The 57,671-nt window shown below is 39.1% G+C and carries 60 protein-coding genes, 1 pseudogene and 1 riboswitch (2 of these 62 cut by a window edge); of the genes and pseudogenes, 38 read left to right on the forward strand and 23 right to left on the reverse strand.

Annotation, left to right across the window (positions count from 1 at the left end; genetic code table 11):
• Together OSO01_RS12725 and OSO01_RS12730 are read left to right on the forward strand one after the other, a co-directional pair.
• Window positions 1-125, forward strand: partial view of a VOC family protein gene (locus tag OSO01_RS12725; protein WP_147210820.1) — the 3' portion only. Its footprint begins 733 nt before the window's first position; 125 of the gene's 858 nt are visible here — the last part of the coding sequence; its start codon lies beyond the left edge, outside the window; the stop codon is at window positions 123-125.
• Window positions 126-213: 88 nt separating this feature from the next.
• On the forward strand, window positions 214-1,164 hold the full coding sequence (locus OSO01_RS12730) for a calcium/sodium antiporter (RefSeq protein ID WP_147210821.1): 951 nt from the start codon (window positions 214-216) through the stop codon (window positions 1,162-1,164).
• Between the two features lie 28 nt (window positions 1,165-1,192).
• Here the strand turns inward: OSO01_RS12730 and OSO01_RS12735 are convergent, their stop codons facing one another.
• The 6 genes from OSO01_RS12735 to OSO01_RS12760 form a co-directional block, all read right to left on the reverse strand.
• Window positions 1,193-1,792, reverse strand: coding sequence for an alpha/beta hydrolase (locus tag OSO01_RS12735; protein WP_147210822.1), 600 nt, complete (start codon window positions 1,790-1,792; stop codon window positions 1,193-1,195).
• Window positions 1,793-1,815: 23 nt separating this feature from the next.
• On the reverse strand, window positions 1,816-2,250 hold the full coding sequence (locus tag OSO01_RS12740; RefSeq protein ID WP_147210823.1) for a MarR family winged helix-turn-helix transcriptional regulator: 435 nt from the start codon (window positions 2,248-2,250) through the stop codon (window positions 1,816-1,818).
• A gap of 410 nt (window positions 2,251-2,660) precedes the next feature.
• Window positions 2,661-3,428 (reverse strand): ABC transporter permease, encoded by a 768-nt coding sequence (locus tag OSO01_RS12745; protein ID WP_147210824.1) that lies wholly within the window; start codon window positions 3,426-3,428, stop codon window positions 2,661-2,663.
• On the reverse strand, window positions 3,425-4,168 hold the full coding sequence (locus OSO01_RS12750) for an ABC transporter ATP-binding protein (protein ID WP_147210825.1): 744 nt from the start codon (window positions 4,166-4,168) through the stop codon (window positions 3,425-3,427). Before OSO01_RS12750 ends, OSO01_RS12745 begins: the two co-directional genes overlap by 4 nt.
• 141 nt (window positions 4,169-4,309) lie before the next feature.
• Entirely contained in the window at window positions 4,310-5,899 is a 1,590-nt protein-coding gene (locus tag OSO01_RS12755) for a Vga family ABC-F type ribosomal protection protein (protein WP_147210826.1), read from the reverse strand.
• 416 nt (window positions 5,900-6,315) lie between these two features.
• Entirely contained in the window at window positions 6,316-7,161 is an 846-nt protein-coding gene (locus OSO01_RS12760; protein ID WP_147210827.1) for an ABC transporter ATP-binding protein, read from the reverse strand.
• A gap of 326 nt (window positions 7,162-7,487) precedes the next feature.
• Between OSO01_RS12760 and OSO01_RS12765 the strand changes: the two genes are divergently transcribed.
• Window positions 7,488-7,937: a hypothetical protein gene (locus tag OSO01_RS12765; protein WP_147210828.1), complete on the forward strand. Its 450-nt coding sequence runs from the start codon at window positions 7,488-7,490 to the stop codon at window positions 7,935-7,937.
• A 91-nt stretch (window positions 7,938-8,028) separates the two neighbouring features.
• Here OSO01_RS12765 and OSO01_RS12770 read toward each other — a convergent pair whose 3' ends face one another.
• A complete protein-coding gene (locus tag OSO01_RS12770; RefSeq protein ID WP_147210829.1) occupies window positions 8,029-8,991 on the reverse strand; it encodes an iron-hydroxamate ABC transporter substrate-binding protein in 963 nt (320 codons plus the stop codon).
• 169 nt (window positions 8,992-9,160) lie between these two features.
• Between OSO01_RS12770 and OSO01_RS12775 the strand changes: the two genes are divergently transcribed.
• From OSO01_RS12775 to OSO01_RS12785, 3 genes are read left to right on the forward strand one after another with little or no spacing between them, the layout of a single operon-like run.
• Window positions 9,161-10,177 carry a FecCD family ABC transporter permease gene (locus tag OSO01_RS12775; RefSeq protein WP_147210830.1) on the forward strand — a complete coding sequence of 339 codons (1,017 nt, stop codon included), beginning with the start codon at window positions 9,161-9,163 and terminating at the stop codon, window positions 10,175-10,177.
• Window positions 10,174-11,196, forward strand: a complete 1,023-nt coding sequence (locus tag OSO01_RS12780) for a FecCD family ABC transporter permease (RefSeq protein ID WP_147210831.1) — start codon at window positions 10,174-10,176, stop codon at window positions 11,194-11,196. Before OSO01_RS12775 ends, OSO01_RS12780 begins: the two co-directional genes overlap by 4 nt.
• A 24-nt stretch (window positions 11,197-11,220) precedes the next feature.
• On the forward strand, window positions 11,221-12,231 hold the full coding sequence (locus tag OSO01_RS12785) for an NAD(P)/FAD-dependent oxidoreductase (RefSeq protein WP_147210832.1): 1,011 nt from the start codon (window positions 11,221-11,223) through the stop codon (window positions 12,229-12,231).
• Window positions 12,232-12,304: 73 nt separating this feature from the next.
• On the opposite strand, the gene OSO01_RS12790 is transcribed toward OSO01_RS12785, so the two are convergent.
• Entirely contained in the window at window positions 12,305-12,751 is a 447-nt protein-coding gene (locus tag OSO01_RS12790) for a YaiI/YqxD family protein (protein ID WP_147210833.1), read from the reverse strand.
• A 138-nt stretch (window positions 12,752-12,889) separates the two neighbouring features.
• On the opposite strand from OSO01_RS12790, the gene OSO01_RS12795 reads away from it, so the two are divergent.
• From OSO01_RS12795 to argF, 5 genes are all read left to right on the forward strand, one after another.
• Window positions 12,890-13,399 (forward strand): GNAT family N-acetyltransferase, encoded by a 510-nt coding sequence (locus OSO01_RS12795; protein WP_147210834.1) that lies wholly within the window; start codon window positions 12,890-12,892, stop codon window positions 13,397-13,399.
• A gap of 14 nt (window positions 13,400-13,413) precedes the next feature.
• Complete coding sequence (locus tag OSO01_RS12800) at window positions 13,414-13,686, forward strand: DUF3219 family protein (protein WP_147210835.1); 273 nt, start codon at window positions 13,414-13,416, stop codon at window positions 13,684-13,686.
• Window positions 13,687-13,717: 31 nt separating this feature from the next.
• Window positions 13,718-14,290, forward strand: coding sequence for a GNAT family N-acetyltransferase (locus OSO01_RS12805; protein WP_147210836.1), 573 nt, complete (start codon window positions 13,718-13,720; stop codon window positions 14,288-14,290).
• A 16-nt stretch (window positions 14,291-14,306) separates the two neighbouring features.
• Window positions 14,307-15,491: a class I SAM-dependent rRNA methyltransferase gene (locus tag OSO01_RS12810; protein WP_186813665.1), complete on the forward strand. Its 1,185-nt coding sequence runs from the start codon at window positions 14,307-14,309 to the stop codon at window positions 15,489-15,491.
• A 392-nt stretch (window positions 15,492-15,883) separates the two neighbouring features.
• Window positions 15,884-16,843: an ornithine carbamoyltransferase gene (argF, locus tag OSO01_RS12815; RefSeq protein WP_147210838.1), complete on the forward strand. Its 960-nt coding sequence runs from the start codon at window positions 15,884-15,886 to the stop codon at window positions 16,841-16,843.
• Between the two features lie 66 nt (window positions 16,844-16,909).
• Here argF and OSO01_RS12820 read toward each other — a convergent pair whose 3' ends face one another.
• Complete coding sequence (locus OSO01_RS12820; RefSeq protein WP_147210839.1) at window positions 16,910-18,037, reverse strand: amidohydrolase; 1,128 nt, start codon at window positions 18,035-18,037, stop codon at window positions 16,910-16,912.
• 172 nt (window positions 18,038-18,209) lie between these two features.
• On the opposite strand from OSO01_RS12820, the gene OSO01_RS12825 reads away from it, so the two are divergent.
• From OSO01_RS12825 to OSO01_RS12840, 4 genes are all read left to right on the forward strand, one after another.
• Window positions 18,210-20,000, forward strand: coding sequence for an alpha/beta hydrolase family protein (locus tag OSO01_RS12825; RefSeq protein WP_147210840.1), 1,791 nt, complete (start codon window positions 18,210-18,212; stop codon window positions 19,998-20,000).
• A gap of 92 nt (window positions 20,001-20,092) precedes the next feature.
• Window positions 20,093-21,685, forward strand: a complete 1,593-nt coding sequence (locus OSO01_RS12830; RefSeq protein WP_147210841.1) for a glutathione ABC transporter substrate-binding protein — start codon at window positions 20,093-20,095, stop codon at window positions 21,683-21,685.
• Between the two features lie 127 nt (window positions 21,686-21,812).
• Window positions 21,813-23,408: a glutathione ABC transporter substrate-binding protein gene (locus OSO01_RS12835; protein ID WP_147210842.1), complete on the forward strand. Its 1,596-nt coding sequence runs from the start codon at window positions 21,813-21,815 to the stop codon at window positions 23,406-23,408.
• 177 nt (window positions 23,409-23,585) lie between these two features.
• Entirely contained in the window at window positions 23,586-23,993 is a 408-nt protein-coding gene (locus tag OSO01_RS12840) for a hypothetical protein (protein WP_147210843.1), read from the forward strand.
• Between the two features lie 54 nt (window positions 23,994-24,047).
• Here OSO01_RS12840 and thrB read toward each other — a convergent pair whose 3' ends face one another.
• From thrB to OSO01_RS12855, 3 genes are read right to left on the reverse strand one after another with little or no spacing between them, the layout of a single operon-like run.
• Window positions 24,048-24,923 carry a homoserine kinase gene (gene thrB / locus OSO01_RS12845; protein ID WP_147210844.1) on the reverse strand — a complete coding sequence of 292 codons (876 nt, stop codon included), beginning with the start codon at window positions 24,921-24,923 and terminating at the stop codon, window positions 24,048-24,050.
• Entirely contained in the window at window positions 24,920-25,981 is a 1,062-nt protein-coding gene (thrC, locus tag OSO01_RS12850; protein WP_147210845.1) for a threonine synthase, read from the reverse strand. The genes thrB and thrC overlap by 4 nt, the downstream gene beginning before the upstream one ends.
• A gap of 1 nt (window position 25,982) precedes the next feature.
• Window positions 25,983-27,278 (reverse strand): homoserine dehydrogenase, encoded by a 1,296-nt coding sequence (locus OSO01_RS12855; RefSeq protein WP_147210846.1) that lies wholly within the window; start codon window positions 27,276-27,278, stop codon window positions 25,983-25,985.
• A gap of 261 nt (window positions 27,279-27,539) precedes the next feature.
• Between OSO01_RS12855 and OSO01_RS12860 the strand changes: the two genes are divergently transcribed.
• A complete protein-coding gene (locus OSO01_RS12860) occupies window positions 27,540-27,740 on the forward strand; it encodes a hypothetical protein (protein ID WP_147210847.1) in 201 nt (66 codons plus the stop codon).
• Window positions 27,741-27,813: 73 nt separating this feature from the next.
• Here OSO01_RS12860 and OSO01_RS12865 read toward each other — a convergent pair whose 3' ends face one another.
• Complete coding sequence (locus OSO01_RS12865) at window positions 27,814-28,977, reverse strand: MFS transporter (protein ID WP_147210848.1); 1,164 nt, start codon at window positions 28,975-28,977, stop codon at window positions 27,814-27,816.
• A gap of 198 nt (window positions 28,978-29,175) precedes the next feature.
• Here OSO01_RS12865 and OSO01_RS12870 point away from each other — a divergent pair, with 198 nt between their 5' ends.
• A complete protein-coding gene (locus OSO01_RS12870) occupies window positions 29,176-29,997 on the forward strand; it encodes a squalene/phytoene synthase family protein (protein WP_147210849.1) in 822 nt (273 codons plus the stop codon).
• A gap of 314 nt (window positions 29,998-30,311) precedes the next feature.
• Window positions 30,312-31,868 (forward strand): BCCT family transporter, encoded by a 1,557-nt coding sequence (locus tag OSO01_RS12875; protein WP_147210850.1) that lies wholly within the window; start codon window positions 30,312-30,314, stop codon window positions 31,866-31,868.
• Between the two features lie 81 nt (window positions 31,869-31,949).
• On the opposite strand, the gene OSO01_RS12880 is transcribed toward OSO01_RS12875, so the two are convergent.
• From OSO01_RS12880 to thiW, 5 genes are all read right to left on the reverse strand, one after another.
• The gene (locus OSO01_RS12880) at window positions 31,950-32,690 is read right to left on the reverse strand and encodes a hypothetical protein (protein ID WP_147210851.1); all 741 of its coding nucleotides are present in this window, start codon (window positions 32,688-32,690) and stop codon (window positions 31,950-31,952) included.
• 139 nt (window positions 32,691-32,829) lie between these two features.
• Window positions 32,830-33,450, reverse strand: a complete 621-nt coding sequence (gene thiE / locus OSO01_RS12885; protein ID WP_147210852.1) for a thiamine phosphate synthase — start codon at window positions 33,448-33,450, stop codon at window positions 32,830-32,832.
• Complete coding sequence (gene thiM, locus OSO01_RS12890; RefSeq protein ID WP_147210853.1) at window positions 33,440-34,225, reverse strand: hydroxyethylthiazole kinase; 786 nt, start codon at window positions 34,223-34,225, stop codon at window positions 33,440-33,442. The genes thiE and thiM overlap by 11 nt, the downstream gene beginning before the upstream one ends.
• Complete coding sequence (thiD, locus tag OSO01_RS12895) at window positions 34,215-35,036, reverse strand: bifunctional hydroxymethylpyrimidine kinase/phosphomethylpyrimidine kinase (protein ID WP_147210854.1); 822 nt, start codon at window positions 35,034-35,036, stop codon at window positions 34,215-34,217. The genes thiM and thiD overlap by 11 nt, the downstream gene beginning before the upstream one ends.
• 32 nt (window positions 35,037-35,068) lie before the next feature.
• Window positions 35,069-35,560, reverse strand: a complete 492-nt coding sequence (gene thiW / locus OSO01_RS12900; protein ID WP_281289847.1) for an energy coupling factor transporter S component ThiW — start codon at window positions 35,558-35,560, stop codon at window positions 35,069-35,071.
• Between the two features lie 413 nt (window positions 35,561-35,973).
• Window positions 35,974-36,087, reverse strand: a riboswitch (TPP riboswitch).
• 124 nt (window positions 36,088-36,211) lie between these two features.
• Between thiW and OSO01_RS12905 the strand changes: the two genes are divergently transcribed.
• From OSO01_RS12905 to OSO01_RS12950, 11 genes and pseudogenes are all read left to right on the forward strand, one after another.
• On the forward strand, window positions 36,212-37,264 hold the full coding sequence (locus tag OSO01_RS12905; RefSeq protein WP_147210855.1) for a LytTR family transcriptional regulator DNA-binding domain-containing protein: 1,053 nt from the start codon (window positions 36,212-36,214) through the stop codon (window positions 37,262-37,264).
• Between the two features lie 110 nt (window positions 37,265-37,374).
• Window positions 37,375-38,223: an ABC transporter ATP-binding protein gene (locus OSO01_RS12910; protein WP_147210856.1), complete on the forward strand. Its 849-nt coding sequence runs from the start codon at window positions 37,375-37,377 to the stop codon at window positions 38,221-38,223.
• On the forward strand, window positions 38,220-38,927 hold the full coding sequence (locus OSO01_RS12915) for an ABC transporter permease (RefSeq protein ID WP_147210857.1): 708 nt from the start codon (window positions 38,220-38,222) through the stop codon (window positions 38,925-38,927). The genes OSO01_RS12910 and OSO01_RS12915 overlap by 4 nt, the downstream gene beginning before the upstream one ends.
• Before the next feature lie 299 nt (window positions 38,928-39,226).
• Window positions 39,227-39,424 (forward strand): annotated as a pseudogene (locus tag OSO01_RS12920) (helix-turn-helix transcriptional regulator).
• Window positions 39,424-39,876: a DUF3278 domain-containing protein gene (locus OSO01_RS12925; RefSeq protein ID WP_147210858.1), complete on the forward strand. Its 453-nt coding sequence runs from the start codon at window positions 39,424-39,426 to the stop codon at window positions 39,874-39,876. Before OSO01_RS12920 ends, OSO01_RS12925 begins: the two are co-directional and overlap by 1 nt.
• Window positions 39,877-40,065: 189 nt before the next feature.
• Window positions 40,066-40,194, forward strand: coding sequence for a hypothetical protein (locus OSO01_RS23935; RefSeq protein WP_281289848.1), 129 nt, complete (start codon window positions 40,066-40,068; stop codon window positions 40,192-40,194).
• Window positions 40,195-40,997: 803 nt separating this feature from the next.
• A complete protein-coding gene (locus OSO01_RS12930; protein ID WP_147210859.1) occupies window positions 40,998-41,651 on the forward strand; it encodes an ABC transporter permease in 654 nt (217 codons plus the stop codon).
• 21 nt (window positions 41,652-41,672) lie between these two features.
• Window positions 41,673-42,680, forward strand: a complete 1,008-nt coding sequence (locus tag OSO01_RS12935) for an ABC transporter ATP-binding protein (protein WP_147210860.1) — start codon at window positions 41,673-41,675, stop codon at window positions 42,678-42,680.
• On the forward strand, window positions 42,677-43,426 hold the full coding sequence (locus OSO01_RS12940; protein WP_147210861.1) for an ABC transporter permease: 750 nt from the start codon (window positions 42,677-42,679) through the stop codon (window positions 43,424-43,426). Before OSO01_RS12935 ends, OSO01_RS12940 begins: the two co-directional genes overlap by 4 nt.
• 15 nt (window positions 43,427-43,441) lie before the next feature.
• On the forward strand, window positions 43,442-44,347 hold the full coding sequence (locus OSO01_RS12945) for an ABC transporter substrate-binding protein (RefSeq protein ID WP_147210862.1): 906 nt from the start codon (window positions 43,442-43,444) through the stop codon (window positions 44,345-44,347).
• Between the two features lie 225 nt (window positions 44,348-44,572).
• Complete coding sequence (locus OSO01_RS12950) at window positions 44,573-45,091, forward strand: GNAT family N-acetyltransferase (protein ID WP_186813662.1); 519 nt, start codon at window positions 44,573-44,575, stop codon at window positions 45,089-45,091.
• A 102-nt stretch (window positions 45,092-45,193) separates the two neighbouring features.
• On the opposite strand, the gene OSO01_RS12955 is transcribed toward OSO01_RS12950, so the two are convergent.
• Entirely contained in the window at window positions 45,194-46,924 is a 1,731-nt protein-coding gene (locus OSO01_RS12955; protein WP_147210864.1) for an ABC transporter substrate-binding protein, read from the reverse strand.
• Between the two features lie 122 nt (window positions 46,925-47,046).
• Between OSO01_RS12955 and OSO01_RS12960 the strand changes: the two genes are divergently transcribed.
• From OSO01_RS12960 to OSO01_RS12975, 4 genes are all read left to right on the forward strand, one after another.
• A complete protein-coding gene (locus tag OSO01_RS12960; protein WP_147210865.1) occupies window positions 47,047-48,282 on the forward strand; it encodes an MFS transporter in 1,236 nt (411 codons plus the stop codon).
• A gap of 445 nt (window positions 48,283-48,727) precedes the next feature.
• Window positions 48,728-48,949 carry a DUF2569 family protein gene (locus OSO01_RS12965; RefSeq protein ID WP_307725847.1) on the forward strand — a complete coding sequence of 74 codons (222 nt, stop codon included), beginning with the start codon at window positions 48,728-48,730 and terminating at the stop codon, window positions 48,947-48,949.
• Window positions 48,950-49,022: 73 nt separating this feature from the next.
• Window positions 49,023-49,943 carry a LysR family transcriptional regulator gene (locus OSO01_RS12970; RefSeq protein WP_147210866.1) on the forward strand — a complete coding sequence of 307 codons (921 nt, stop codon included), beginning with the start codon at window positions 49,023-49,025 and terminating at the stop codon, window positions 49,941-49,943.
• A gap of 96 nt (window positions 49,944-50,039) precedes the next feature.
• A complete protein-coding gene (locus tag OSO01_RS12975; RefSeq protein WP_371863300.1) occupies window positions 50,040-51,194 on the forward strand; it encodes a 5-methyltetrahydropteroyltriglutamate--homocysteine S-methyltransferase in 1,155 nt (384 codons plus the stop codon).
• Window positions 51,195-51,335: 141 nt separating this feature from the next.
• On the opposite strand, the gene OSO01_RS12980 is transcribed toward OSO01_RS12975, so the two are convergent.
• Window positions 51,336-51,533: a DUF2188 domain-containing protein gene (locus OSO01_RS12980; RefSeq protein ID WP_147210868.1), complete on the reverse strand. Its 198-nt coding sequence runs from the start codon at window positions 51,531-51,533 to the stop codon at window positions 51,336-51,338.
• A 235-nt stretch (window positions 51,534-51,768) separates the two neighbouring features.
• The gene (locus tag OSO01_RS24100; protein WP_147210869.1) at window positions 51,769-52,110 is read right to left on the reverse strand and encodes a TIGR04104 family putative zinc finger protein; all 342 of its coding nucleotides are present in this window, start codon (window positions 52,108-52,110) and stop codon (window positions 51,769-51,771) included.
• 144 nt (window positions 52,111-52,254) lie between these two features.
• Between OSO01_RS24100 and OSO01_RS12990 the strand changes: the two genes are divergently transcribed.
• The 5 genes from OSO01_RS12990 to OSO01_RS13005 all read left to right on the forward strand — a co-directional run bounded on the left by OSO01_RS12990 (window position 52,255) and on the right by OSO01_RS13005 (window position 55,674).
• Window positions 52,255-53,676, forward strand: coding sequence for an MDR family MFS transporter (locus OSO01_RS12990; protein WP_147210870.1), 1,422 nt, complete (start codon window positions 52,255-52,257; stop codon window positions 53,674-53,676).
• 68 nt (window positions 53,677-53,744) lie between these two features.
• A complete protein-coding gene (locus OSO01_RS12995) occupies window positions 53,745-54,656 on the forward strand; it encodes a phosphotransferase family protein (protein ID WP_147210871.1) in 912 nt (303 codons plus the stop codon).
• A gap of 21 nt (window positions 54,657-54,677) precedes the next feature.
• Window positions 54,678-54,962: a nucleotidyltransferase domain-containing protein gene (locus OSO01_RS23735; RefSeq protein ID WP_246145158.1), complete on the forward strand. Its 285-nt coding sequence runs from the start codon at window positions 54,678-54,680 to the stop codon at window positions 54,960-54,962.
• 47 nt (window positions 54,963-55,009) lie between these two features.
• Window positions 55,010-55,213 carry a hypothetical protein gene (locus OSO01_RS23740; protein WP_246145159.1) on the forward strand — a complete coding sequence of 68 codons (204 nt, stop codon included), beginning with the start codon at window positions 55,010-55,012 and terminating at the stop codon, window positions 55,211-55,213.
• Between the two features lie 29 nt (window positions 55,214-55,242).
• On the forward strand, window positions 55,243-55,674 hold the full coding sequence (locus OSO01_RS13005; RefSeq protein WP_147210872.1) for an NUDIX hydrolase: 432 nt from the start codon (window positions 55,243-55,245) through the stop codon (window positions 55,672-55,674).
• A gap of 524 nt (window positions 55,675-56,198) precedes the next feature.
• Here the strand turns inward: OSO01_RS13005 and OSO01_RS13010 are convergent.
• A complete protein-coding gene (locus OSO01_RS13010) occupies window positions 56,199-57,140 on the reverse strand; it encodes an FAD:protein FMN transferase (RefSeq protein ID WP_147210904.1) in 942 nt (313 codons plus the stop codon).
• A 126-nt stretch (window positions 57,141-57,266) separates the two neighbouring features.
• Window positions 57,267-57,671: the 3' portion of an NADPH-dependent oxidoreductase gene (locus OSO01_RS13015; RefSeq protein WP_147210873.1), read on the reverse strand. The gene runs 783 nt beyond the window's last position; only the last 405 of its 1,188 coding nucleotides appear in the window; the start codon falls outside the window, past its right edge — the gene reads right to left on this strand; the stop codon is at window positions 57,267-57,269.

A 57,671-nucleotide genomic window follows, 5' to 3' on the forward strand; every position in this document is an offset into this window, starting at 1 on the left:
ATCCTGTTAAAGAAGAGGCAGACAAAGCAATGAAAAGACTGAAAGCTTTAGGCTATTCAGTTGATGAAGGAATGGTAAAGGACCCTGCAGGAAATCAAATTTTTATATTGGGTTCAGCAAAGTAAGAAATATCTACATGAAAATAGTGGATAGGAAAATACAATTACGGTAGAATAAAAAACACAAATGCAGGGAGAGATGGGGAGTAGACTCATGGAATATGTCTTATTAATTATCGGATTTTCATTGTTAGTGAAAGGAGCAGACTGGTTTGTGGATGGTTCCTCCAATATTGCACAGCTTTTGCGTGTTCCGCCGATTTTAATTGGATTAACGATTGTAGCCTTAGGGACAAGTGCGCCAGAAGCAACGGTGAGTATTATTGCGGCTGTCCAGGGAACAGCCGATGTAGCAGTAGGAAACGTAGTTGGAAGCAATATCTTTAATATTACACTGGTTGTTGGATTGGCAGCAGCTATTTACCCGCTTCAGGTTCAAAATGAAATGATTGTCAAACAGATTCCTTTTGCATTATTGGCGGCAGTAGCTTTGTTTGCACTAGGGAGTGATGTACTGCTTCAGGGATCGACAGAAAATATCCTCAGCAGAAGTGATGGAATCATTTTCTTTCTGTTTCTAGCGATTTTTATGTATTACATTATTGAGGTCGGTTTGAAAAGCAGAAAAGAAACCAAAGCCATTAAAGATTCAAATGTAAAGTGGGGAAAGAGTACCTTTATTACTCTGCTCGGATTGGCAGCAATTATTCTTGGGGGGCAATTTGTTGTGTCCAATGCTACGGAAATTGCTTTGTCATGGGGAATGAGTGAAGCTTTAGTTGGTTTGACTATTGTTGCAATAGGAACCTCATTACCTGAATTAGTTACCTCTATCTCAGCAGCACTAAAAAATGAAAGTGAAATTGCCTTAGGAAATGTTGTTGGCAGCGGGATTTTTAATATCTTATTTGTTCTTGGCGCAGCATCTCTGATTTCTCCTTTAGCCATCAATCCTGTGATCTTCACAGATATCTGGATAATGGTAGTATTGACGATACTTTTGTTAATTTTTTCGCGGACAAGCTTCCGAATTGGGAGAAGAGAAGGAATTATATTAGCCCTCATCTATGTATTGTATACAATCTATATTATTATAAGAAATTAAAAAGAAGGAGAACAAACTCTCCTTCTTTTTAATTCGCGTACCAGCTTGCTGCTGCTTTAACTTCATTCATTGTCAGTTGATGCCCGTTACTCTCCCAGTGAAGATCGACATCAGCCCCGCCGTTTGTCAACAATTGCTGTAATTCCTCTGCTTCTTCCGGAGGACACATCGGATCGTTATCACCAGCGGCAATAAATACTTTTGTTCCAGTTAAATCCGGAAGGTCAATCCCTTTTCTGGGAACCATCGGATGATGCAGGATTGCTTTTTGTAAGGAATCTTTATAATGGAATAAAAGACTCCCGGCAATATTAGCACCGTTCGAATAACCGATTGCCGTAATCTGTTTCCGGTCAAAACCAAGTTTTTGGCTGGCTTCATTTAAAAATTCATGTAATTCCTCTGTGCGTTTAATTAAATCTTCTTCATCAAAAACGCCTTCCTCCAGCCGGCGGAAAAAACGGGGCATGCCATTTTCTAATACATTCCCGCGGACACTTAGGACATTTGCATTCGGATCAATGATGCCTGCTAAAGGTAATAAATCACTTTCTATACCGCCGGTTCCATGGAGGAGAAGCAGTGTAGGACCATTGGGACCTGCTTTTTCTTCATAAATGTATTTCATTGATTTTCATCCTTTCTTGTCTGTTACTCTTTATTACTTGCTTTATGTCCAACCTTCTTTAAGACCTCGATAACGGTCTCTTTATCGCTCTCCGAAATTCCTTCGAATAGTTCTTCAATTACCAGCTGATGTTTTGGAAAAATATCATCCATGGTTTGCTTTCCTCTATCTGTGATTTCTAAATAGACTGCTCTTCTGTCGTCGGGACAATTTGTCCGGATGAGAAGCTCCTTTTTTTCAAGCTTATCAATCACGTATGTTATCGAGCCTGTGCTGATTAATACTGATTCAGAAATTTCACGGATAGTTTGTCTGCCTTTATGGTATAGTGCTTCTAAAATAGCAAAGTCTGATGCACGCATACCATGTTTTTTTATATCCTGTTTGGTAACTTCTTCTAAAGCTTTGGATGCTTTCATGGTAATCACAAAGGTTTTTAGTGATAAATTCTCAGACATTTTTTTGCCTCCTTTTATAAATTAATAATATAAGTGTATATATTTTTAATTAAGATATATTTAATTAAATAATAATGAATTATAACTTATTTGTCAAATTGGCGGGAAGCAGTCAATGCTTGTAATAACTAAATCCAATGAATCGTTTCAATTGTTTTTATTAATTTCTCAGCATTTACTCTATGAAATAAATTGTCCTTATAGGCGATAGAAAGTTTGTAGCTCCAATCATCAGACCTTCGTGAAAGTAATTATGTAGTAGACAAAGGAGTGCTGTATGCGATTGTTTTTTTCGGATGTGGATTCAAAAAAGAATTCATTTTGATTATCCTTTTCAAAATGAATTCTTTTAAATTAGCCTAGAAGCAGGATTAGCTTGAAAGCCTGCAAAAATAGAGCTTCCTGTAAACCTATTCTTCTTCATTTATCTTAATCTTGAGCATTTGCATCCGTTCATTAAAAAGTGTTGGATAGGATAAAAAGCCGAGCATAATACTGGTTACGGCTGCTGTTGTCAGTAACAGAAAGAGAATTAACAGCTGGAACTGAACGGCCTGAATTGGGTCTGCTCCAGCAATAATCTGTCCGCTCATCATTCCTGGCAATTGAACAAGACCGATTGTTTTTTGGCTTTCAATTGTCGGAATCAAGCTGGCTTTAATAGAATGAATTAGCGGCAGGTGGATGGCCTGTTTCGGGGTGCCGCCTAAAGAAAGCAGAAGCTCCGTTTCTTTTTTCTGCGTCTGAATCTCTGCTGTGAATCGATTGAGAAAAAGAATGGAGAGCACCATCGAATTACCGACAACCATTCCGCTGATTGGAATAATATACTGTGCGGTTGGCGGTGTGATTTGAAATCCTAATAAAATACTTTGCGTCAGTATCTCAATAAATATAAATGTAAGAATCAGCTTCCAAATAATTCCTTTAATAGAAGCTCCTTTTTTCTGTGCATTATGCGTTGCTGCTCCAATCATTAGAGCAACCATCAGGATAATAAAAAGATAACTGCCTGATTCAAATACAAAAGTCAGGACATAGCCGACAGCTATGAGTTGAATAATGGAACGAATAGTCGCGATAAATGTATCTTTTCCTAATCCAAGATTTAATGTTTTGGAAAGGATTAAGGGAATAAGTACAAAAATAAGCGATAAGCTCAAGTTTAGAAAGCTCATTGCCATCCTCCCTTCATAAATTTCTGTACACGGGGATTAGATGGATTTTTCAATAAATCTGTACTTCCTGATTCAATAAGCTCTCCATTCATCATGACCCATGTATAATCTCCAATATGCAAGGCCTGTTCTAAATTATGCGTAATCCAGGCAATGGTCACTGCAAATTCTTGATTGATATGCTGGATCAAATGCTCAATGTCTGATGTAGATACACGGTCAAGGGATGAGGTAATTTCGTCAAGAAGTAATACCTTCGGACGATTGACAAGTGTACGTGCAATTGATATCTTTTGGAGCTGACCTCCGGATAAATCTGATACATCCCGGTTGAGAAAGGAAGCATCCATTCCTACTTGTGTTAATAAGTGCTCTGCCTCTTCCTTTTCTAATCCCTGATTTTGCAATGTTTTAGGCATAGCCAGATTTTTATAAACAGAGCCGCGCAGCATAGTAGCATCCTGAAGTGCGATGCCAACTGTACGCCGTAATGTGGTCGGTTCTATGGTTTGAATATTTTCACCAAAAAGAAAAAGCTCTCCTTTAGTTGGAGAAATCAGCCCGTTCATCAACCGGAAAATAGTAGTTTTTCCGGCGCCGGAAGGTCCGACAAATGTGGTGATTTTTCCTTCAGGAAGAACCCCTGAAATATCTTTAATAATATCTAGGTTATCATCCGAATAGCTGATATGATTTAATTCTATCGCTGTTTTATCGGTTAAATCGTTTGCTAGCTGCATGTTTGGGTTCCTTTCTGCAATGACGATAATTAGCAGCAGGAGGGAATACCTCCTGCTGAATCAAGCTTTATTCTATCAGAGAGGACTCCCAACCTCAAGGAATGCGCTAGGTTAAGTGCAATGAACAGGCGGGAGTATTCATCATTTCTTTTGCTGGTTTAAAAGCATACGCTTTTGCTGGAGAAGCTTTTGAAATTCCTGGTCTAATTCATTAGAAGGCTCCAGACTGAGCTTGCTTAATATTTCTGTGATCTTCGTTTCAATAATCATTAGCTGCTGTTCCGTTGGGTCTTCTTGCGATTCTTTTTGTGCCGGTTCTTCATGGAGCTGTCGAAAGCTCCCGTCAAAAAAAGTAAGCGCCTGATGATTAATTTCAATAACCTTTGTTGCAATATTTTCGATAAATTGCCGATCATGCGATACAAACAAAACAGTACCCTCATAAGCCTGAAGTAGACCTTCCAATGCTTCTACCGCTTCGATATCCAGGTAGTTTGTCGGTTCATCCAGAATAAGCATATTGATATCACTGACAAAAAGCTTAGCAAATGCTACCTTGACCTGCTCTCCGCCGCTGAGAACGTGAACAGGCTTAAATACATCGTCCCGGTAGAAATGCAGTCTGGCTAAAACTGTCCGAATCAGTGTTTCATCCTGCTTGGAGGTTTCTTTGACATTTTCTAGAATTGACTTTTCTGAGTTCAGCGTTGATAAGTCTTGTTTAAAATAACCAATTTTAACAGATGGATTCAGGGTAATACCGGCATCTCCCTGCATTATTTTTTTAACAAGGGTTGTTTTTCCCGCTCCATTTGGGCCGATAATGCCTACCTTATCTCCTCCTTTTATATTTAAACTGGCTTTTTTCCATAATTGCTTTCCGGGAACAGCTCCTTCTAAATCCTCTATCCGTAAAATAATTTTCTGCTGCAATCTTGCTTGATTGGAAAGAGTCATTTTCAGTGGAGCAGCTTCTCTGACCTTTTCCACTTTTTCGAGATTATCTAATCTTGTTTCCAAAGCCTTTGATGTTTTTTGCAGCTTTTTCTGCTTTTTTGCAAAATAGGGTTTAGCCCCTTTTAAAGATTCTTCGGTAGAACCAATCTTACTTTTAGGTGTTTTTGTTGCCCGTTGTGCTTTTTGTTCTTTTTTCTCAATCGCGCGTTCAAGCTGTTGTCTTTTCTGCTGGTAATGTTCATAAGCCAGGCGCTGCTTTTCTATTTCTTTTTCTTTTTGCCGGCGGTAAGCTGTATAATTGCCGGAATAAATTTGAAGACTTTTTTCATCAATTTCCCAAATTACATTACATAGTTTATCTAAAAAGTTACGGTCATGAGAGACAATAATAAGCGCTCCCTGCCAATGAGACAGCTGTTTCTCAAGCCATTCAATATGAGCCGTATCCAGATTTGTTGTCGGTTCGTCTGCAAGGAGAAGGCCAGTCTGCTTTTTCAAAGCCTCAACGATATAAGCCTGTGTCACTTCACCGCCGCTTTTTTGATCACGTTTCTCTTTTAATTGTGGCAATAACTCTACAGAAGTATACATTAGAATTGTACCTTGTTCAGGCTGAATTTTGCCGGCAAGCAGATTGAGCAGGGTTGTTTTTCCTGAGCCGTTTTTACCGACTAAACCAATCCGGTCCTTGGAATGAACGGCTAAGTTTTCTATAGAGAACAATTCCCGGTCTTTAATACTTTGTTTAATATGATGTGCTTCTAAAATAGTCATAAAATCATCTCCGTATCTGTTAAGAGTTACAAAGGGGAGAAGGCAGTTAAATGCCAAAAACCCCTACTCTGCATTCAGATCAGAACAGGGGTCGCCAAAAAAAGGAAATGGGCATATTTCTCGCTCATTCCATATGGGTACCACAAAGGATAAAGGCTAATCCTGTTCTGAAATCATTCCATAAAAGCACGAAAAATAACACAGCAGGATGAGGCCGATAGTTCTGCTGTTAACCATACTTTTATTTGAATTCATTCTTTAAAAAAACAGGATTAGTACTTCATGTTCCCTTTGTTCACCCTTTCGATATTTGTTGATTACAGTATAGCGGAAAAAGAGGTATTTGTCACCAAAAGAAAAAAACGGACAAGCCCCTATTCTGATAAAAGAATATGAAATCATTGTCCGTGTAAATATTATAAAGCTTCAGGTGTTGTCTGGAGTATGGAATTTTCCTGCACAGCATCTTTGATTAAACAATTTCCCCGTCCGTGAGGAATGCACATTGGAGTCCCGAATATCGGATCACATGCGATATTACACCGCATCCGGAATACTGCAGATACAAGGTCAGCTGAAATCGTGTCCTCCGGTTTTCCCTGCGCATATACTTTTTTATCTTTAATTGCAATAATATGATGCGCGTAACGGCTTGCTAGATTCAAGTCATGCAATACCATCACAATCGTCCGGCCGTCTTTTTCATTTAATTCAAAAAGAAGGTCAAGTACATCGATTTGGTGCGTTAAATCAAGATAAGTAGTCGGCTCATCTAATAAGATGATGTCTGTATCCTGTGCTAACGTTAAAGCGATCCATGCCCGCTGACGCTGCCCGCCTGACAGGGAATCGACAGACTGGTCTTTCAAATCTGACATATTTGTATCCTCTAACGCTTTTTGTACAGCTTCTTCATCCTCTTTCGACCATTGCTTCATAACTTTGCGGTAAGGGTGTCTGCCCTGCTTAACAAGCTCATATACTGTTAATCCTTCCGGGCTGGTTGGCGCCTGTGGGAGAATAGCCATGTTTTGTGCTACTTCCCGGGTCCGCATTTTAGCAATATTTTGTCCGTTTAATATAACAGATCCCTGCTTTGGCTTTAATAAACGTGCCAAAGAACGTAGTAAAGTTGATTTTCCACAGCCATTTGGGCCGATAAAAACAGTGATTTCCCCTTTAGGGATGGAAATGTCCAATTCATCTATAATAATCCGGTCTCCGAACCCAAGTGTTAAGTTACTCGCTGTTAATGAGTTCAATGAAAACGCCTCCTGACCTAAAAAGGTGCGTATTAGCTTCTAATTTCATTTTATTGCTTGGGAGACTAATAGTCAATGATAATAATTTTCAATTAGGTGACAAATAATATTTAATTTTTCTTAGGAACTACTATTTTTGCGTCAGGGTATTACAAACTGTGGGAGTGTAAGTAGTATATTTGCAGTATACATTTTTTTACAGAGCTTAGAATTATTTGGTTTATGGCAGATATGGTGAAATTCAAAATAATGTTGTTATTAGTTCAGTATCATAATATATTTAATAGTAAGATTATTACATTTATTTAAGGGAGGAGGATTACCTTATGAAAAAAGGCTTGATTATTTTTATAGCATTTTTATCTGTATTCTTCATTTCAGCCTGCAGTAATGACAGCAACAGTTTATCCGGGAAGACATTTAAAGTTGCTAATACGCCGGTATTTCAAGAGGATATTGATAAACTTGATAAATATCCGGTTGTTGTAACATTAGAGTTTTTAGATGATAATGCAGTAAGGACGATCGACACAGAAGGAACTTATCAGTTAAATGATGATGAACTTGTAATTAATTTTGAAAATGAAAATGAAAATCTGGAAATTACTTTTAGTGAATTTAAAGAAAGTGAGAAGGATTTTAGTACGTATTCTACGATAATCAGCAATCGGGAATTACAAGTGGAAGATCATAGCAAGCTGAGCCGACTAGAAGTATTAGCTAATAAATTATCTGAAGATATGCCGATTGAATTTATCGAAAAACAGGAGAGATAAGTTAATTTTATTGAGCTGAATCTAAAAAAGAACAAAAGCTGAAAAAAGAGGGGATCAGCTTTTGTTCTTTTGGGACACACTTTTTAAGAAATTACTTAAATAAATCAACAAACATATCAATTGTCTGTTCAGAAGCGACTAAACCACTGTTTGTCCAGTTACTTTCATCTTCAATGTAGTAAACCTGATCATTTTTGACAACATCAGTATTGTTCCATACATTACTGTTTTTCAACGCTTCGATTCCTTCATCGTCTTCGTAGCCTAAAATAATCAGATGATCAGCATCAATCTCAGAAAGCTTTTCTAAAGAAATCGGGTTCCAGGCTTCTTCACCTTGTCCAAGCTCCTTGACAAGCTCAGGAACTTCTACACCCAGTTCATTGTAAATCATGTTTGCAGAGTGACGATTTTCCTCAAATAAGAAGTATTTTCCGCCGACAACCCACATCATTGCTACAGATTCATCACCTAATGTATCATTCAGCTCTTCTTCCGCTGTTGCCACTTTTTCATCATAATCTGCTAAAGCCTGTTCAGCTTCTTCTTCTTTTCCAAGGATTTCTCCAATTTTCTGTAAACGTACTTTCCAGTCACTTACTTCTTCCTCGGATAATACATATGTTGGAGCAATCGCAGCATAGTCTTCATAAGAACCTTCATAGTTATCTAAAGTATGATCTAAAATAATAAGATCCGGCTCTATGCTAAGTACTTGCTCTAAAGGTAATGTCCATTCAATTGTTTCTACATCTGCTAAATCTTCTTCCAGATAGTCCTGAACACTTTCGCCAATTGCCCATTTTGCAACTGGTTTTTCACCTAGTGCAATTAATGTATCTTCATTGTAAGAGGCAAGAATTTTTTCCGGATTTGCAGGAACAGTAACTTCTCCCATTTCCGAATCGACGGTGATTTCGGATGCTTCCTCTGGATCGTCAGATGTATTTGAATCATCAGACTTATTGTCATTACTATTGCCGCAAGCAGCAAGAAGTAATAGAGTGGTAAATATCAGCATAAATAAATAATTTTTTTGCATAAATTTGTTCATCTCTTTTTCTCCTTTTATGTTATAATGAACGTCTAACGATAATGATAATCAGTTTCAATTAGAAAGTCAATAAGTTATTTAAAAGCATGTTTTTATTGAATTTTAATTCTAAAAAACCAAATCATATTACAACCATATTTTATGATGAAATTATAGGAGTATACAAGAAATGAGATTGTTTTCACGTTCTTCTCAGTTGACGAAGGTATTAATTAATATCATAGGGATTTACCTTGTTATTTTTTCAATTGGTGTGTCTATCTCTTATGGCGCAACAACGATTGATTTACATACTGTCTGGCAGGCTGTGTTCAAATTCAGTCAAGGAGAGCAGGCCCATCAGGTTATTTGGGAGCTGCGTATTCCGCGTGCCTTGGCAGCTGTGCTGGTAGGCGCGTTTTTAGCTATGTCTGGAGCTGTAATGCAGGGAATGACACGTAATCCGCTCGCATCTCCGTCTATTATGGGAGTAACAGATGGGGCTGCGTTTATGCTTGTGATTATCCTGGCCTTTTACCCGGCGGTTTCCAGTGTTGGCTTAATGTTTGCTTCTTTTCTTGGGGCGGGTATAGCTGTAACTCTGGTGTTTTTAGTGGGATCCTTTTCAAGCAGTGGATTGACACCTGTTAAGCTGGCACTGGCCGGGGTCGCAATAGGGACCTTACTGCGGTCAGTTTCCTCCATTCTTTCACTGCATTTTCAGTTGGAGAAGGATATCGGATTTTGGCTTGCCGGCGGATTAGATGGAGCAGGATGGAATGCGGTAATAATCCTTCTTATTGCTGGAGCAGCCGGGGTGATTTTAGCATTGTCGATTGCGAAGTCCATCACTGTTTTGAGCTTGGGAGACGATTTATCTACGGGATTGGGACAGAATAATACACTTATTAAGATTACCGGTATTGTAGTTGTATTAATATTAACCGGTGCAGCAGTTTCTGTTGCAGGTTCTGTCGGTTTTGTCGGTTTGATTATTCCACATATTACGCGTTTTATTATTGGAACAGATTACCGCTGGATTATTCCTACCTCAGCAGTGTTAGGTGCTTTATTACTTGTGAATGCGGACCTTATTGCACGAATGATTAACGCCCCGTTCGAAACACCGGTAGGAGCAATAACCTCCATTATCGGTGTGCCATTCTTCCTCTATTTGGCCAGAGGCAGCGGGGGTGACAAAAAATGAATATATTAGAAAAACAAAAACGGCTCCGGTTTTGGACGATTATCAGTATATTAGTTATCGGGATTATTGTTTTTTCCTTTCTTAGTTTAAATCTGGGGGCGATTTCCATCTCGCCGAAAGAAGTGGTTCAAACACTGATGGGACAGGGATCAGACAGACAGGAGCTTGTGTTATTTAAATTCCGGATGCCGGGAATTATTTTGGCATTATTAATTGGAGCAGGCTTGGCAGTTTCAGGAACGATTATGCAGGGTATCACACAAAACGGACTTGCTGACCCGGGAATATTAGGAATTAATTCAGGAGCAGGCTTTGCGATTGTTTTATTTCTTTATTTCTTTCAAGGAGTCATCCCGGCAACCAGCGCACTAAGTACCTACATGCTTCCGTTTATTGCTTTAATTGGGGCCTTTACGGCAGCAATTTTAATTTACGCCATTGCCTGGAAAAAAGGGGTATCACCGATTCGTCTTGTTTTAGTGGGGATCGGAGTAAATGCGGCGTTTGGTGCCCTGCTGACAATTTTACAGCTGCGCATGGATCCACAAAATTATCGTCAGGTAACGATTTGGCTGTCTGGAGAGATTTGGAGTGCGAACTGGAATTTTGTATTTGCTTTATTGCCATGGATGCTGATACTTATTCCAATTGCAATAAATAAAGCGAGAAACTTAAATGTCTTTCACTTAGGAGAGGATGTTGCGTCTGGTCTTGGTACACATGTTGAAAGAGAGCGGGGAATCCTGCTTCTAATTGCTGTAGCATTAGCGGGAGCATCAGTTGCAGCTGGCGGAGCGATTGCCTTTTTAGGACTTGTTGTTCCGCATATTGTCCGCAAGCTGGTCGGACCGCTGCATCATTATGTGATTCCGATTTCTGCCTTGCTGGGAGCATTTATTTTAATGGCAGCTGATATGATTGGAAGTAATATTTTAGCGCCGACAACGATACCTGTTGGTATTGTTGTATCGATTGTCAGTACACCTTATTTTGTTTATCTGCTGATGAAAACAAACTAAAAAAGGGAAGGGACTCAGGTAATTATGAACGAAGAAATATATGACGTAACGATAATTGGCGGTGGACCTGCAGGGTTATTTGCTGCCTTCTATAGTGGGATGCGTGAAATGAAGACAAAAATTATTGAATATCTCCCCTATCTCGGCGGGAAGGTACCTTATTTTTACCCGGAAAAAGTAATTCGTGACATTGGTGGTATTGCCCATGCTACCGGAGAAGAAGTAACCGAGCAGCTGGTGGAGCAGGCTATGACCTTCGAGCCGGCGGTTATTCTGGGAGAACAGGTTGTTGATATGCATCGCATGGATGATGGGAACTTTGAACTTGTAAGCAGCAACGGAAATATCCATTATTCTAAAACAATTATGCTGGCAACTGGATTTGGAACATTGCATTCTGTGAAATTAGATCATCCAGAAGCGATTTATTACGAAGAGAAAAGCTTGCATTATACGGTACGGAAGCTGGCGGATTATCATGATAAGCATGTGCTTATTTCCGGCGGCGGCAACAGCGCTGTTGATTGGGCGCTGGAGCTTGAGAACATTGCAAAAAGTGTAACGCTTATCCATCGCCGTAATGAGTTCAAAGGATTGGAAAGCAGCGTGACGAAGCTGAAAAATTCACGTGTAAATGTAATGACGCCGTATGAATTAAAGGGATTGCATGGAACAGAGGGGCAGATTGAAAAGGTAATATTGGGACATTTAGAGGATGAAACGGATGAGAAAGAGATTCAGATTGACCGGCTAGTAGTCAATCATGGCTTTCAAATTAATCTGGAGCCGATTACTACATGGGGATTGGAAATGAAAGACGGTATGATTGCCGTAGATTCCAGTATGCAGACTTCTGTGGAGGGCGTATTTGCAATTGGTGATATTGCGTATTATCCGGATAAGCTTGGATTAATTGCCGGAGCTTTTAATGAAGGACCAATCGCAGTTAACCACGCGAAAAAAATCGCTGATCCAGGAGATCCTGTAAAGCATTTATTCTCCACAAATTTTGCGGCCTTTGAGGAAGATGAATAAAATAATCTTAAAAAGCACTCTAACGTTTTCAACCTGATAAAGAAAGGCTATAGAAAACAGTAAGAGTGCTTTTTTAATTTTTACCTGATAAATAGTTGCGGAAAAGCTCCGAAAACTTTTGCCGATCTTCTTCCGTTAATGCTTTAGGACCCTTTGAATGCTTTCCACTTCGCCGCTCCTTGGCGCTCAGGTAGCGGGATTGCAGAAGCTGGTCAATATTACCATTGGTATAGGCAAATCCTTTGTGATGAAGTACATAACAGCCCTTTGCAAGTGCGAGAGAAGCAAGTCCATAATCCTGAGTGACCACAATATCCTCTTTTTTGGCGAGCTTCATAATCCGGTAATCTGCCGCGTCCGCACCTGTGTCCACATAAATCGTTTCCACCCAATCAGGATATTCCTTTAAAGAAAAATGTGAGATACTGGTTACCAGAACTACAGGAACAGATTTCTTCCCTGCTTCCTCTATAATAATGTCTTTGACCGGACAGGCATCGGCATCTACATAAACTTTCATCGGTTCACTTCCTTTCCTTCACAGGTTTTCTCTATATTGTAGCAAATAATTAAGGAACTTGTCTTATTCACTAGAATTTCATATGAAAAACATGTAAGATATTAATCATTATCTATCGTGAAAAAGGAGCTTTAATGCATGGAAATTGTCATTGATCAGATGAAAGCGGAAGATTGGAAGCAGGTTTTGGAAATATATCATTATGGAATGGAAACTCGTAATGCGACTTTTGAAATGGATGAGCCTGATTGGAAATCATGGGAAGACTGGAATCAGGATCATTTACAAGCATGCCGGCTGGTTGTCCGCGAGGGAGAACGTATCCTTGGTTGGGCATCATTATTACCTATATCTGCCAGAGAGGCATATCAGGGAGTTGCAGAGGTAAGCATTTACCTGCATAAAGACAGTGTAGGGAAAGGCATTGGCACAAAGCTTATGCAGGCATTGATTGAGGCAAGTGAAGCAGCTGGGATATGGATGCTGCAATCGGAAATCTTCCCTGAAAACACAGGCAGTCTGAAGCTGCATGAAAAGATGGGCTTCCGCAAGGTCGGATACCGTGAGAAAATTGGACAGATGGAAGACGGCAGATGGCGGGATGTTGTGCTTGTGGAACGCCGCAGCCCACACGTAGGACTAGATTAAGGAGGAGATTATACATGGAAATCAAGATAAACGGACAAATATTTGAAGGAAAACAGGTTGAGCTGGATGAAATAGCTGGTAAGAAACAGATTGCATTTTCATTTGATGTAACCAGTGAAACCTATCATGACGTAACGACATTGCTGTATAAAAATGATTTTCAGGTTAACATTCCTGAAAAATCTTTGTCCTTCCCGGCAGTTATCCAAGAATATTCAACTTCAACGACAAATTTATATGAAAAAGGCAATACAAGTGAATTTTATCTGAAGGTGCGCGAAAAATAAATTCTTAGGTATAGAGAGGGAGTACGATACAATGGAGCCTATACTGTTAACATTTCCAGATCAATTTGAAACCGAAAGGCTGGTCATCCGGGCGCCGAAGCCGGAAGATTGGCAGCCGCTTTATAAGGCGATGCAGGACTCTATCAATGAGTTAAAGCCCTGGCTCCCATTTGCACGGCAGGAGCAGACGGAATCAGATGTAAAAAAGACAACAAAAGAGGCTTATTTGAACTTTTTAGCACGTGAGGATTTACGATTTCATGCTTTTGATAAAGAGAGCGGAGAATTTATTATTTCCAGCGGATTACATCGTATTAATTGGGAAGTACGAAAATTTGAAATTGGTTATTGGATTGATACAAAGCATAGTGGAAAAGGCTATGTTACAGAATTGGTAAAAGGACTGACTGCCTTTGCATTCCGGGAGTTGGATGCAAATCGTGTGGAAATCCGGTGTGATACGAAAAACGGGAAAAGTAAAGCAGTTGCTGAAAGAGCCGGGTATGAGCTGGAAGGGATTTTAAGAAATGATGATAGAGAAGACAATGGGGAACTCAGAGATACCTGTGTTTTTGCAGTGATTGAAGATCCTGAAACAAATTAGGAATAAGGGTGAAATGATGAAGCGAGTAACGGTAAAGCAATCCTATGTAAAAAATATCAAACAGCAAAACCCATTAATTTTGGAAGAAGCTATTGATGAGCCCCATAAGCTTAGCGAAGGAGAGATCATTGCACTGCATACATCCCAGGGCGAATTTTTAGGACAGGCATATGCAGGCCGCCAAAATAAAGGTATGGGCTGGGTATTAACTTTTAAACAGGAAGAAACCATTGATCAAAGTTTCTTTAAACGGAAGCTGCTCAGTGCTATGAATAAACGACGTTCTTATTATCAAGCCGAAGAAACAACAGCCTTTCGCATGTTCAATGGAGAAGGTGATGGTATTGGCGGATTAATTATTGACTATTTCGATGGCTATTACGTTATTCAGTGGTACAGTGAAGGAATCTATGCGTTTAAAGACTGGATTATACAAGTTTTTGACGAGCTGGATGACTATCAGGGGATTTACGAGAAGAAACGTTTTGATACAAAAGGACAGTATGTAGAAGATGATGATTTTGTAAAAGGAACAAGGGGCGAATTTCCACTGATGGTGAAAGAAAATGGAATGAACTATGCTGTTTACCTGAATGATGGGGCAATGGTCGGCATTTTCTTAGATCAGCGTGACGTCCGAAAAGCATTGCGTGACAGATATGCCAAGGGTAAGCATGTGTTGAATACCTTTTCCTATACCGGGGCTTTCTCTGTGGCAGCTGCATTAGGCGGTGCTGTGAAAACCACCAGTGTTGATTTAGCAAAAAGAAGTAAAAGTAAGACGGTTGAGCAGTTTAGTGTAAATGGCATTGATTTTGAGCAGCAGGATATTATTGTGATGGATGTATTTGATTATTTTAAATATGCCAAACGGAAGAATCTGCAATATGATGTTGTTGTTCTTGATCCGCCAAGCTTTGCGCGCTCTAAGAAAAGAACATTTCGGACAGCGAAGGATTACCCGGAGCTGATAGAGAATTCTATTGATCTGCTGGAAAAAAACGGAGTGATTATTGCTTCCACCAACACAGCCTCCTTCGGGATGAAGAAGTTCAAAGATATGATTCATCGAGGATTTCAGGCGAAACAAAAGAAATATACGATTTTGGAAGAGTTCTCATTGCCAGGTGATTTTGCAGTAGATAAGCATTTTAAGCAGGGGAATTATTTGAAGGTAGCAGTTATTCAAGTAAAAGGATAAGTTTTACTGAGGCATTTTTACAACACTACGAGGCTTGTTGTAAAAATGCTTTTTTTGTTGTCTAGGAAATTATAGAATTATTGCCTTGTGGATAACTATTTATAGAAAAGCAGCCGTATCCAGCTCCGAGCGCCAAACTTTAGAGATTTCACGTCGTGCCCTACAATAAGTCAACATCGGTTCGTTACCTCACCGTGTTTCCTTTATCTCAGTTGCGCCGCTACAATCTCTACGTTTTTAAGCAGGCGCTCTGCGCTTTTGTTCTTGTGGAAGAATGTATACGCTCACCAACAAATTCAATAAAAAGATAATAAAAATCTAAAAACCTATTGAATAAATATTCTTTTTATTGCATAATAATGCATAACAACATTTTGAAGAGGTGTACGTGAATGACAGCAAATCAAATCCAATTTCAGCAACAGGAGTTAAAAGGCAGAGACTTTCTAACACTTGCCGATTATACAAAAGATGAAATTGATTATTTAATCGAATTGGCAGACTATCAAAAGAAACAGCGTAAAGATGGTGTTATTTTTGAACCATTGAAGGGCAAAACACTAGGCATGATTTTTGAAAAAGCTTCGACAAGAACCCGTGTCTCCTTTGAAACAGGTATTTATCAGCTTGGCGGATTGGGAATTTTCTTAAGCTCCAAGGATATTCAAATCGGCAGAGGAGAGACAATCGCAGATACAGCACAGGTGCTGTCCGGCTATTTGGATGGAATCATGATTCGCACCTATAATCATTCTGATGTGGAGGAACTGGCAAAGTATGCAAGTATTCCTGTAATCAATGGACTGACTGATCTGTATCATCCTTGTCAGGTATTAGCAGATTTGCAGACAATCAAAGAGGTTAAAGGTGTGCTGCAGGGGCAAAAGATTGTTTATATTGGTGACGGAAATAATATGGCGCATTCTTTAATGATTGGCGCTGCAAAAATGGGTATGCATATTGTTACAGTAACACCGGATAATTATAAGCCAGAGGAGCAGGTTACGGAAAGAGCGAAACAATTCGCCGGAGAGCACGGTGCAACCATTGAATGGAGTAACGACCCGGCTGCAGCTGTTAAAGATGCTGATGTTATTTATACAGATGTATGGGCTAGCATGGGACAAGAGGCAGAACAGACACAGCGCGTGCAGGAATTTCAGCAGTATCAGGTAAATGAAGAGCTGCTTGCTGAAGCTAAACTAGATGTAACATTTATGCATTGTCTTCCAGCACATCGTGGGGAAGAGGTTTCAGCAGGAGTTATTGATGGGAAACACTCTGTTGTCTTTCAGCAATCTGAAAATCGTCTGCATGCTCAAAAGGCTTTGATGACAGCGTTAATGGGGTAAATAGGAGAAAAGAAAGAAGCAGAGAGTCGCAACATAAATTCTCCTGCTTCTTTTTGCTGTTTTGATTTAGTCTGTTATTTCTTCACCATTGATAAATACATGGCTCAAGCTAGATTGCGGATGAAACGGATTTCCTTCCCAAAGTAGAAAATCAGCGTCTTTTCCGATTTCAAGCGTTCCTACACGATCCTCGACCCCAAGGTGTTTGGCTGAGTTAGATGTAACTGCTTTTAAAGCCTGCTGTTCAGTCAGTCCATTTTTGATAGCGTGGATTGCACTGGTCAGCAGATATTCGATTCCGACAACAGGATGATCTGTTGTAATAGAGCAGGATATACCGGCATCCATTAATGTTTTAATTGTACTCCAGCTTTTATCCTTCAGCTCTACTTTAGAGCGGGAAGACATTGTTGGACCAACGGAAACCATAACATCATGCTTTGCAATATAATCAGCGATAAAATGGCCTTCTGTACAGTGTTCAATCGTTATATCAATATCAAATTCTCTTTTTAAGCGGAGTACAGTGATAATATCATCTGCACGGTGAGCGTGAACACGTAAAGGTATTTCTTTATTTATCACTTTTGCTAATTGCTCTAAACCAAGATCGCATTTCGGATTCTCATTTTCCGCGTATGCTTTTGCTTCCAGCAGTTTTTTCCTTAATACTGCTGCAACTCCCATCCGGGTAGTCGGCATTTTTCCTTTCGAACCGTGAAATCTCTTAGGGTTTTCACCAGTTGCAGCCTTCATTCCTGATGTCTGACGAATTATCATCTCATCAACAATATGACCGGTTGTTTTTAAAACAGACATTTCTCCGCCAATCACATTGGCACTTCCCGGCATTACCTGAACAGTTGTAATTCCAGATTTTCTGGCTGTTTTCAGACCTTCTTCACGAGGGTTGATACCGTCTATTGCTCTTACTTCAGGTGTAACGGGGTCAGAGGTTTCATTAAAATCAGCGCCCTCCTGCCCGACTCCTTCCTCAGATACTCCCAAATGCGTGTGCACATCAATAAACCCCGGAGTAACAATGTAATTTTTCCCGTCAATTTTACGGTAAGCATCTGACGCATCTAATTCCTCAGAGATTTTTTCAATTTTTCCATCGCGGATAAAAAGGTTAGTATTCTCGAGTATTTCTTCCTTGCCATTCCAAATTGTTGCTCCTGTAATTACAAACATATGTACTCTCCTTTGACAAAATAATATTGATTTCTACAAATCTTTAATCTATAATCAACTTATTATAAGTCTATTAATTAAATTCAGATAATAGCCAAATTTAAGTAGACTTGTAATAGTTTTACTTTATCGTATAGTAAAATGATTAAATATTCAACATTGGAGGGATTACATGCAAGAGAAAGACGAGACAGCTCTGCTGGAATATTTGACTGCTAAGGGAGCATACAATCCCCAAAAAATTGGCGGGTCGGATGAATTTACTTTCCTGGCTAACCTTACAGGCAGACCTCAGGCCTGGACGCTGAATAAACAAAATGAAGTAGAAGCTTTTACAACGATGTCCGATCGTGTCCTGGAGGTATATCATTCTCCATCGGGGAAGAAATCTATTATCGCTTCTGATTTTGAGGGGAATGAGAAACAGCAGTTTTATATAACAAGGGATAGAGGACAAACGGTAGAAGATTTAGTGATTTCCAAAGATCATTTCCATGAATTTGGCGGATGGTCGCCTGATGAAAAGAAGATCGCCTTTGCAAGTAATCGCAGACATCCGGGTTATTTTGATATTTTTGTTTGTGATGTGGAAACAGGAGAAGAACAAACTGTATATGAAACGGATACGAATTGTACGGCGCTATGCTGGACGAAAAATGGAAATGGTCTCATTATCAGTGTGAAAGTCTCAAATATTGATAACCAATTACATATTTTAGACATAGAGTCAGGAGAGACAACACTAATTGGTAATGCAGACATACCTGCACGATATCATTCTGTCCAGATTAAAAAGGATGGAACTGCAGGATATTTAGTTACAGACGAAGGTAGAAATACATTAGCCATAGCTTCTTTTTCACTTAATTCACCGCAGCAGATTGATTATCTTTTTAAGGATGATCAATGGGATATTGAAGAAATAAAACTTTCCCCGGATGAAACAAAGCTTGCTTACTCTTTGAACAAAGGAGGAAGTTCCCGATTAGCCGCTTATTATCTGGAAGATAACTCCGTGAAAATAATAGAGAGTATTCCATCAGGTGTTTATCAATCTCTCGGCTGGCTAAATGAGGATGCATTATTGACAGGCGTAACGAGTGCTGTCATTCCGGGTGACATATGGAAGGTCGAAATTACTGCAGATCAATCAACCCGGTTAACACATGTGACACCGGATTCAGAGATTGCCAAGCAATGGGTGGAACCAGAGCTCCATCAATTTACATCCTTTGACGGATTGGAAGTTCCTTATTTTCTATATGGCAAGAAGCATGCAAATCAGCCGGTGATGATTCATGTTCATGGCGGACCGGAAAGTCAAATAAGGAATGAATACAATCCGGTTATTCAATTTCTGGCTGCACAAGGCTATGCAGTTGCTACTCCAAATGTACGCGGCAGTATGGGATACGGTAGAGAATATGTACAATTAGATGATGTCCGTAAGCGTATGGATTCTGTTGCTGATTTGAATTACCTTGTTAAAGACCTGATAGAAAATCATCAGGCAGATAAAGACCATGTAGGGATTATGGGAAGAAGCTATGGAGGATTTATGGTGCTGGCAGCAATTACACACTATCCAAAGCTTTGGGCTGCCGCTGTTGATATTGTAGGTATCAGCCATTTCCGTACATTTTTGGAAAATACGGGTCCTTGGAGGAGAAGGCTGCGAGAACAAGAGTATGGTTCATTGGAAAATGATGTGGACTTCTTTGAAGAAATTGCACCATTAAATCATACAGATAAGATAGAAGTGCCGCTTCTTATTTTCCATGGAAGAAACGATACGCGTGTACCAGTATCTGAAGCAGAACAGCTGACAAGTGACTTAGAAAAACAAAATAAGGATGTTGAACTGATTATATTTGATGATGAAGGACATCAGACAGAAAAATTGGAAAATCACATTCTGATGAATACAAAAATTGTTGAGTTTATGAATCAGTATTTAAAATAATACATCGGGAAATTTTGTTAAAATGCTCATTCCGTGAGAGAAAAATCAGGAGTCTTACGGAATGAAGATTTAACATAACAGGAGGAGACAGCATGAAAAAGTTTTACTTAGCATTTTTTATGAGCATTATCATGGCAGCTTTAGTGTTGGCTGGTTGTGCAAGTGAACCAGATGAGTCAGGAGGAAACTCGGAAGATGGTGGACAAGCCCAGGAAGGTGGAGATTTGGTAATTGCCACAATTTCAGATGCAGTTTCTTTAGATCCGGGCGCAGTAAATGATGTACCTTCGTTTGACGTACAGTATAACATTTTTGAAAAGCTGGTAAAGCATGATGAAGACATGAATTTAATTCCGAGTCTGGCAACAGAGTGGAATCAGGTTGATGATACAACTTGGGAATTCAAGCTGCAGGAAGGTGTAACCTTCCATGATGGCGAGCCCTTTAATGCAGAAGCAGTAAAAGTAAATATTGAGAGAATGATGGATCCTGATGTAGGATATCCAACTGCTAACATGGTTGAAATGGTTGAAGATGTTGAGGTGGTTGATGACTATACAGTTCATATTAAAACAGAGTACCCATTCCCAGGTCTTCCGGCTAATTTAGGGCATCCTATGGGAGCTATGATTTCGCCGAAACAGATTGAAGAAGACTATGCGGCAATGGAGGATGGAGAAAATCCTGGATCTGTTATTAATGCACATCCAATTGGTACAGGTTATTTTACATTTGACGAGTGGGCATCTGGTCAATATATTCGCCTTGTAAAAAATGAAGACTATTGGGATGGAGCAGCAAAACTTGATTCTGTAACGTTTAAAGTGGTTCCTGAAGATTTAACAAGATTGGCAGAATTACAGACGGGAGATTCGCATGTTTCTAACCCGTTAAGCTCTTCAGACATCGGTCAGGTCGAACAATCTGAAGATTTGGAAATGTACCAGCAAAGCAGTGTGTCTCTAGACTATATCGGATTTAATACACAAAAAGAACCATTTGATGATAAACGTGTCCGTCAGGCAATATCCATGGCATTAGATAAAGGACAAATTCTTGATGGTGTTGTAAATGGATATGCGTTAGAGGCGGAAGGACCGCTTTCTCCTGGTGTATTTGGTTATGATGAAAGTATAAAAGGATTAGAATATGATGTTGATGCTGCAAAAGAGCTTTTAGCAGAAGCGGGATATCCTGATGGGTTCTCAACAACGCTTTGGACGAATGAAACGCGGGAGCGCGCAGATATTGCTACGAATGCTCAAGCGCAGTTAAAAGAAATCGGGATTGATGTCAGTATTGAAATGATGGAGTGGGGCGCGTATCTTGAACAGATTGGTAACGGCGATCACGATATGTTTATTTTGGGCTGGTCAAACAGTACAGCAGATGCTGATCTTGGTTTAGCACCGTTATTCCATTCGGATAATCTGGGACCTCCCGGCAACCGCACATTCTTACAAAATGACGACTTAGATGAACTATTGGATGCAGGACGCCAGGAAGTAGATGAAGAGAAGCGATTAGAAATCTATAAAGAAGCACAGGAATTACTAATTGATGAAGCACCTATGGTCTACATTATGCATAAGGATTACCTTCTTGCTGAAAGAACAGAGGTTCAAAACTTAAAAATGCTGCCTACAAAAATGCTATTGTTAAAAGATGTGTATTTAGAGCAATAAAGTATATTGAAGGCAACAGAAAATATTTGATTTTAAAATAAGAGCAGCTGCTGATTTATAGCAGCAGCTCTATCTTTTTTAGGCAAGATTTGAGCAAGAGAATTTATATTATAGAGAGGATGAGTATATGAAGAGAAAAAATAATTTGTGGAGCATGCTTATTATTGCACTAAGTATGCTGGTATTAGCTGCCTGTGCCAGTGAACCGGATGAGTCAGAAGGAAATACATCTGGCGATGGCGGAGAGCAGTCAGGAGGAGACCTTGTTATTGCTACAGTTTCTGATGCTGTTTCCTTAGATCCTGCCGGAGCAAATGATGTACCGTCGTTTGATGTGCAATATAATATTTTTGAAAAATTAGTTAAATATGATCAAGAGATGAATTTGCAGCCAAGTTTGGCAACAGAATGGGACACTGTTGATGACACGACGTGGGAGTTCAAGCTTCAGGAAGGTGTCACCTTCCATGATGGAGAGCCTTTCAATGCAGAAGCAGTGAAGGCAAATCTGGAGCGTTCCTTAGACCCTGAGGTTGGAGCTCCAGCTTCTTATTTAATTGAAATGATTGAAGAGATTGAACCGGTGGATGATTATACGGTGCAAATTAAAACTGAATATCCAATTCTTGGTTTACCAGCCCATTTGGCGCACTCCATAGGGGCAATGATCTCACCAAAGCAAATTGAGGAAGATTATGCTGCAATGGAGGATGGTGAGAGTCCAGGATCTGTTATTAATGCAAATCCGATAGGAACAGGTTATTTTAAATTTGATGAATGGCAGACGGGTCAATATATCCGAATAATAAAAAATGAAGACTATTGGGATGGAGAAGCTAAGTTAGATTCGGTGACCTTTAAGGTTGTACCGGAGGATCTGACAAGAATTGCTGAATTACATGCTGGAGAATCACATATTTCAAATCCGCTCAGCTCTTCAGATATTGATCAGATTGAGCAGGAAGAAAATTTAGAGGTATACCAGCAAAGCAGTGTTTCGTTAGACTTTTTAGGATTTAATATGAATAAGGAACCATTTAGTGATAAAAGAGTCCGGCAGGCTATTTCTATGGCTGTAGATAAAGGACAGATTATTGATGGTGTTGCAAATGGCTATGCCCAGGAAGCTGCAGGGCCATTAGCACCGGATGTTGTTGGCTCGGCAGAGGGATTAACAGGGCTGGAATATGATGTTGATGCCGCTAAAGAACTTCTGGAAGAATCTGGGTATCCAGATGGATTTTCAACAACGCTTTGGACCAATGAAACTCGTGAGCGTACTGATATTGCTACTAATATTCAAGCACAGTTAAAAGAAATCGGAATAGAAGTAAGCATTGAAATGTTTGAGTGGGGTTCTTATCAGGAAAAAATTAATAACGGGGAGCATGAGATGTTTCTTATGGGCTGGTCAACAGGTACAGGAGATGCTGATGCAGGCTTAAGACCGCTGTTCCATTCAGATAATCATGGCTCTGCCGGCAACCGTTTCTTTATAGAAAATGAAGAACTAGATGAATTATTAGTTGCAGGACTTCAGGAGCTGGATGAGGAAGAACGGTTTAATATCTATGAGGAAGCGCAGGAATTACTTGTTGAGGAAGCGCCAATGCTTTATATAATGCATAAGGATTATTTAATGGCTGTGAATAATTCAGTGAAGAATTTAGAAATGCTTCCTACAAAATACTTGCTGTTAAAAGATGTCTATATAGAACAATAAAAAATTATGCAGAGACAGATGGGAAGCTTGTTTTATCTGTCTCTTTTTTATTTATCATTACATTGAAACCTTGACGTTTTGAATTTTCTCCTGTAGAATCACCTATGTTTATGGAATAAAGGTAATAGCAATATTTGTTATAATTCAGTATGTCGTGATGGAAAGGCAGGTAGGAAAATGAAAAACATTTTAAAAATAGCAGGGCTTCTGATTATTTTACTAATTATCAGTGCTTGTCAATCAGAAACAAATGATGTAGCAACAGAAGAACATCCTTCTAATAGATCTACGGAAGAAGTGCCTGAAGAGTCGCAGGATACTTTAGAGGAAGAGGAAAACAACGATTCAGATCTGGTGGCGGATGAAGATACCTATGAATATGAAGAACAGGAGGTTATCGAGCAGCAGATAGAGGAAGGCGATTATGATGTGCTTGTTGAAACAGACAACAAGGGAACCCGCGTGATGTTTTATGAAATTGATGGGGAAAAATATTATAAAACCATCTTTGTTAAAAATGATAACCGCTTGAAAATCATAGATATTCGAAATAATAATGGTCAAATCTATAATGAAATTATTTAAAAAATGTGCAAGAGTCTCCCATAAACTCTTGCACATTTTTGTCTTTTATATATCCTAGGAAATAGAAACCCCTTTTGTATCAATCTCTAAAAGCTTTACTTGATAACCCTCAAGCTGCTTTGTCATCTCATTCTTAACTTTTTCCCCATTTCCTTTCGGTAGAAAAGAAAGCATCGTTGGGCCCGCACCGCTTAGGGCTGTGCCATATGCTCCGGCTTCTTTTGCTTTTTTACGGATAATATTAAAATTGGGGATAAGTGATTTACGGAAAGGCTCGTGAAATAAATCATTCTCAAGCATCTTTCCAAACAAAGCATAGTCTTTGGAGTAGAGTGCAGCTACAACCAGATTGCTCATCGCACTGGCTCTTGCTGCGTAATTTCGTTCATATGTATCTGGCAGACAATCTCTGGCAATCTCGGTTTTCAGTTCGATTTCAGGGATATATGCAATTAAATCTAACTCGATGTCATTTAATCGGACAGATGGAATATCATCCTCAAGCATTGTGGAAATTGTTAATCCTCCAAATAAAGCAGGTGCAATATTATCTGGATGCCCTTCTATTTCCGTTCCAAACGCCAGTTTCTGTACATCTGTTAATTGCAAATTGCCAATCTGATTAGCGAGCTCAATTCCTGCGACGATTGCGGAGGCACTGCTTCCGAGTCCCCTGGCCAGTGGAATTTCACTAGTTTCCTGCACTTTACAAGGAGGTAAGCTTACCCCGTATCGTTCAGCCACCTGTTCCGTAATATTCCAGATAAAATGATTTTCCTCTGACTCCTCAGAACCATGTGCAAAAAATGCATGATGATCTGCACTCTCTACGTCTAAATGAATATACAAGCCTAATGCAAGGCCCATGGAATCGAAACCAGGGCCAAGATTAGCACTGCTTGCAGGTACAGAAATGCGGAACGGCATCATGATGTAATCATCTTCTCTAAATATTCAAGAATAGCATCTTCATCATTTGGAAGTGTGACAGGATCAATGGTTAACTGATCAATAGCAGTTTGCGGATCTTTTAATCCATTACCGGTTAACACGGCAACAACTTTGCTGCCTTCAGCGATTTTACCTGCTTTCACCTGCTGGATAACACCTGCAATAGAAGCAGCTGAGCCCGGCTCTGCAAAAACACCTTCTTTGCGTGGTAGAAGTTTGAAAGCAGAAATAATCTCGTCATCTGTGACAGAGCCAATCATTCCACCTGATTCTTCTCTGGCCTGGACAGCTAAATCCCAGCTGGCAGGATTTCCGATTCGAATCGCCGTTGCTACTGTTTCCGGCTCTTCAACAACTTTATTTCTGACAATTGCTGCTGCACCTTCTGCTTCAAAACCAAACATTTTTGGAAGAGCTGTTCCTTTTGATGCACTGTATTCTTTAAAGCCTTTCCAGTAGGCACTGATGTTTCCCGCATTGCCAACAGGAATTGCCAGAATATCAGGAGTTTCTCCTAACTGATCACAAACCTCAAATGCTGCTGTTTTTTGACCTTCCAAACGATATGGGTTTACAGAGTTTACTAGAGTAATTGGTGATTTCTCACTGATTTTACGAACGAGCTGGAGCGCCTGATCAAAGTTACCTTCAATCTCAACGATTTCAGCTCCGTACATAACAGCCTGAGCAAGCTTCCCTAGTGCGACTTTTCCTTTTGGAATAACAATAATTGCTCGGATTCCAGCCCGGGCGGCATATGCTGCAGCTGCAGCAGAAGTATTTCCGGTAGACGCACAAATAACAGATCCTGATCCTTCTTCTATTGCTTTGGCAACAGCCATTACCATTCCACGATCTTTAAATGACCCGGTCGGGTTTAAGCCTTCAAACTTCCCATATAATTCAATTCCCAGTTCCTTTGATAGATTTGGAAAATGAAAAAGAGGAGTATTTCCTTCTAATAATGATAAAGCGGGTGTTTTATCTGTAACAGGAAGTAAGTCACGATATTCTTCAATTAACCCTTTCCAAGCCATCTTACGCATCTCCTTCTACTTTATAGTAACTCTTTATCTCATTCACTGCATCAAATGCTTCCAGCTGATTCAGCACTTGTTCAAATTGAGAGTAAGGTGTGTCGTGTGTAACTAATACAATTTCTGCAGAATCTTTCTCATCCACTGGTGTCTGCAGAATTCGCTGGAAACTGATGTCCTGTGAATGAAAAATCGATGAAATTTCTGAGAACACACCAGTCTTGTCTTCCACACATAGGCGGACATAATATTGACCATGCTGCTTATCTTTTGGAAGTAATGTTTTTGGAAATTGCATGTCATTTAACTGCTTTCCTGATACGCCAAGACGCATGGCTTTAATCGCTGCAACAACATCGGATAAAATCGCTGTTGCTGTCGGGAGACTGCCGGCACCAGGGCCATAGAACATGGTTTCACCAACTGCTTCACCGTAAACATAAACGGCATTGTATTCATTTTTAACGCTTGCCAGCGGGTGGTTTTTTGCCAGTAAAGTTGGCTGCACACTTATTTCTAACTCCTGGTCAAAAAAGTTGGCGAACCCGATAAGCTTCATCGTATACCCCAGCTGCGAAGCATAACGGAGATCTTTTAATTCAATACCATGAATTCCTTTTACATCAACATCCTGTAAATCGACAGGAGTAGAGAATGCCAAGCGGCCAAGAATAGCCATTTTCCGGGCTGCATCCAAGCCTTCGACATCAGATGTCGGGTCTGCTTCGGCAAAACCAAGACGCTGTGCTTCCGCAAGAGCATCCTCGTAGCTTACGCCTTCTTCATCCATTTTTGTTAAAATATAGTTGGTTGTCCCATTGACAATCCCCATTATTTTTTGAATGTGGTCGGAGGATAATCCTTCATTAATACCTCGTAGTATAGGAATACCGCCGGCAACACTTGCTTCATAATAAAAGTCACATTTATTTTTTACTGCGGCTTCCTGTAACTCAGGACCATGAACCGCTACCAGATCTTTGTTAGCTGATACAACATGTTTTTTATTAGAAAAAGCTTTTAAAATATATTCTCTTGTATGATCAATCCCGCCCATTACTTCAATAACAAGATCAATAGCTGGATTTTCAAGAACATCATCGGGATTTGTTGTTAAAATTTCCTGGTTCACATCAATATTTCTTGCCTTTTCTATATCACGTACAAGCGCTTTAACAACTTTAACTTCACAGCCCAATTGATGCGCTAATTTTTCCTGGTGATCTTCAATCAGATGAATAACACCTGACCCAACGACACCGAGGCCTAATAATCCTACAGAAACCTTCTCTTCCATCTAACCACCTCTACGCTTCCTAATGTATATTGAATTTATTTAAACATGAAAAGGGAAGTAAGGCAATAGCGAATTTTTAGAATACATCGGGATTCAGAGTTGTAACCGTTATCAAAAATGCAACAATAAAGTAATTATAAAAAATAGCGGAATTTTAAAAGATATTTATATGATGAAGGGAGAAATGGTAGTAAGCCTTTTAAATAGTTACGTACCTTTACATGTTTTCTTCATATAATAGGAAAAAAGGGGATAGAGGATATGCGAATCTATCATCTCGGAGCGTTATTTATTTTCTGTTTAGGATTGGGTATCATCATTGGCTATAGTGTTGACAGGGTAGAAGTTTTTGGTTTGGCAGGTTTCATTCTCGGGATGCTTCCTATTATGATTTACAGGAAATCCTTTACCAAAAAAGAGAAGGTCTCCACTGATAAGAAGAATAAAACGTCGTGTACGTGATTAGAGGACTTTTTGAATCAAGGAATGTTAAAACTGCATGGAAATAAGTAATTCCATGCAGTTTATTATTCAATCAATCAACTGTCACTTTCGGCCGTTTATATCCTTTTAATGCGATCAGGGCTGTAATTAACCCTAAAAAGACAATTGCTCCGCCTACATATGCATTTTTATCTACACTTGACTGCTCAATGACAATACTACCTGCAAATGAACCGACTGCTATACCTAAATGTAAAGCAGAGTTATTTAAGCTGACGAGGATACTTGAATTTTGCGGTGAGGTCTCAATTAAATAGCTTTGAACAGGTGGCGAGACCGCCCAGCTGAGCATACCCCATAGTATAAGTACAACAAGGAATAAGACAACATGGAACGACGAAACAGGAATAATTAATATGGTAGCCACAAACAAGATAATGGCACTGAGAATGGTTCGTTTCGGACCGAATAAATCGGACAATGTTCCGCCTGCCCCGCCTCCGCTTACAGCAGAAATACCAAAAATCAGATAAACTGCACTTAACCAAATGCCATCTAATTCCATAAAGTCTTTTACAAATGGATTCAGGTAGCCATATAATGTTGTGTGACCGGCCAGGACAAAGAAAGTAGTCAATAATATAAAAAGAATCTTTGGGTTCCGGATCATTTTTAACTGTGTTGTCAGTGGCAGAGGCTTTTCCGTAGAAGGAATGCGCTGCATAAAGTAATGAACAAATATAATTGAAGCAACCGTTAAGAAAGAAATAAGTACAAACGGGGCACGCCAGCCAAACGACTCTCCAAGGATTAAGCCAAATGGAATTCCGAAAACAAGAGATCCGCTTACTCCCATACTGACTATGCCGATAGCGCGTCCCCTGTAAGCAGGCTTAACAATGGAGGATGCCATCATTACACAAAGTACAATTAGTAAAGAAGCGCTTGCTGCAGAAATTATTCGACTAATAAAAATCATCGTATAGTTCAAACTAAAAACAGCAAGAATATTTCCAAGCAAAAAGAAGACTAAAGAAATAATGGTCAGTTTTTTTCGTTCAACAGATGCCGTTAAATAAAGCAGAATAGGAGAAGCAATAGCGAAAACAAGAGAGAAAATAGTAATTAATAAACCAGCTTTTCCTAGTGACACACCGAGATCATCCGCAACTAAATCGAGAATACCGCCAATAATTAATTCAACCATTCCGACAACAAATGAAATGGTCATCAGTAAATATACACTTTTATTCATAAAACAACACGCCTTATCTATAGTTATCCTGTTATTAACATTTGAGTGATAAAAAACACTATCTACCATAGTAGCTTTAAAAAAAGGATAGCACAAGAACTTTATGTGAAAATTAATGAGAATTCAACACTTTTAAAGGAAAAAAAGGCACTTGTTTGTTATACTTGTAATAACGCATGAAATAAGGAGGAGTTTTGGGTGAGTAACAAAGCAACATTAGAAAAAGATGCAATGAAGGTTTTGAAACAGACGAGCAGAACATTTTATATCCCCATTAAACTGTTGAACAAAACGTTGCGGAAAACAGTTGGTTCAGCTTACCTCTGCATGCGCGCTGTTGATGAAATGGAAGACCATGAAGAAATGGATGCAGAAGTAAAACAGCATTTATTGAATGAGACAAGCCATTTATTAAAGGAAGATGTATTTAACCGCGAGGCTTATCATCAGCTCGTAGCACCGTATGAAAAGGAACTTCCGGAAGTGACATTGCGCTTAGCTGACTGGATTGAATTTTGCCCGGAGGATATTCAGCAAAAAGTAAAGGACTCTACAAGTGAAATGGCAGAAGGAATGGCTAAATGGGTTGGGAAAGATTGGGAAGTAAAGACGAAAGAGGATTTAGATGAGTATACATATTATGTAGCAGGTCTCGTCGGTGTAATGCTGTCTGATATTTGGAACTGGTATGATGGCACCGAAACAGACCGCGATCTGGCTATCGGCTATGGACGGGGTTTACAGGCTGTGAATATATTACGAAATATTGATGAAGATGCTGAAAGAGGTGTCGGCTTCTTTCCGAATGACTGGTCTAAGAAGGAAATGTTTGCTTATGCAGAGGCGAATTTGCAAAAAGCTGATGAATATATGACACAAATCTCTACCAAAAATATTCTGCTTTTCTGCCGGATACCGTTAGCACTGGCACATAAAACATTAAATGCTTTGAAGAGCGGTAAGGAAAAAATGTCCAGAGATGAAGTAGAAGAAACAGTTGATAAAATTATTAATTCTTAAGCTTTGAAAAGGTGAATAACATAGACTGAGAAAAAATCTTGCTAAATTGGGCGAGATTTTTTTATTTTCGGGGATGAGAAGGGTTTAGGAATATTTAATAAGGGAAATACTTCTATATTCAAAGCTATTCGTTGAATACATCTCTAAATTATAAGTTGTATTGTATAAAGCATATAACTATAATAAATAGACATGTGCAAATAAAACAAGTGAGAGGATGAAAGCATTTATCTGAAAAATGCTTTCATCCAAAAAAGGTCTGTAAATAACGTTTTATGATATTTTGGACGCTTACATTAATCAGGAGGTAAAGTGTGAAGTCAAAAAAAGGAAAAGGTTTAGATTGGCCAGTTTTTTATATCAGTGGAGGATTTTTAGTTTTATTTATTATCCTGTCGCTGATTAACAGTGATATGGTGGATAATGCAGTAAACACCTTATTTAATTATTCTGCTGATTGGTTTGGAGCTTATTGGCAAATACTCTTATTCCTTAATTTTGCCATCGGCTTAGGTCTGGCATTTTCAAAGTATGGAAAAGTAAAATTGGGAAACCAGGATAAACCAAAATATAGCTATTTTGGCTGGGTATGTATGATATTAGTAACTTTATTGGCTAGTGGGGGAGTCTTCTGGGCTGCAGCAGAGCCAATGTACCATTTTATGTCTACACCGCCTCTTTTTGGTGGAGGAGAATTTAATAATATAGAGGGAGCATTTGCTCAAGCCTTTATGCATTGGGGATTCCTTGCATGGGCAATTCTTGGTACACTTGCAGTTGTTGTAATGATGTATGTGCATTATCAAAAGGGCTATCCTTTAAAGCCGCGGGGATTGTTATATCCTATTTTTGGAGATAAAATATTTGAAAAAAGTGCAATTGGAACGTTGGCTGATTCCTTTTCTATTATTGCAACAGCAGCAGGAACATTGGGGCCGCTTGGGTTTTTAGGTTTGCAGATATCTTATGGATTAAACCATTTGTTTGGCATACCGGATACGTTAACAATAAGCATTATCGTTGTTATTGTTCTGGTTACTGTAGCAGCAATTTCAGCAGCTACCGGAGTGGATAGAGGAATCTACCATTTAAGTAACTGGAATGTTCAATTTACAATTCTTTTAGCTATTATTGTATTTATTATTGGACCTACCGCATTTATTATTGATGGGTTTGTCGGCGGTACAGGAGTCCATATTCAAAATATGTTTGAAATGATGTTCTATCGTGGAGATGGAGAATGGCTGGCAGGATGGACGATTTTCTTTTGGGCTTGGTTTATCGGCTATGCACCGATGCTTATCGTATTTATCAGCCGTATCTCCAGAGGAAGAACCATTCGTGAGCTTGTTATTGCAGTTTCCGTAGTAGCACCGCTTGTAACAAATTTCTGGTTCTCCATTGTCGGTGGAACAGGAGTTTTCTTTGAAATAGAAAAACCGGGTTCTGTTTCTGACGCATTAACTGATGGCGGAATGCCAGCTGCAGTTATGGCAATTACTGATCAGCTTCCTTTAGGCACAGTAATGGGAGTTGCTTTCCTGCTTGTATCTATTATCTTTGTTGCAACAACAGCAGATACAATGTCTTATACAGTGGCAGCAACATTAACAGGGCATGATAATCCCACACGCTGGCTGCGTGTAGTATGGGCCGTCCTTTTTGGAGCTTTCACAGCAGTTATTCTTACAATCGGGGAAGATAGTATTACATCGATTCAAAATTCCATTGTTATTACGGCAGTCCCAGTATCGTTATTGATTTTACCACCGTTATGGAATGCACCGAAGATTGCCAAGAAAATGGCGCTGGAACAAGGGCTTATTTGGCAGCGTGAGATGCGTAAAAAAGAAGATAAGAAATATAATTAATGAAGAAATTTAAAATAAGACGAGCTGCTGAAAAGATTTTGCTTTCAGCAGCTCGTTTTTAATTTCATTTACTTTTTATAGCTACATACATTGGAAGGATTCAATACTATTTAAATCCATTCCAAAATAAACCCAACGAAAACCATTCCAGCGGAATCCGGCAATAGAATTTCTGCCTAGGAATGTCGGAAAGGCCCAAAAACCGTTGCCGCGATTTGGCCAAATATAAGTGAAGCGGAACATGCAATGTCTGATCCCGCCAGGGTCGACAGCAAATGCCTGCACCTGTTGTTTTTGCGGTACAAAGTTTGGCGGCGGTCCCATTGGAGGCTGGCTGTTCATGCCGCCCATTTCTGCAGGGCCTGATTGCTGTCCAGGATCTCCTCCACTGCCGCCGCTTCCTGGAAAGTTTGGAAAAGACGGAGCTGGCGGCCAATTTGGAGGAGCACCTCCATTTCCGCCCCCGGCGTTGTTCGGGGGACCAGGGAAAATATTATCTATAAATTGATCTGTATTAAACTCTGGAAAAGGCGATTCATTCCCGCCTCCACCTGGAAAGCCAGGGGGGAAGTTGCCAATTCGCTCCTGGGATGGAAAGTTTTGCTGTTCATGTTGATGTTGGTACGGTATATTATCAGCAGGCTGCTGTTCCTGATAATAGCCCCCTGGGCCGCCAGTTTCACCTTCTGGACCCCCTGCAAAGAATCCATTGGAATAATTATGCTGTGGGGCCGGCTGAAAATAATTATTCAGCATCTTTCCGGGCAGGTTATTCTGTTTGTTTTCCTCGCCGTTTGGATGCGGTGGTTGAAAATAATTCATAATTTTCCTCCTCTATTAGGCTAATGTTCCCTAATAGCATATGAGGCATCTGCATTATTTGCGCTTCATAACAAACAGATTGGGCGGAATAACTAATTTGGCGAAGCTTGCGTAGATTTCTTCATTAATTCTAGCCAGATTATAGTTTATCTACAGCTTCCTTAATATTATATGCTTCTGTAACAGCAGTAATAAAGGAAACGCCATCAGCACCTGCTTCTATAACAGAGCTTGCGTTATCTGTCTGGATACCGCCTATTGCCACAACAGGTATGTCTGGAAACTGCGAGCGGATAGTATGAATCCATTCTAAGCCTACAGCCTGTTTTGCATCTTCTTTTGTAGCAGTTGCAAAAATTGGTCCAACGCCAATATAATCCACTAAATCGAGCGGACTTTGGTCAAGCTCCTGTGGTGTAGATATCGACAGGCCAATGATTTTATCCGGGAACTTAGCCCGGACTTCCTTGACAGGCATATCATCCTGCCCTACATGTATACCGTCTGCATCCAATTCCTCGGCCAGCTCAATATTATCATTAATAAAAAATGGAATATCATGTTTTCGGCATTGCTCTCGCAAGCTTTTACCCAGCTTAATCTTTTCCTCACCATTTAACGAGCCGGTGCCTTTTTCCCGAAATTGAAATGAAGTAATACCTGCAGTGAGTGCCTCCTCTAAAACAGTGTGAGGATCCCTGTGACAATTTTGGCTTCCCATAATAAAATATTTTCTTAATTGTTCTCTATTAAATTCCATCTTCAGTGCCTCCATTTAGTTGCTTGGGTGTAAAGGATAAAGCATCCATAAAGCTTGGCAAAAAGGTTCCCGGTCCTTGCACATGAGACTGCTCTGCTGCATGCTCTGCGGCCAGTCCGTAGAAACTGAGTGCAGTACGGAGCTGTTCCCCGACTGGATAAGAAGTAGTCAGACATGCTGCTACAACAGATCCTAATAAACATCCCGCCCCGGTAATACTGGAGAGAAGCGGATGCCCAGTCTGGTTATAAATTAATTTCTGATCGGCATAGATAACATCTGTTTTTCCGGTTACTACAATCGCAGTATCAAATTGTTTCCTGGCTTTTTCTGCAATATCATCTATATTTCCTTCCCCAATAGAATCCACTCCCCGTGTTTGAATATCTGCATTAACCAAGGAAGCAATTTCACCTGCATTCCCTTTAATAACTGTTGGGCGTACATCTTGTAAAATTCTTTCTATTACTTCTTTCCGAAAAGAAGTAGCAGCTGCGCCAACAGGATCAAGAACTACAGGAATTCCCTTTTCATTGGCAGCTTTCCCTGCTGCAATCATTGCTTCAATTTCATTTTCTAAAATGGTACCAATATTTAAAACAAGTGCATCTGCAATTTTGGCCATATCTGCTGCTTCTCTTAATTCCTTTGCCATAACAGGACTGCCACCAAAGGCAAGCAGTCCGTTAGCACTAAAGTTCATGACAACCTGATTGGTTAAATGATGAATGAGAGGCGTGTTGTTTCTGACTTGCTGGATAATATCAGGATTCATGTGTAATCTCCCTTCCTGCATTTTCCCGGATTGCCCAGTGGTTCGTCGGGCCATTCCCTTTTCCAAGCTCAAATGATTTGGAAATAGCTGCAGTCACAAAAGCTTTTGCGTGTTTTATCGCCTCTGAAAGTGGATAACCTTTACCTAAATAAGCAGCAATGGCAGCAGCATAGGTACAGCCGGTTCCATGCGTATTCTTTGTATCAATACGATCAGCAGCGTAGCTATGCATCTGTTTGCCGTCATAAAGAAAATCAACAGCCTGTCCTTTTAGATGTCCACCTTTAACTAAGGCAGCATCAACATCATACTCGTGAACGAGATATTCTGCAGCATTTTTCATATCTTCTGTAGACGCAATAGATAAGCCGGTCAGAAATTCTGCTTCTGGAATATTTGGTGTAACAACCGTCGTTAAAGGAAGAAGATACTGCCGCAAAAAGCTGCGGGCCTCTTCATTAATTAAAGCGTCACCGCTGGTCGCAACCATAACAGGGTCCATCACATATGGCGCATCAATCTTTCTTAATTTTTGAGCGATTAATTCCATCATTGGCTTACTTGCAATCATTCCTGTTTTCACTGCATGAATTGGCATGTCCTCAATGACTGCATCCAGTTGATCCTCAATCATAGAAAGAGGCATATGCTCAACAGAACGGACTCCTGTTGTATTTTGGGCCACAACAGAAGTAATTACAGACATACCATAGGTTTTTAACTCTTGAAATGTTTTTAAATCCGCCTGAATACCAGCACCACCGCTCGGGTCTGTGCCGGCAATTGTTAATGCACAACGAACCTGACTCATAATAAAAATCCTCCTTAGGATTGTAAAATAATTTATTTTGTTAAAGAAAACTGCCGTGCTGGCAGACGGCTGACTAACAGCCAACCAATCAAAGCGCCGGAGACGCTGCTGACAATAAACGGCGGGATAAATGCAAGTGCCCCTACTGAGCTTCCCATCAGGAGATTCGCAATAGGAACAGCAAAGAATGAACCAATAATCCCTGTACCAATTATTTCTCCAAAAGCAGCCATTGAATATCTTTGTGTTTTCTTATATAATACCCCGGCAACAAATGCTCCAATCATTGCTCCGGGGAAAGCAACGAGTGTTCCCAGACCTAAAAGGTTTCTGAGCAGGCTGATCATTAATGCGACAATGACTGCCGGCCCCGGTCCAAGTATGATTGCAGCAATGACATTAATGGCATGCTGTACTGGATAAGCTCTGGCAACCCCTGCGGGAAACCAGAGCAATTGAGAGCCAATTGTTCCAATAGCTATAAAAACAGCCATCAGCGTTAATAAGCGTGTACGGTTTTTCAATCCAATCATCTCCTCTATATGTCTAGCTCCATGCGCCAAACTTTAGAGATTTCACGTCACGCCCTACGATAAAGAAGACTTACTGATTGGCAAGCCGTTAGGCGCAGACAGAAGTATAGTCGCGCTTATGCCCTGCGGGTGAAAGTCAACATCGGTTTAAAGTAAAGGAAGGTCGACTAAAAGCAGGCTGAAGCCTAACGTCGGCATACCCCTAAAGGGGCATGTTTCCTTTATCTCAAGGGTGAAGGAAGTTCGACTAAAGTCGAACCACCCCCAAAGATCGGGAGCGCAATCTCTACGTTTTTAAACAGGCGCTTTTCGCTTTTCTTTTTGGAATGAAAAGTAAACTACTTTGTAAAAATAAAAAATCAGGCTTTATAGAGAAGCCTGATTTGGTATACTGAGAGTAATCATAAGTTGATTGACTACTTCCCTACGCTGGTATTAGCCAGATCAGGTTTGTAAGAGTCGGAAAGTAAGCATGCTTCCCTCTCAGCCCGCAGTTTTGGGCTCCCCTAGTAGTTGCTTTTCATTATTTTCTTTGAATCTACTGTATCAAAGATTTAACTGTTTGTCATGAAATAATAATCAGGCTTAAAAGCTATCAAAATAGAATGGAATGAATTCTTTATGGATAGAGAGGTATAAAGCATGTTAAGAATGAACGAAATTGAATATCGTCAAGGAGATCAAACATTATTTCCGAGGATAGATATAGAAATAAAATCTGGAGAAATCAAAGCAATTCAGTCCACTGTTAATGTGCGTGCAGTCTTACTGCAAATGATTTCCGGAGAAGAAAGTGTACGAAAGGGTTTTATTCAGATACACCATAAAACACTGGAGGAGGATAAGCAGAAATACTTTTCCTCTTTAGGAATTTGCTGGTATGAAGAAGGTATTTATGAACGGTTACAGGTAAAGGAATATTTGACATTTATCGGGTCCTTATATCAAAGCAAGGCTTCTATAAAAGAAGTTCTACAGCTGGTTCAACTGGAGGAAAAAGCAAGATGGAAAATGCATCAGTTGAATCGATCTGAAAAACGCCGGGTCCAATTTGGCAGAATATTAATGCAGGAATCAGAAGTTGTTATTTTTGAAGAGCCTGAGGTAAATGTAGACTTAGAAACGAAACGTGTACTTCATCAATTTGTCGAGATTTTGCAGGAAAAGCAAAAAGCGGTATTGATTTTAACAACAAGTACGGAGAGTGCCATTACAATTGCAGATACGGTCTATCGTTTAGATGAACAGGGCCTGCATCAAATCGAAGTTGAAACGGAGGAGAAAGACAGAGTAAAGTCTTTAGAAATAGATGGGATAGAAACAGCGGAAGAAGAGGCTCAAGTACAGCAAACTTTTCAGTTAAATAAAATTTCTGCCAAAGTAGAGGATAAAATTATTTTATTTGACCCACAGGAAATCGACTATATTGAAAGCCAGAATGGTCAAACATATCTGTATACGCGTGGAGAAGGATTTCCAACAGGTTTTACCTTAAAAGAATTAGAACAGCGTTTATCTCATCAAGGCTTCTTTCGCTGCCATCGCTCCTATATTGTGAATCTTCAAAAAATAAGAGAGGTTATTACATGGACCAGGAACAGTTACAGCTTGTCCCTTATTGATAAAAAAAGCTCTCAGGTTCCATTATCGAAATCAAAGTTGAACGAGCTGAAGGAATTATTGGGGGTAGAATAAGCACAATTCAGCTTGAAATATACTCCATTCATTGAAGATATACTGCACTATTCCTTAAATAGCGATATTCTGTGATCACAGACAAATAACTGACGCAGGAGGTTTTTGGAGTGGAGAATATGATAGAAGTGAAATCTTTAGAGAAGATTTTTGGTGATAAACAGGCATTACATGATGTATCTTTCCAGGTTAAAAAAGGAGAAACATTTGGTTTTCTGGGGCCAAGTGGTTCTGGAAAGACAACAACAATAAAGATTTTAACAGGTCAAATGAGGCAGAGTTCAGGTACAGCAAATGTATTTGGTGTACCAGTTTCAAAGTTAAACACACCTGAATATCGAAAACGTTTTGGTGTGGTAACAGATAATAGCGGTTTATACGCAAGACTAACCATTTATGATAACTTAAAGCTTTACGCAGATTTATATGGTACATCTTTACAACGAATTGACGAGGCGCTTGAATCAGTTAACTTAGGTTCTGAGAAAAAAACACAAGTCGCCAAGCTGTCTAAAGGAATGACACAGCGGGTATTATTAGCAAGAACGCTTTTGCATAAGCCTGAGCTATTATTTTTAGATGAACCGACATCTGCATTGGATCCTGCTAACTCCAAGCATATCCATAATGGTTTAAAGGAACTGAATCGACAGGGAACGACCATTTTTCTGACAACACATGATATGGAGGAGGCAGATCATCTGTGCAGCCAGGTAGCCTTTTTAAATAAAGGGGTCGTCCAGCTTTTAGATGAGCCGAAACAGCTGAAAAAACAGTATCGGGAAGAAATTATTGGTATTGAATTAAAGGATGGAAGAGAATTAGAGCTTCCCTTGAAAGCATCAAGTGCTGAGGAAATTCAACAATATATTTCCCGGGAAATGGTGGAGCGTATTTATACAAAAGAACCGACATTAGGAGATATCTTTGTTGAAGTGACTGGGAGGGAGTTAGTATGACATTTTCTGTAAAACGGTTTATGGCTATTTTTCAAAAAGACTTAAAAGATTTATATCGAAATTTGTACGTTTCATCAACAGCACTGATGCCACTTGTATTTGCTGTCATATATAGTCGGGTAGGGGAAGTGCCATTGGCGATGTACTTGTTTGTAATTACTTTATCCCTTGCTTTGGTTGGTACCTTTCTGCAATGTGCGATAATAGCAGAAGAAAAGGAGAAAAATACGTTGCGTGGTCTGATGCTTTCTCCAGCAACATTGACAGAAATTTTAGCTGGGAAAAGTGCTGTTACTATTGTAATTACGATTATTGTAACTGCTGTTAGTATGTTTATCATGGGTTTTTCATTTGACGGAAGAGGCTGGTTAATTGCTGGAATTCTTCTATCTCTGATTTTCTTTATCGCTTTAGGAACTTGGATGGGATTAATCACAAGAAGTGTTTTAGAAGCATCTGTCTATATTCTTCCTGTAATGTTTATATTTGGAATGGCTAATATGTTTATCGGGCTAGCCGATCAGTTCAGCTTCTTACAAGTATTAGAGTATACACCGGGAATTCAGCTGGAAGAAATTGCGAATTTGGGTGAATCAGGAGCAGGTTTTGATGAACTTTGGAAGCCTTTTGCAATTATTGGAGCCTGGGTTGCAGCAACTTTAGTATTAGCTGCTGTTACATTTAAGAAGCGTATGATGGATTAAATAAGGAATAGATTGTTGATTAGAATTAATAGAAGCGAGTTTAATTAAAAGCAAAGCCATTTGAAGAGCAAAAGGAACTCTTCAAATGGCTTTTTTTCTTTTGCAGTAAAGCAATGGTTGGTTTATTTTCTCTACAGTATAAGTTAATTAAGTTCCTGTTTCCAAGCCTGATAAATGCTAACTTTGTTAAGATTACTACAATCATTATCCCAATAATAATTAGATTTTATTAATAAAGTAATGTAACATATAATTAACAAAAGTAATTTATATATTGCATTTATGAGGCGGAGTGAATAATGAGAAATAATGTGAAAATAACACGTGTCAAAACGTCAATGACCCAGCAGCAGTTGGCAAAGAATGTTGGCGTGACGAGATAGACAATTGGATTGATTGAAAAAGGGGAATACAACCCCACACTCTCACTCTGTATTGCAATAGCAAAAGAGCTAGATAAAACATTAGATGAATTATTTTGGGAGGTAGAAGATTAATGAAATCATGGATATCTTTTTTAATGCCGAATGATGAATATAAAGAAAAAAAGATGCTATATTTTTTAGCTGAAGGAGGAGTTCTGCTTTTTCTTTTTCTGGTAATCATGTTTATTAGCGGTAATTTTATAAGCTTAGATACAGCTGTCATTTTGTTAGCAGGTATAGCAATTTTCCTTTTTTATAATTTAGGAAGATATACACTGTCGGGAATCGAACATACTGATATTGCAACGGAAAAGGAATATAAAGGAGCGTTAAGAGCTCTTAAAGCCAGAACTGCTTCCTTTGTTGTTGTGTTTGGAATAGGCTATCTGATATATAAAATAACATCTGATCAAGCAAGCTGGTATGATTTTTTTGGAATGGTAATAAGTGTGGGTGCACTATCATTTTTATTGGAATTCATTTCATTAAAAAAATCTTATAAGAAGAATAAAGAGTTATTATAAAGGTTTTTTGATGATATGTAGAAATATATGACTAGGATTATGCTTAGGTAATTTATTCTATCTGTGTATAAGAGAGCGATAAAATGGAAAATACACCTGTCTCAATAAAAAGAATTATTATAATCTATCTGGTGGCTGTCGCTATTTTTTTGTCTGAATGAATGGGTGAGCAAAAAAGGGGATACGAAGGTGGATATAACTATTCCGGAAGATGCTTTTGTTATTGAAGGATATGTAGTATCAAAGCGCTGGAATGAGATGTGGATTGGATCAATCAGTAAGCTTCTGGCAGGGACTGTCTGGCTTGATTACTTCTGATTATGGGGATAACGTAATTATTCTATCCCCACATCGTGAGATGGAAGGAAGTTTTCTTTTTGGGCAACCTCAAGTAAATCAAAAAATAAGGGTGTACGGTGACTATCTTAGAGAATCTTTTCCGGGAAGAATTTCTGTTTACGCCATAGAAATTATCGAGTAAGATGAATAATATTATTTGAAATACTTGGAAGTGGAAATGTTTAGAAGATATAGCATTCTATTTTCTTTTATAAAAGGATTATATTATTTCACTATTTGCAAAAGCTATTTTTGAGCCATTATTGCCAGGCTTACTAAGTAGTTTTTTTATGAGGTTGAAATAAAACAAGGGTATTTACAGCTTTTGTGGTTTCAAAAAAATTTTTAGGGGAATATATTATAAAAATCATGAAGCTGTTAATCTCCATACAGCATTCGCAATCGTTTCAGCAAAGGTGTAGACGTCCATAACAAAATTATTTTCTCTATCTTCTGCTTTCTGTTTTTTTACAAAGTCTTCGCATTTTATTCCTTCCTCTAATAATGGTGCTTTCTCCAGTTTTATAGACTTAATGATACAGGAGACTCATTCTTGATCTCTCTGTACATTGGGTAAGGTTTTTACAGACAAAATATCCGTCCACCAGTGCATACATCGCCTTGGATATGAACTTCATGTCTTTATGGTTATATACAGATTTTTTATTATGTCGTTTTTCTATTTTTTAAAAATTCAGTATTATTACAGGGGTTATATGGAGATGAGCGGCAGACTGATGCTAATAACAGCTCATTTCGTTATTGAAAAAGGGGGCACTAAAATGAATGAATATCTCGAATATCTGCGTATTAATGCTTCTTACATATGGGGCCTTACAGTTCAACATATAGAACTCGTAGGGATAGCGATAATAATTGCAATTATTATTGGGGTCTCGATTGGCATTTATTTAACAACCAATGAGGATTTGGCAGAAACAGTTTTAGCAGCAGCTTCTGTGCTATTAACCATCCCGAGTATTGCGTTGTTTGGAATAATGATTCCGTTCTTTTCGTTAATCAATCAGGGAATTGGATTTGTTCCGGCGTTAGTAGCATTGGTGCTGTATTCTCAGCTGCCAATTATCCGCAACACCTATTCAGCCATTAAGAATGTGAATCCAGCAGTCATAGATGCAGCGAATGGTATAGGGATGAAGAGAAGCCAAAGACTGGTTCGTGTTGAAATTCCAAACGCACTGCCTGTAATTATGGCAGGTATACGCACAGCGGTGGTTTTAAATATAGGAATTGGAGTTATTGCTGCATTTATTGGTGCGGGGGGTCTTGGGACTTTGATTGTGCAAGGTATTACCCGGACGGATATGTATTCTATTGTTACAGGTTCAATTGTGGTTTCTTTGCTTGCGATTATTGCAGATATGATTCTTCTGTTTATCCAGAAGAGGCTGACACCAAAAGGAATAGCAAACTAACACGGACGAAGGGGTGAACTTATGATTTCATTTAAGCATGTATCTAAATCATATACAGGAACTGAGAAAGCTGTTAACGATGTTAATTTTGAAGTGGAAAAAGGGGAAATTGTAATATTTCTTGGACCATCCGGTTGCGGGAAAACTACACTTCTTCGGATGGTGAACCGTTTGGAGACAATTAGTGAAGGGTCAGTCTTGATTAATGGAGAAGATATTGGCAATCTGAATGAAATTGAACTCAGACGAAATATTGGTTATGTCATCCAAAGTAACGGTTTGTTTCCAAACATGGATATTGAAGAGAATGTAACGATTGTTCCTGATTTACTGGGATGGGACAAAAAGAAAAAACATAACCGCTATAAAGAATTGATGCAATTGATTGGTCTGGATCCAATGGAATACAGGAAACGATTTCCTAATGAGCTGTCTGGGGGGCAGCAACAGCGGATTGGTGTAATTAGAGCACTTGCCGCTGATCCACCGGTTATGCTGATGGATGAGCCGTTTGGCGCTCTGGATCCATTAATTCGTGAAAAAATACAGGATGAATTTTTACAGATTCAGCGCGAGGTCAAGAAAACGATATTGTTTGTCAGTCACGATATTGACGAAGCCATTAAAATGGCAGATAAAATTGTACTTATGCGTGATGGAGAGATTATGCAGTATGGAACACCATCAGATATATTAATCCATCCTAAAAATGAATATGTCTCTCAATTCATAGGAAGGGACCGCGCCATTAAGCATCTTAGTTTACGCACAATTGCTCAGCTGCAAGAAGAAATTGGTCTTGTAGAAATTGATCAGTCTATTGTCGATTCCAAACAGGTGAACATTCATGAGAATTTAAAAGATACGCTTGCGATGTTATTAAATCAAGAGGCGGATCAAGTGATCGTGCACGATGATAATGATGAGGTACAGGGAGCTATCACCATTGACCGTGTGCAAAGATATTTGCATTTGGAAATGCGCCAAAAACCGTCTCAGACCGTAGAAAAAGAGAAGGTGATGGAGTGAATCGGAAAAAGCTTATTGCTAATATTGTCCGTATTTTACTGTATGCTTTTGTCATTGGCTTCTTTATTTACGCAGGGGTAAATGGCTATTTTTCGCCGATTTTCGAACAGACGGATACATTTTGGGTATTGGTAGGGCAGCATCTCAATCTTGTCATGCTTTCTTCTATTTTGGCAGTTGTAATTGCTTTGCCTTTGGCGGTTTTATTTACACGCCCGCGTTTTCGTAAATATGAATGGATTGCTTCGAACGTTGCCAATCTGGCACAGACGGTTCCGAGTTTAGCCGTTTTAGCATTGGCAATTGGTATTTTAGGGGTCGGCTTTAAGCCGGCAGTATTTGCTTTATTTATTTACTCTGTTTTACCGATCTTTCGTAATGCGGTTGCAGGATTTAATTCGATAAATCCCGATCTCATTGATGCAGGGAAAGGGATGGGAATGAAAGCAAGCCAGATTTTTTGGAGAGTGGAAGTGCCGAATGCAGCATACGCAATTATCGGCGGACTCAGGACAGCTATTGTCTTAAACGTTGGAACGGCTGCCCTAGCTTATTATATTGGTGGCGGTGGTTTAGGTGTCTGGATTATGACAGGTATTGAACTTTTTGACAATGCTTATTTAATTTCAGGGGCGATTCCTGTTACACTGCTGGCAATTGGACTTGATTACTTATTAAGAGGAGCAGGTTACGTTATTTCGCCAAAATCAGCAAGCCAGACGGCTGATTCTGCCACTTCGACATAAAGGAGGATTACAAAAATGACTATTTTTAGACGTTTCACCATACTCGTCCTCCTCTGCATCTTTTTAAGCGGATGCTCGGTTTTCGGCGGTGGCGGGAAGTCAGTAACAATTGGCGGGAAAAATTTCACCGAGCAGTATTTACTTACACAAATGACATATTTCTTACTTGAGGAGGAAGGGTTCCAGGTGAAAATGATGGAGAATTTGGGAAGTACAGTTCTCCGGACAGCTCTTGAAAATGGACAGGTCACACTTGCTTGGGATTACACAGGAACAGCGATTGTAACTTATTTGGGGATGGATCCAATAACAGACCCGGATGAAGCATATGAAGAGTTGAAACGAGTTGATCAGAAAAATGGCATTGCCTGGGTGAACCCTTCGAAAGTAAACAATACGTATGCACTTGCTATGACTCGTGACAATGCTGAGGAATACGGGATTGAATCTTACTCGGATTTGGCGGATTATGTGAATGAACATCCAGAAGAATTAACAATGGGCACCGATGCTCAGTTCGCTAATCGTGAGGATGGACTTCCTGGGGTAGAGGAAACATACGGTTTTCAATTTGGAGCAGAAAATATTACGCAAATGGATTCAGGACTTATCTACGAAGCGTTGCAAAGCGGGAACCTCGATGTAGGTGTAGCATATGAAACAAATGCCCAAATTGATGCATTTGACTTGGTTTTATTAGAAGATGACGAAAAGTTTTTTGCTCCTTATAATGCAGCACTTGCTGTGAGTGAAGAATTTCTTGAGGAATATCCGGAAGTTGAGTCCATTCTTGCGCCTCTTGCAGAAAGTCTTGACAGTGAAGTAATGCGTCAGCTCAATTACCAGGTAGACATTGAAAGGCAGAGTGTCGCCATAGTTGCGCATAATTATCTGGTTGAGAATGGCTTTTTGGAGGAATAAAGGTAAAGCGGATTGTCAAGTAGACAGGAAATACTTAAAAGTAATGAATGGCATTACTCTTTATGGGTAATGTCATTTTAAATGTGGTATCCCACTTATTACTTGGGGCTTTATAAATACTGAAATTATATTTTAACCTCATTTAAATGAAGCTTATCCATTTTGTTTATTTAAAATTAGAAATATACTTAAGGAAGACATAAAATTTTAAAAGCAGGTGGTATGGTGAATATCGAAATAAGAAACGGAAATTCTGGTGATTTCCATGATATTATGCAAATCATTAATAAGGCGAGAATCAAACTGGCTGAATCCGGATCGCCACAATGGTCAGAAGAAGATTCCCCGAATGAGGAAGACATAAAAAGTGAGATAGAAAAAGGAAATAATTATCTTTTTACAATAAATAATGTGATTGTTGGTACTGCAATTGTTACGGATGAAGAGGAACAAGCTTATTCGACAATAAGCTGCGGGGATTGGGATGCGTCACAAGGGAGCTATGCGACAATTCATAAATTCGCAATTAATCCGGAGATAAACGGAAAAGGCTATGGAAAAACTTTTCTAAAGCTGCTGCTCTTTGTATGCAAAGAAAAAGGGATGTCTGAAGTGCGAATTGATACATATCCAAGAAATCGGGCAATGCAAAATGTTATTTTATCAGCGGGATTTGCGTTCAAAGGGATTATCCAGCTTCCTTTTGTGAATGGTGAGAGGTATGCGTATCAGTTGTTCTTATAGTAATATAGAGCTTGAAAATCAATGATAAAAAAGGAGATAGACTTAATATATGAATAATATAAGTCTATCCCTCATAGCTAACCATGCAAATTTGGTTTCTTTTTAAAAGGGTTTCCTCCAAACCTTCCGATAATTAATCCGGCCGTTGCTGTTAAGGTGTATATTTTCATAGAGGCTATCCTCTGCTTCATAGACTCCATGGCCCCGGTGATTTAAGAACACGATAAAATGCTGCTTCTTTAAATCCTTTTCTAATTGAAAATAAAGCTCCCATTGCTGTTGAGAATTCTCAGACTGCCGTATTTTAGTGAGCTTTTGTTGAACTTCTTTTTGGACACTGTCAGGAAGCAGAGGGTAAAGAGGCATAGACATACTTTCCATAAATGTCAGAGCAGAAAGTAAATAATCATCGGATAAGAAAACCCCTCCAACAAATAAGTCATAATCTAATATTTTATTTGGGTCTTTCCACTCCGTCTTAGAGAGTAAATTGATTTTAGAATGAATGCCGATATGTTCCAATTGTCTTTGTAAAATAACTGCCTCCCGGTAATGATTCGTATTTCTTCGTATTTGCTGCGCAGCAATTTTTAACGATGACTGGCCGGGGCTGCTGGAGGTCTGGTTTATTTTATTGGGAAAGGTCATTGATTTATCTACAATCAAACTATGTGCAATAATTTCTCCCCGTTTTGCCAGACAAAAATCAGCCGGACGAATCGCTTCAATTAAATCTTTTCGATAATTTTTATCCTGTAAAGGTCCTGGCTTTCTACTATTCAGAATAATAAAATCTGCTCCTTGCTCATACGTAAACTTTTCTACCCATGAGCTGTCCGGTGCTTCTAGTAAAAGCGGATGTGTTTGCTTTGATAAAAACTCTTCGGAGGCTGTAATAACTTCAACCTTATCCAGCCAGGGAGCCAGTCCATAATAATTTTCAAATCGATCCAGTTGAATTTTTTCTTCGCTATATATCGTAAGCTGATAAGGTCCGCATCCTATCGGTTTTGAAGAAAACAGCTTTCCTTTTTCCTTAATAACATCTATAGGAACTATCGAAGCTCGGACATCTGCCAGTAATCTGGGAAACAAATAATCGGACTTATCCAATTGGAAGATAAGTGTTGTCTGATTGATTATTTGTATGTTAAGCAGATTTTTTCTGATGGCACTGTCCTCTGTGAAACGGAGAATTGTAGTCTTTACATCATTTGCATGTAATATTCTGCCATGATGAAACCGCACATTTTTTCGTAAATAAAAAATCCATTGCTTTCCGTCCTTGCTTTCCCAGCAGTGTGCAATTGCAGGTTCAAGAGTCTCCGTTTCTGGATTATATTCTACTAGCCGATCAAAGATTTGCTGAATCATATGACTGTCATGACGTGAGCTTGCATCGAGGGGGTCCATACATAAACGAACAGGATAAAATGGATAACGAAGCACATCTAAGGATGCGTTTTTATCCGCTGAAACTTGAGTAATCCCGATCTGCTGCTGAAACCAGACACGAAACTTTTCCTGATAGGCGGCACTCGCCTGCTGAACTACAGTAAACCCCTTCTGATAAATTTCCTTTTCTATTAATCCCTTCGCCTGCTCCAGCAGAATATCATCTTTTTCAAAATGCAATGTAATTACCGGTTTTTTTCCTCTCCCCTGAGAAACGTGCCATGTTATCCATTGTTTAGCAGCTAAATGATGGATAACCGTTTTAGTATGTCTTTCGGAGCATTGAAAGACACTAGCCAGATCCGCAATGGTTGTTTCCGCCTTATTTTCTGAAGTGAAATAATCCAGCAGCTTAGATGCATATTTGTGATGTTTCACCAGCCATTCTCCTTTCCATTTCAAAAAGGTGAACAATAATAATTTATAATCCTCACTTTTTATTCATCTTTTCACAACTTACACTAAAAGTAAATAGCAGACAGTGAGGGAGAGATGATGGAATGGAAATAAATCAAGTAAAACTAGAGAAAGAAGTGCCGGTTTCTTTATGGAGAAATAAAAATTTCCTGTTTTTATGGGGAGGGTCAACCGTACAAAGTATTGGCTTGCAAATGTATATTCTAGCAGTTCCGCTATTGATTTACAGCATGACAGAGTCTGCTCTGGCAATGAGTACGATGAGGGCTATTGATTTCTTCCCAAATATTTTTCTTGGGATTATTGCCGGAGTGCTGGTTGACCGGGTGAATCGGAAAACGATGATGCGTTGGACAAGTCTGATTTCCATCATTGCTTCGCTGGGGATGATTCTTCTTCTTTTATCAAATACGATGCAGGTGTGGCATCTATATATTCTTGGCTTTATATTATCTTCAGCCGGTTATACATTTGGAAATGCACAACATTCTGCCATGCCGCAGATTGTTTCCAAGGAACAGCTTACTTCAGCAAACGCCAAGCTTTCCTTTGTAGGAACATTTATTCAAACAGTCGGTCCGGGACTTGCCGGAATGTTATTAAGCATACTGACGACTGCATCTGTGTTATCGATTTATTTGGTAAGCTTAATCATTTTATTTATTTGTGTGCAGTTTGTTCAGGTTCCGGAGGAGGAAAGACTGAAAACAAAACAAGCAGGAAGCTGGAGACTGGAAATTAAAGAAGGCTGGAACGAACTATTTCGAAATAAAACCTTGCTTACGCCTACAATTGCAATTATCTTTACTAATCTGGCGATGAGTCTTGTTATCGGCGTGCTTGTTTTTTATACGGCTGACCAGCTGCATGCGTCGGAAAAAGAAATTGGTTTGATGTTTTCAATTTCTTCGCTGGGCGGTTTGCTGGGAGCATTGGCCGTGAAACCGCTGCGCAGGAAATTTAACAGAGGAAGAATTTTTACGAGCTTTTTTTTAGTCGATGTTGTTGCAATGGTGCTTCTGTCTCTTGCAAATACATGGTGGTTATTAGGAATCAGCCTGGCTATCCGTACTTTTTCAACTGTTATATCCAATATTATTTATCTGGCTATCCGGCAGGAGGTAACTCCAAACCATATGCTTGGAAGAGTTGCCGGAACTGCTTCTATGTTTATGAAACTGATGCTGCCACTGGGGTTATTTATTGCTGGAATTTGGGCAGAATGGCTACCTGTTCCACCGCTATTTCTATTTTCAGCAGTTATTTTTCTTGCACTATTTATTTGGCTGTCCCGGCATCCTTTCCGGAAAGTAGAGTAGATCAGGCAAAATTCTGTTTGGATAAAAGTGTTATCAAATGAGAAGATTAAAAGTTCTATTCTGATTTAGCCATCGATTATAAAAAATAAGGAAATACTGATAATCAGGATTGGAAATGGTTCTGTCAGACTAAAAAAAGTTGAAGGAATATCCTGAATTTGCTATATTGAGTCTACATTAAGTAGAAAAGAGGACGTCTCATTGGAAGAAAAAAACATAGAAAATCAGCCTGGATTTAGAGATTATTTAGTCGAGAACCCTCTTGACTTTAGTCATGAGATGAATCGGCTTCGGACAAGGGTTAACTTCTGCTAACTCCAGTATCTCTCGCGTGATTTAAAGGGCAAGACATTGGTCTTGTTGTCCGCTGTAAATTCTAAAGGTCTCAAGACCTTACAAGCCTGTGACTTCAGTCATGGGTTGTTGACTTATCTACATAACAAACATTATTTTAATATTCTTCTATTTTTTTATTATATATTCATGGATCAAAAGGAAACGAATATTGCCAAAGCTGATGATAACAGCTTATACTATTAATATTTTATCGCATCTGCCTGTCCTGTTTATGGAAGGAGAAACAGGCGGGGATTCTATTCTGCCCAGTGTCCTTTGGATTTTATATTTCATCAGGTCCCGGCGTGTCAAGGCGACTTTCACCAATTGATGTAGTTTAGATGGGAAAGAATGAAGAAATTGCAGTTATTTTTTTATTGATCTTTTTATAAGGGAGGAAAGAGATGACCTTACAACAATTAAAATATGTCATAGAAGTAGCAAGAAGCCGTTCCATTTCCAAAGCAGCCCAAGTTTTATTTATCAGCCAACCAAGCTTGTCCAATGCATTGAAGGAACTAGAAAAAGAAATTGGCATTAAAATATTTTCACGTACCAATAAGGGAATTCATATAACCAAGGAAGGATCCGAGTTTCTAGGCTATGCCAGACAAGTTCTGGAGCAGGCAGAGCTGCTGGAAAACCGCTATTCCAACAATGCAGCGCCGCAGCATCATTTTGCTGTCTCTGCCCAGCATTATGCCTTTGCTGTCAGTGCCTTTGTCCGCCTGTTAAAGGATTATGACCGAGATGAGTATGATTTTACATTTAGGGAAACAAGGACCTATGAAATAATTGAAGATGTCAAAAATTTAAACAGTGAAATCGGGATTATGTATATCAATGATTTCAATGAGCAGGTGATTCGGAAATTTTTAAGGGAAGGGAATTTAGCCTTTCACCGCTTATTTGAGGCAACGCCGCATGTGTTTATCAGCGGGGATAATCCATTAGCGGAAAAGGATTACGTTACTCTGGAGGATTTAGAGCCCTACCCCTATCTGCTGTATGAACAGGGAGATTATAATTCATTTTATTTTTCAGAAGAGATATTGAGCACGCTGACCCGCCCGAAAAATATCCATGTCCGGGACCGGGCGACAATGTTTAATCTGCTGATTGGTCTTAATGGCTATACGATATCTACAGGGGTTATCAGCCAAAAGCTGAATGGCGATAATATTATAGCAGTGCCTTTGAAGGTCGATGAAATCATTAATGTCGGCTATATTGTTCATAAGGATATTGAGCTTAGTCCGATGGCGGAAACGTATATTGCATATTTGCAGACCAGTATTGAGGAAGAACGGCAAAGTTTATTATAGATTAAAGCTATAACAAACGATAGATTTTAGGTGTTATCTGATAATGAATTTACTGTGATAGACTAATCTACAACCAATGAAATGAGGGAGAGATCAGTGATGACAGTAGCGAGTAAAGAAGGCGTACGCGCAGAAACACCATTCCGATTTGATAACGTGGGAAGCTTCCTGAGACCGGAAAAATTAAAGGAAGCACGCAAAGCTTTTGCAAAGGGGACTATTTCGGAACAGGATTTAAAAGCTGTAGAGGATGAAGCAATTAAAGATTTAATCCAAAAGCAAAAAGAAGTCGGTTTAAAAGCAATTACAGACGGAGAATTTCGCCGTTCCTGGTGGCATCTTGATTTTATGTGGGGGCTACAAGGTGCAAAAAAGCAGGATATTGCTCAAGGTTATAAATTTCAAGGGGAAGAAACAAGACCAGAAACGGCTGGTTTAACTGGAAAAATCAGTGGAGAAACCCACCCGTTTGTCGAGCACTTCCAATTTGTGCAGCAGTTTGCTGACGAGGAGGTAGTTGCCAGACAAACGATTCCTGCACCGGCGCAATTTTTAGCAGAATTACAACGCCCGGAAAATGTGGAAGTAACGAATAAGATTTATCCGAATCAGGATGAATTAATAGAAGATATTGCAGCAGCATATCGAACAGTTATCAAAGATTTATATGAAGCAGGGTGCAGAAACCTGCAGGTGGATGATTGCACATGGGGAATGCTGGTCGATGAAAAATATTGGGCCAGCCGTCATGATGGTGCGAATGTTGAAGATATCGGTACACTTTATGTAAATTTAAATAATAAAGCAATCGAAAATCATCCAGAGGATCTTATCATTACAACCCATGTGTGTCGTGGGAACTATCATTCAACATGGGCTTCATTAGGTGCTTATGATACTATTGCCAAAATTTTATTTGCACAAGAGAAGGTTAGAGCTTACTACTTAGAGTTTGATACAGAGCGTGCAGGAGGATTTGAATCACTGGTCAATGTAAGTGACAACAAGCTTGTCGTATTAGGGTTATTTTCTTCTAAGCTTCCAGAGCTGGAGGATAAAGATCAGATCAAAGAGCGCATTGAAGAAGCCGCAAAGTATGTTCCGATTGATCGCTTATGTATCAGTCCGCAATGTGGTTTTGCATCAACAGAAGAGGGAAATATTCTTACGGAAGAACAGCAATGGGATAAATTGCGTCTAGTAAGAGAAGTTGCTGAGGACGTTTGGGGAGAACAGCATCGTAGGTTTTAACACTCTATTTACCTCCATTTTTACAGCTCTAATTTTTAATAAAAGCATTCATTCAACGGAAATATAGAAAAGGAAGCGCTGGTTAGCAGTGCTTCCTTTTACATATTTATTATAGTAACCTTATAATCGAAACGTAGAATGCTAGAAGTTTTTTTCTTCTTGGATATTGTCGTCCTTATCCCTGATTTCCACCTTGCTTGGTGTATTCTCTTTTGCCATTTGCTCTGCAGCAGAAATTGCATCATCTTTTGAGCCATAAACTTCTTCCGGTGCGACGTCCTCCAGTTTTACAATCCAGCTCGTTTCATCTGCATTTGGTACTACACTGAATGTTTTCATTTTGTCCAACTCCTTTATAGCGATGTTAAAGAAAGTTTTCCCTTTGTTTGAGTGAGTAAAACATGATATAAGAAGAAATTTCACAATTCTTAGCGGTGGCGAGCAATTGTGGGATATATGTTGTATTCAAATATTTTATCGGAATATTGATATAGAAACAAAGGTGTCAGGTACCTGTTCATTTCAAATAGTTTTCTAATTTACATCTCCTTGGCATGTAGCAACCAACAAAAAGTCAAAAGAAAAATTCCTCTTTATTAGTCAGTTTTAATACTGCAGGAAAAAGACTAAGAACAGCAATACCTCCAAGGATAAGCCAGCTGAAAATAAACCATATTGGTATATTAAATAAATTTAAAAGAAGAGCTATCAAAGGAATAAAAATCAAGAAATAAAATTTTGTTCTTGATTTTTTGGTAGCATATTGCTTCTCCTCACAATAAGGGCAAATATATGCGGTGTCTATGGTTGTGGTTGATTTCATTGTTTGCTTCCAAGTCCATTTATGTTGACAATGCTGACAAGTTGGCATAATAATCACATCTCTCATCAGATAGTTATATGGGTATTGTAACATACAGGAAATTGATATTTCATTTCTTGCATAGAGCAGAAGTAAAAAAAGGCTAGCATCTTTTCAGCTTTTCCTTTAATCTATAGTAAGCCGATTACTATTTCGAAAACAAAAATAAAATTTAACTGCAAGAGGAGACATAGATAGATGAATCAAATACATAGACCGACTGTTGTCGCATTGTTGCTGGCGGGGGCTTTTATTTCTATTTTAAACCAGACATTGATGATTACTGCTATACCGCCAATTATCAATGAAATGGGTGTGACGCCGAACAGCGCACAGTGGCTGACAACCGTATTTATGCTGGTCAATGGGATTATGATCCCTGTCAGTGCTTTTTTAATTGAACGTTTTACAACGAGGCAGCTTTTTTTAACTGCAATGAGTGTATTTGCTGTTGGAACATTCATTGGCGGAATTGCGCCGAATTTTGAGTTTTTAATTATGGCCAGAGTGATCCAATCCCTGGGAGCTGGAGTTATGATGCCATTAATGACGACTGTATTTTTATTAATATTTCCTATTAATAAAAGAGGCTCTGTCATGGGACTGATTGGACTGGTAATTTCCTTTGCTCCGGCAATTGGACCGGTTATCTCGGGCTGGGTAACAGAGCATTATACATGGCGTGTATTATTCTATATTATTTTGCCGATAGCTATTATTGATATTATTATCGCATTCTTCGCTTTACGCAATGTAACTGAAGTGAAGAAAACCAAGTTTGATGTTCTTTCTGTTATTCTATCTTCATTTGGTTTTGGAGGAATTCTTTATGGTGTTACCAACGCAGGTAACTTCGGCTGGGGAGCGCCAATCACACTGGTTACATTGGCTGTCGGTATTCTTTCTCTGATTCTATTTATTTTGCGTCAGCTTAAATTAAGGCATCCAATGCTTGAATTTAGAGTATTTAAGTATGCTATTTTCCCGTTCAGTGTATTTATTGGTTCGATCACGTTTATGGGATTGATTGGAACGGAGACATTGATTCCGCTTTTTATGCAAAATATGCGAGATTTTACAGCTTTCGAAGCGGGATTGTCCATGCTTCCAGGTGCTTTAATCACTGGTTTATTGGGGCCATTTGTAGGCCGGCTGTTTGATAGAATTGGCGGAAGATGGATTGTACTGCCGGGATTGATAATTATCACTTTGGCAACTGTTCCATTTATGTTTCTTGATGTGAACACAACCTTTACTTTTGTCATTGTTATGTATACAGTGCGGATGCTTGGGTTGGCAATGATTATGATGCCTATTCAGACAGCGGCATTGAACCAGCTGCCGAAAGAACTTATTCCGCACGGCGCTGCATTAGATGGAACGATGCGTATGGTAGCTGCTTCAGTCGGTACAGCAATCCTTGTAACGATTATGACATCTGTTGCCACGATGACAGAGGGCAGTGAAACAATTGTCCGTCCGGATATTTTTGGTGTGAATGTAGCATTTGCAGTTATTGCTGTGCTGGCATTATGTACATTCATCGCTTATTTCTTTATTAAATTTGACCCGTCTCCGGCTGAACAGGCAAAGTTGGAAAAGGGAAATCGTGTATCATAAAAACATTAAAAATCCTCGTTTGCTTTTTTAGTAAGACGAGGATTTTTGTATAAAGAAGGAGAGGTTGTATGGCTTATATTTCTAAAAAACTAAAGCACTGGATCGTTTCTCATTTTTCAAACAAGGCAGTTATTCACCATGTTCATCCGTTAGAAGGCAGTACGACCGCCGTTATGTATATAATCGGTTTGTATTTATCTTCCGGTGAAAGCAGGGAATTGGTACTGCGTCAATATGAAAAGAGCAGCTTTACAGCGAAAGATATTAAACAGGAGGTAGACAGTCTGAAGGCGGCAGCATTATTAGCTGTTGAAACACCGCAATATATTGCTGCTGATCCTGATGGAGAAATTATCGGCAAACCGCTTCTTTTAATGAGCAAAATAGAAGGTAAGATAAATATTTTGCCCGAAAATCAGGTGGTATGGTTAAGCAAGCTGGCAGAAATATTAGCTCAGATTCACGATAATTCAATCATTGATTTCCCATGGCAGCATGAGCGTTATCAAAAAGCGGATGAAATCGAAATTCCAGCCTGGTCTGGTAAACAGGAAGTATGGGAGGCTTTAAAGGAGATAGTGCTACAGCCGGAGCCAAGCTATACACCAAAATTTATTCATCGGGATTTTCATCCGGTGAATGTACTTTGGAAGAATAACGAGGTAAGTGGTGTGGTAGATTGGGCAAATGGCTGCATAGGTCATGCAGGTATTGATGTAGGACACTGTCGCTGGAACCTTGCCATGCTATATGGTGTGGAAGCTGCGGATGCTTTTTTATCTGCCTATCAGGAAAAAAATAAGCATCATTTTTCCTATGACGTTTATTGGGATATTGTTTCATTAATGGATGTTTTGGAAGGACAGCCGGATGTTTATCCTGGATGGGGAACTTTTGGGAAAAAGGATATTACTGTGGAAAAGATGATTGAAAGAATGGATTGTTACGCGGTTTCACTGTTGCAGAAAACAGATGAATAGTAGGGAGCAGGGGGAAAAGTTATGGATTTTAACCAGCTAAATACACAAACAAAGAACCAACTAGTAATTCTGAGGGAGCTGCAGGCACTTTTTGAAAAACATAAGCTGCAAATGTGGGTGAAAGGCGGATGGGCAATTGATTTTCTGCTTGGTAAGGTTACCCGGACTCATGAAGATATTGACTTAGTTACCTGGATTCAAAATAGAGAATTTCTAGAAGAAGAGCTGGTAAAAGCAGGGTATAAACAAATAGCTGTGAAAGAACCTTTTTTTAACAGGCAATCTGATTTTCAAAAAATAATGTAGATCTTTCCATTAACTACATTACTTATCACAGTGACGGCAGTCTTATTATGAATGGTTTGCCCGAGTGGATTTGGCGTGCCGATTCGCTATTAGATGAAAATTTTCCCTTGGACAATGTTACTACAAAGGTTATCCATCCGAAACAGCTTTTAGAGGAAAAAGAAGTGTATAAGGAAATTGGACGGCCATATCGACTAAAGGACGAAGAAAGTAAAAAGATATTACGCAGCATCTTATCAGAACGGAACTAAGGAAAGTATAATACGAGGGGGATGTTTCAATGGAGAGAGTAGATGTGGTTTATGCTTTGATTTTAGATGAAAATGAAGAAAAAATTTTAATGGTGAAAAATATAAAGCATGATGATTGGACGATGCCTGGCGGGGCAGTGGAAAAGGGAGAAATCTTATCTGAAGCAGTTGTCCGGGAAGCGAAAGAAGAAACTGGTTTGACGATAGAAGCTGGAGATATACTTTCGGTGAATGAAGCATTTATGGAAAAATATAATCATCATGCAATCTTTTTTACGTTTATGGCAAAGGTCATCAGTGGAGAAATTTCGATACAGGATACAGAAACGATTGCGGATACAGCATGGGTGAGCATAGAAGAAGCGGATAAAAGAATGCCATATCATAAAGAGGGAATTAGAAACTTGTTAGAAAAGGCAGTTCCATATGTGTTTCAGGGAAGAGTAATAGAAAAGGTGTAGAGCAGGCCAATCCTTGGACTTTTTGAACATCTTCTTAAATGAAGTGGAAGGTGTGCCTTGATGAAGAAAAACAATATAATTGTATTAGGAAGTTTTATTTTAGCGGTTATACTTGGTATATTCGGGCAAGACTTTGCTTATCTTTTGAATGGGATTTTCCCAGAATCATACCCGATATATAATTTATCTGTTTTAACATTGATAAGTATATTCTTATTTTAAAATTCTCTAGTTATGATCTATTTTCAGTATAAGAAACAAAGAATAAATAAAGAAAAGCTTGGCATATATATTACGCTGTTTGTAATTACCGGATTACTCACCTCTTGGTGGTCTCTATTTGTTTTAGCCATGTGGTGGGGCTGACTGATTTAAATAGTTTTAAGCGCTCTATTTCTGATTAAAAACACTCCTCTGATTGTCAAAATTAAGAAGAGTGTTTTATGTTTGTGAAAAAGTGAAATTGAAGACTCATTTTAAATCAGGATGTAAAAGTCTTGTTCCGGCTTTCTAAAGACACAGAATTATGAAATGTCCTCACTAATATATGGTTTAAGAGCTTCCGTATAACAAATCTCACTATCTGTCGTAACGACAATCCCTTCAATATCTTCCAGTTGATTCAACGTATCAATAATTTGCCGGGGTGTCTTTCCAAATAAACGGCTGGTCCATATTTCCCCATCAACGGACTTTTTTGAAACTACTGTTAAACCGGCGATTTCTGATTTAATCGGATATCCGGTTTGAGGGTTCAAAATATGGTGATATGTTTTGTTATTTTTAGTAAAACTTCTTTCATAAATCCCGGATGTAACAACGGATTGATTGAATGCTCTTAAAACAGCGATATAATTTCCACGTGGGAGAAAAGGATGTTGAATCCCTATCCGCCAATAACCATCCTCGTGTTTGGAAGAAGCACCATGTGTTATGACATTCCCGCCTAAATTAATTAAAGCTTCCGATACATTCATCGATTCCAAATCATGAATAAGCAGATCAGCAATAAACCCTTTTGCCAGAGCGCCTAAATCAATAAACATGTCAGCATGCTTTAGAAATACGGTTCGTTCCTTGTCATCCAGTATGATGTCACAGGCATTAGTTTTGCTGAGTAAGGATTCAATGGATGTCTGGGAGGGAACATCAGCATCCTCAAATCCAATACGCCAGGCTTGAACAAGAGGACCAATTGCAATGTTCAAGGAACTGTCTGCCTGAGTGCTGTGTTCCTTACCGATTTTGATTAATTCGTATAAACTTGACTTCACTTTTACTGGTTTAATCCCTGCGTTTTTGTTCACTTCCATTAATTCTGAAGCAGAATCATGCGCACTAAAACGTTTCTCATATTCCTTCAGTCGGAGGATCAGCTCTTCCAAAACAAAATCTGCATAGTCATGCTGAACAGATAATTGAATAACAGTTCCCATCATATGTATTTCACGAGTTTGCATTACCATATTATCACCCTTTTGTATTCTTATACTTTGAACATCCTCTAATAAATTATTATTCACCTTAGAAAATAAATGCTTGAATGAAATTCGAAAAAGAGGCCAATATGACCTCTTTTTTATTAACTGTCTTTAAGCTTTGGCCGTTGCTCCTGACACGGTGTCTACTTTTGAAGTAGCTCCTGATACGGCATCTACATCGCCACCGGTTAACTGTTGACCTGTCTGTTCTAAATACCAGTCAATCACCGGTTGAATATCTTGTACATATTCATTGATTCCAAGATAATTCCCATTGTCATCACGTACAGCCTGGTAGCTGTGGACTACAAATTTATCTGGACCATGTGTAGGCACCTGCGTCCGTACCACATCTTGTTTCCCGCTGCGTAATTGTTGAATAACCCAGGAAACGCTGCTGAACACTCTTTCCGGGTGGCATTCTGCCAGTGGGCTTCCTACTTGTTCCGGCCTGCGTCCTGCCAGCATATCTTCCTTCTCCATATGGTGGTTATAGTATAAGAATTGGTTATTGCT

Source organism: Oceanobacillus sojae, from assembly GCF_007991515.1.
Lineage (GTDB): Bacteria > Bacillota > Bacilli > Bacillales > Amphibacillaceae > Oceanobacillus > Oceanobacillus sojae.

Bases quoted from the DNA above. Each gene is read 5' to 3' on its own strand.
- OSO01_RS12740 (WP_147210823.1), bottom strand. From the start codon at position 2,250: ATGTCTGAGAATTTATCACTAAAAACCTTTGTGATTACCATGAAAGCA.
- OSO01_RS12925 (WP_147210858.1), top strand. From the start codon at position 39,424: ATGAAATCATGGATATCTTTTTTAATGCCGAATGATGAATATAAAGAA.
- OSO01_RS12945 (WP_147210862.1), top strand. From the start codon at position 43,442: ATGACTATTTTTAGACGTTTCACCATACTCGTCCTCCTCTGCATCTTT.
- OSO01_RS12785 (WP_147210832.1), top strand. From the start codon at position 11,221: ATGAACGAAGAAATATATGACGTAACGATAATTGGCGGTGGACCTGCA.
- OSO01_RS12930 (WP_147210859.1), top strand. From the start codon at position 40,998: ATGAATGAATATCTCGAATATCTGCGTATTAATGCTTCTTACATATGG.
- OSO01_RS12880 (WP_147210851.1), bottom strand. From the start codon at position 32,690: ATGAATTATTTTCAACCACCGCATCCAAACGGCGAGGAAAACAAACAG.
- OSO01_RS12800 (WP_147210835.1), top strand. From the start codon at position 13,414: ATGGAAATCAAGATAAACGGACAAATATTTGAAGGAAAACAGGTTGAG.
- OSO01_RS12780 (WP_147210831.1), top strand. From the start codon at position 10,174: ATGAATATATTAGAAAAACAAAAACGGCTCCGGTTTTGGACGATTATC.
- OSO01_RS12770 (WP_147210829.1), bottom strand. From the start codon at position 8,991: ATGAACAAATTTATGCAAAAAAATTATTTATTTATGCTGATATTTACC.
- OSO01_RS12960 (WP_147210865.1), top strand. From the start codon at position 47,047: ATGGAAATAAATCAAGTAAAACTAGAGAAAGAAGTGCCGGTTTCTTTA.
- thiE (WP_147210852.1), bottom strand. From the start codon at position 33,450: ATGGAATTTAATAGAGAACAATTAAGAAAATATTTTATTATGGGAAGC.
- OSO01_RS12775 (WP_147210830.1), top strand. From the start codon at position 9,161: ATGAGATTGTTTTCACGTTCTTCTCAGTTGACGAAGGTATTAATTAAT.
- OSO01_RS12735 (WP_147210822.1), bottom strand. From the start codon at position 1,792: ATGAAATACATTTATGAAGAAAAAGCAGGTCCCAATGGTCCTACACTG.
- OSO01_RS12805 (WP_147210836.1), top strand. From the start codon at position 13,718: ATGGAGCCTATACTGTTAACATTTCCAGATCAATTTGAAACCGAAAGG.
- OSO01_RS13005 (WP_147210872.1), top strand. From the start codon at position 55,243: ATGGAGAGAGTAGATGTGGTTTATGCTTTGATTTTAGATGAAAATGAA.
- thrC (WP_147210845.1), bottom strand. From the start codon at position 25,981: ATGGCTTGGAAAGGGTTAATTGAAGAATATCGTGACTTACTTCCTGTT.
- OSO01_RS23735 (WP_246145158.1), top strand. From the start codon at position 54,678: ATGGATTTTAACCAGCTAAATACACAAACAAAGAACCAACTAGTAATT.
- thiM (WP_147210853.1), bottom strand. From the start codon at position 34,225: ATGAATCCTGATATTATCCAGCAAGTCAGAAACAACACGCCTCTCATT.
- OSO01_RS12995 (WP_147210871.1), top strand. From the start codon at position 53,745: ATGGCTTATATTTCTAAAAAACTAAAGCACTGGATCGTTTCTCATTTT.
- OSO01_RS12905 (WP_147210855.1), top strand. From the start codon at position 36,212: ATGTTAAGAATGAACGAAATTGAATATCGTCAAGGAGATCAAACATTA.
- argF (WP_147210838.1), top strand. From the start codon at position 15,884: ATGACAGCAAATCAAATCCAATTTCAGCAACAGGAGTTAAAAGGCAGA.
- OSO01_RS12825 (WP_147210840.1), top strand. From the start codon at position 18,210: ATGCAAGAGAAAGACGAGACAGCTCTGCTGGAATATTTGACTGCTAAG.
- OSO01_RS12970 (WP_147210866.1), top strand. From the start codon at position 49,023: ATGACCTTACAACAATTAAAATATGTCATAGAAGTAGCAAGAAGCCGT.
- OSO01_RS12765 (WP_147210828.1), top strand. From the start codon at position 7,488: ATGAAAAAAGGCTTGATTATTTTTATAGCATTTTTATCTGTATTCTTC.
- OSO01_RS12730 (WP_147210821.1), top strand. From the start codon at position 214: ATGGAATATGTCTTATTAATTATCGGATTTTCATTGTTAGTGAAAGGA.
- OSO01_RS12755 (WP_147210826.1), bottom strand. From the start codon at position 5,899: ATGACTATTTTAGAAGCACATCATATTAAACAAAGTATTAAAGACCGG.
- OSO01_RS12745 (WP_147210824.1), bottom strand. From the start codon at position 3,428: ATGAGCTTTCTAAACTTGAGCTTATCGCTTATTTTTGTACTTATTCCC.
- OSO01_RS12750 (WP_147210825.1), bottom strand. From the start codon at position 4,168: ATGCAGCTAGCAAACGATTTAACCGATAAAACAGCGATAGAATTAAAT.
- thiD (WP_147210854.1), bottom strand. From the start codon at position 35,036: ATGAGTCAGGTTCGTTGTGCATTAACAATTGCCGGCACAGACCCGAGC.
- OSO01_RS12990 (WP_147210870.1), top strand. From the start codon at position 52,255: ATGAATCAAATACATAGACCGACTGTTGTCGCATTGTTGCTGGCGGGG.
- OSO01_RS12795 (WP_147210834.1), top strand. From the start codon at position 12,890: ATGGAAATTGTCATTGATCAGATGAAAGCGGAAGATTGGAAGCAGGTT.
- OSO01_RS23740 (WP_246145159.1), top strand. From the start codon at position 55,010: ATGAATGGTTTGCCCGAGTGGATTTGGCGTGCCGATTCGCTATTAGAT.
- OSO01_RS12855 (WP_147210846.1), bottom strand. From the start codon at position 27,278: ATGGAAGAGAAGGTTTCTGTAGGATTATTAGGCCTCGGTGTCGTTGGG.
- OSO01_RS12860 (WP_147210847.1), top strand. From the start codon at position 27,540: ATGCGAATCTATCATCTCGGAGCGTTATTTATTTTCTGTTTAGGATTG.
- OSO01_RS12840 (WP_147210843.1), top strand. From the start codon at position 23,586: ATGAAAAACATTTTAAAAATAGCAGGGCTTCTGATTATTTTACTAATT.
- OSO01_RS12835 (WP_147210842.1), top strand. From the start codon at position 21,813: ATGAAGAGAAAAAATAATTTGTGGAGCATGCTTATTATTGCACTAAGT.
- OSO01_RS12935 (WP_147210860.1), top strand. From the start codon at position 41,673: ATGATTTCATTTAAGCATGTATCTAAATCATATACAGGAACTGAGAAA.
- OSO01_RS12790 (WP_147210833.1), bottom strand. From the start codon at position 12,751: ATGAAAGTTTATGTAGATGCCGATGCCTGTCCGGTCAAAGACATTATT.
- OSO01_RS12980 (WP_147210868.1), bottom strand. From the start codon at position 51,533: ATGAAAACATTCAGTGTAGTACCAAATGCAGATGAAACGAGCTGGATT.
- OSO01_RS13010 (WP_147210904.1), bottom strand. From the start codon at position 57,140: ATGGTAATGCAAACTCGTGAAATACATATGATGGGAACTGTTATTCAA.
- OSO01_RS12830 (WP_147210841.1), top strand. From the start codon at position 20,093: ATGAAAAAGTTTTACTTAGCATTTTTTATGAGCATTATCATGGCAGCT.
- OSO01_RS12810 (WP_186813665.1), top strand. From the start codon at position 14,307: ATGAAGCGAGTAACGGTAAAGCAATCCTATGTAAAAAATATCAAACAG.
- OSO01_RS12915 (WP_147210857.1), top strand. From the start codon at position 38,220: ATGACATTTTCTGTAAAACGGTTTATGGCTATTTTTCAAAAAGACTTA.
- thrB (WP_147210844.1), bottom strand. From the start codon at position 24,923: ATGATGCCGTTCCGCATTTCTGTACCTGCAAGCAGTGCTAATCTTGGC.
- OSO01_RS24100 (WP_147210869.1), bottom strand. From the start codon at position 52,110: ATGTTACAATACCCATATAACTATCTGATGAGAGATGTGATTATTATG.
- OSO01_RS12865 (WP_147210848.1), bottom strand. From the start codon at position 28,977: ATGAATAAAAGTGTATATTTACTGATGACCATTTCATTTGTTGTCGGA.
- OSO01_RS12820 (WP_147210839.1), bottom strand. From the start codon at position 18,037: ATGTTTGTAATTACAGGAGCAACAATTTGGAATGGCAAGGAAGAAATA.